The sequence below is a fragment of the Streptomyces sp. NPDC050988 genome, assembly GCF_044456225.1.
Taxonomy (GTDB): domain Bacteria; phylum Actinomycetota; class Actinomycetes; order Streptomycetales; family Streptomycetaceae; genus Streptomyces.
In genome coordinates, this window is the sequence record NZ_JBITFQ010000050.1 from 1 (window position 1) to 50,012 (window position 50,012).

The 50,012-nt window shown below is 69.9% G+C and carries 51 protein-coding genes and 1 tRNA gene; 17 read left to right on the forward strand and 35 right to left on the reverse strand.

Going from position 1 to position 50,012, the window contains the following annotated elements; all coding sequences use genetic code 11:
* Positions 1-45 precede the first annotated feature (45 nt).
* Together ACIBEI_RS47935 and ACIBEI_RS47940 are read left to right on the forward strand one after the other, a co-directional pair.
* Complete coding sequence (locus ACIBEI_RS47935) at positions 46-267, forward strand: hypothetical protein (RefSeq protein WP_398897682.1); 222 nt, start codon at positions 46-48, stop codon at positions 265-267.
* A gap of 114 nt (positions 268-381) precedes the next feature.
* On the forward strand, positions 382-1,599 hold the full coding sequence (locus tag ACIBEI_RS47940; RefSeq protein WP_398897743.1) for a TerD family protein: 1,218 nt from the start codon (positions 382-384) through the stop codon (positions 1,597-1,599).
* 100 nt (positions 1,600-1,699) lie between these two features.
* Here the strand turns inward: ACIBEI_RS47940 and ACIBEI_RS47945 are convergent, their stop codons facing one another.
* The 5 genes from ACIBEI_RS47945 to ACIBEI_RS47965 form a co-directional block, all read right to left on the reverse strand.
* Positions 1,700-2,185: a carbohydrate ABC transporter permease gene (locus ACIBEI_RS47945; protein ID WP_398897683.1), complete on the reverse strand. Its 486-nt coding sequence runs from the start codon at positions 2,183-2,185 to the stop codon at positions 1,700-1,702.
* Between the two features lie 51 nt (positions 2,186-2,236).
* Positions 2,237-3,253, reverse strand: a complete 1,017-nt coding sequence (locus tag ACIBEI_RS47950) for a 1-aminocyclopropane-1-carboxylate deaminase (protein WP_398897685.1) — start codon at positions 3,251-3,253, stop codon at positions 2,237-2,239.
* 18 nt (positions 3,254-3,271) lie between these two features.
* Positions 3,272-3,919: a GntR family transcriptional regulator gene (locus tag ACIBEI_RS47955; RefSeq protein WP_398897687.1), complete on the reverse strand. Its 648-nt coding sequence runs from the start codon at positions 3,917-3,919 to the stop codon at positions 3,272-3,274.
* An 81-nt stretch (positions 3,920-4,000) separates the two neighbouring features.
* Positions 4,001-5,584: a TROVE domain-containing protein gene (locus ACIBEI_RS47960; protein ID WP_398897689.1), complete on the reverse strand. Its 1,584-nt coding sequence runs from the start codon at positions 5,582-5,584 to the stop codon at positions 4,001-4,003.
* A gap of 362 nt (positions 5,585-5,946) precedes the next feature.
* Positions 5,947-6,016: transfer RNA gene (locus ACIBEI_RS47965), tRNA-Ser, on the reverse strand.
* Between the two features lie 217 nt (positions 6,017-6,233).
* Here ACIBEI_RS47965 and ACIBEI_RS47970 point away from each other — a divergent pair.
* On the forward strand, positions 6,234-7,004 hold the full coding sequence (locus tag ACIBEI_RS47970; RefSeq protein ID WP_398897690.1) for an oxidoreductase: 771 nt from the start codon (positions 6,234-6,236) through the stop codon (positions 7,002-7,004).
* Positions 7,005-7,029: 25 nt separating this feature from the next.
* On the opposite strand, the gene ACIBEI_RS47975 is transcribed toward ACIBEI_RS47970, so the two are convergent.
* Together ACIBEI_RS47975 and ACIBEI_RS47980 are read right to left on the reverse strand one after the other, a co-directional pair.
* On the reverse strand, positions 7,030-7,932 hold the full coding sequence (locus ACIBEI_RS47975; protein ID WP_398897692.1) for a LysR family transcriptional regulator: 903 nt from the start codon (positions 7,930-7,932) through the stop codon (positions 7,030-7,032).
* 94 nt (positions 7,933-8,026) lie between these two features.
* Positions 8,027-9,502 (reverse strand): alkaline phosphatase PhoX, encoded by a 1,476-nt coding sequence (locus ACIBEI_RS47980; RefSeq protein ID WP_398897693.1) that lies wholly within the window; start codon positions 9,500-9,502, stop codon positions 8,027-8,029.
* Between the two features lie 298 nt (positions 9,503-9,800).
* On the opposite strand from ACIBEI_RS47980, the gene ACIBEI_RS47985 reads away from it, so the two are divergent.
* Positions 9,801-10,025, forward strand: a complete 225-nt coding sequence (locus ACIBEI_RS47985) for a hypothetical protein (protein WP_246575375.1) — start codon at positions 9,801-9,803, stop codon at positions 10,023-10,025.
* A gap of 220 nt (positions 10,026-10,245) precedes the next feature.
* On the opposite strand, the gene ACIBEI_RS47990 is transcribed toward ACIBEI_RS47985, so the two are convergent.
* The gene (locus tag ACIBEI_RS47990) at positions 10,246-11,673 is read right to left on the reverse strand and encodes a hypothetical protein (RefSeq protein WP_398897694.1); all 1,428 of its coding nucleotides are present in this window, start codon (positions 11,671-11,673) and stop codon (positions 10,246-10,248) included.
* 432 nt (positions 11,674-12,105) lie between these two features.
* On the opposite strand from ACIBEI_RS47990, the gene ACIBEI_RS47995 reads away from it, so the two are divergent.
* Entirely contained in the window at positions 12,106-13,938 is a 1,833-nt protein-coding gene (locus ACIBEI_RS47995) for an endonuclease/exonuclease/phosphatase family protein (RefSeq protein ID WP_398897696.1), read from the forward strand.
* A 98-nt stretch (positions 13,939-14,036) separates the two neighbouring features.
* Here ACIBEI_RS47995 and ACIBEI_RS48000 read toward each other — a convergent pair whose 3' ends face one another.
* From ACIBEI_RS48000 to ACIBEI_RS48030, 7 genes are all read right to left on the reverse strand, one after another.
* The gene (locus ACIBEI_RS48000) at positions 14,037-14,774 is read right to left on the reverse strand and encodes an SRPBCC domain-containing protein (protein ID WP_398897697.1); all 738 of its coding nucleotides are present in this window, start codon (positions 14,772-14,774) and stop codon (positions 14,037-14,039) included.
* Positions 14,775-14,803: 29 nt separating this feature from the next.
* Complete coding sequence (locus tag ACIBEI_RS48005; RefSeq protein ID WP_398897699.1) at positions 14,804-15,511, reverse strand: ArsR/SmtB family transcription factor; 708 nt, start codon at positions 15,509-15,511, stop codon at positions 14,804-14,806.
* Positions 15,512-15,581: 70 nt separating this feature from the next.
* Positions 15,582-16,283, reverse strand: a complete 702-nt coding sequence (locus ACIBEI_RS48010; RefSeq protein WP_398897745.1) for an antibiotic biosynthesis monooxygenase — start codon at positions 16,281-16,283, stop codon at positions 15,582-15,584.
* 235 nt (positions 16,284-16,518) lie between these two features.
* Positions 16,519-17,049 (reverse strand): DUF3618 domain-containing protein, encoded by a 531-nt coding sequence (locus ACIBEI_RS48015; RefSeq protein ID WP_398897700.1) that lies wholly within the window; start codon positions 17,047-17,049, stop codon positions 16,519-16,521.
* The gene (locus ACIBEI_RS48020; protein WP_398897701.1) at positions 17,046-17,459 is read right to left on the reverse strand and encodes a phage holin family protein; all 414 of its coding nucleotides are present in this window, start codon (positions 17,457-17,459) and stop codon (positions 17,046-17,048) included. The genes ACIBEI_RS48015 and ACIBEI_RS48020 overlap by 4 nt, the downstream gene beginning before the upstream one ends.
* A 52-nt stretch (positions 17,460-17,511) precedes the next feature.
* Complete coding sequence (locus ACIBEI_RS48025; RefSeq protein WP_398897702.1) at positions 17,512-18,192, reverse strand: hypothetical protein; 681 nt, start codon at positions 18,190-18,192, stop codon at positions 17,512-17,514.
* The gene (locus tag ACIBEI_RS48030; protein ID WP_398897703.1) at positions 18,189-18,338 is read right to left on the reverse strand and encodes a hypothetical protein; all 150 of its coding nucleotides are present in this window, start codon (positions 18,336-18,338) and stop codon (positions 18,189-18,191) included. The genes ACIBEI_RS48025 and ACIBEI_RS48030 overlap by 4 nt, the downstream gene beginning before the upstream one ends.
* A gap of 173 nt (positions 18,339-18,511) precedes the next feature.
* On the opposite strand from ACIBEI_RS48030, the gene dapA reads away from it, so the two are divergent.
* Positions 18,512-19,429 (forward strand): 4-hydroxy-tetrahydrodipicolinate synthase, encoded by a 918-nt coding sequence (gene dapA, locus ACIBEI_RS48035; protein WP_398897704.1) that lies wholly within the window; start codon positions 18,512-18,514, stop codon positions 19,427-19,429.
* On the opposite strand, the gene ACIBEI_RS48040 is transcribed toward dapA, so the two are convergent.
* From ACIBEI_RS48040 to ACIBEI_RS48075, 8 genes are all read right to left on the reverse strand, one after another.
* Positions 19,426-20,649: a WD40 repeat domain-containing protein gene (locus ACIBEI_RS48040; RefSeq protein ID WP_398897705.1), complete on the reverse strand. Its 1,224-nt coding sequence runs from the start codon at positions 20,647-20,649 to the stop codon at positions 19,426-19,428. The two genes, dapA and ACIBEI_RS48040, sit on opposite strands and share 4 nt — an antisense overlap.
* Positions 20,646-21,221 (reverse strand): SigE family RNA polymerase sigma factor, encoded by a 576-nt coding sequence (locus ACIBEI_RS48045; RefSeq protein ID WP_398897707.1) that lies wholly within the window; start codon positions 21,219-21,221, stop codon positions 20,646-20,648. Before ACIBEI_RS48045 ends, ACIBEI_RS48040 begins: the two co-directional genes overlap by 4 nt.
* A 313-nt stretch (positions 21,222-21,534) precedes the next feature.
* Positions 21,535-22,524, reverse strand: a complete 990-nt coding sequence (gene dapD / locus ACIBEI_RS48050; RefSeq protein ID WP_398897709.1) for a 2,3,4,5-tetrahydropyridine-2,6-dicarboxylate N-succinyltransferase — start codon at positions 22,522-22,524, stop codon at positions 21,535-21,537.
* A 119-nt stretch (positions 22,525-22,643) separates the two neighbouring features.
* Positions 22,644-23,543: a CU044_5270 family protein gene (locus ACIBEI_RS48055; protein ID WP_398897746.1), complete on the reverse strand. Its 900-nt coding sequence runs from the start codon at positions 23,541-23,543 to the stop codon at positions 22,644-22,646.
* Positions 23,544-23,553: 10 nt separating this feature from the next.
* Positions 23,554-24,147 (reverse strand): RNA polymerase sigma factor, encoded by a 594-nt coding sequence (locus ACIBEI_RS48060; RefSeq protein ID WP_398897710.1) that lies wholly within the window; start codon positions 24,145-24,147, stop codon positions 23,554-23,556.
* Positions 24,148-24,235: 88 nt separating this feature from the next.
* A complete protein-coding gene (locus ACIBEI_RS48065) occupies positions 24,236-24,772 on the reverse strand; it encodes a TetR/AcrR family transcriptional regulator (RefSeq protein ID WP_398897712.1) in 537 nt (178 codons plus the stop codon).
* Positions 24,773-24,824: 52 nt separating this feature from the next.
* A complete protein-coding gene (locus tag ACIBEI_RS48070; protein WP_398897713.1) occupies positions 24,825-25,145 on the reverse strand; it encodes a DMT family transporter in 321 nt (106 codons plus the stop codon).
* Between the two features lie 66 nt (positions 25,146-25,211).
* Entirely contained in the window at positions 25,212-25,577 is a 366-nt protein-coding gene (locus ACIBEI_RS48075) for a VOC family protein (protein WP_398897714.1), read from the reverse strand.
* Positions 25,578-25,738: 161 nt separating this feature from the next.
* Between ACIBEI_RS48075 and ACIBEI_RS48080 the strand changes: the two genes are divergently transcribed.
* Together ACIBEI_RS48080 and ACIBEI_RS48085 are read left to right on the forward strand one after the other, a co-directional pair.
* On the forward strand, positions 25,739-27,490 hold the full coding sequence (locus tag ACIBEI_RS48080) for a hypothetical protein (RefSeq protein WP_398897716.1): 1,752 nt from the start codon (positions 25,739-25,741) through the stop codon (positions 27,488-27,490).
* Positions 27,491-27,882: 392 nt separating this feature from the next.
* Positions 27,883-28,761, forward strand: a complete 879-nt coding sequence (locus tag ACIBEI_RS48085) for an AbfB domain-containing protein (protein ID WP_398897717.1) — start codon at positions 27,883-27,885, stop codon at positions 28,759-28,761.
* 106 nt (positions 28,762-28,867) lie between these two features.
* Here the strand turns inward: ACIBEI_RS48085 and ACIBEI_RS48090 are convergent, their stop codons facing one another.
* From ACIBEI_RS48090 to ACIBEI_RS48125, 8 genes are all read right to left on the reverse strand, one after another.
* Positions 28,868-29,200, reverse strand: coding sequence for a metal-sulfur cluster assembly factor (locus ACIBEI_RS48090; protein WP_055610947.1), 333 nt, complete (start codon positions 29,198-29,200; stop codon positions 28,868-28,870).
* The gene (gene sufU, locus ACIBEI_RS48095; protein WP_055610946.1) at positions 29,197-29,664 is read right to left on the reverse strand and encodes a Fe-S cluster assembly sulfur transfer protein SufU; all 468 of its coding nucleotides are present in this window, start codon (positions 29,662-29,664) and stop codon (positions 29,197-29,199) included. Before sufU ends, ACIBEI_RS48090 begins: the two co-directional genes overlap by 4 nt.
* A 15-nt stretch (positions 29,665-29,679) precedes the next feature.
* On the reverse strand, positions 29,680-30,936 hold the full coding sequence (locus ACIBEI_RS48100; RefSeq protein WP_398897718.1) for a cysteine desulfurase: 1,257 nt from the start codon (positions 30,934-30,936) through the stop codon (positions 29,680-29,682).
* Positions 30,933-31,697 (reverse strand): Fe-S cluster assembly ATPase SufC, encoded by a 765-nt coding sequence (sufC, locus tag ACIBEI_RS48105; RefSeq protein WP_189840492.1) that lies wholly within the window; start codon positions 31,695-31,697, stop codon positions 30,933-30,935. The genes ACIBEI_RS48100 and sufC overlap by 4 nt, the downstream gene beginning before the upstream one ends.
* Positions 31,698-31,704: 7 nt before the next feature.
* Complete coding sequence (locus ACIBEI_RS48110; RefSeq protein WP_055610943.1) at positions 31,705-32,034, reverse strand: non-heme iron oxygenase ferredoxin subunit; 330 nt, start codon at positions 32,032-32,034, stop codon at positions 31,705-31,707.
* Entirely contained in the window at positions 32,034-33,218 is a 1,185-nt protein-coding gene (gene sufD, locus ACIBEI_RS48115; protein WP_398897719.1) for a Fe-S cluster assembly protein SufD, read from the reverse strand. Before sufD ends, ACIBEI_RS48110 begins: the two co-directional genes overlap by 1 nt.
* Before the next feature lie 83 nt (positions 33,219-33,301).
* Entirely contained in the window at positions 33,302-34,726 is a 1,425-nt protein-coding gene (gene sufB, locus ACIBEI_RS48120) for a Fe-S cluster assembly protein SufB (RefSeq protein ID WP_398897721.1), read from the reverse strand.
* Positions 34,723-35,454, reverse strand: coding sequence for a helix-turn-helix transcriptional regulator (locus ACIBEI_RS48125; protein ID WP_398897723.1), 732 nt, complete (start codon positions 35,452-35,454; stop codon positions 34,723-34,725). The genes sufB and ACIBEI_RS48125 overlap by 4 nt, the downstream gene beginning before the upstream one ends.
* Before the next feature lie 160 nt (positions 35,455-35,614).
* On the opposite strand from ACIBEI_RS48125, the gene ACIBEI_RS48130 reads away from it, so the two are divergent.
* The 4 genes from ACIBEI_RS48130 to ACIBEI_RS48145 all read left to right on the forward strand — a co-directional run bounded on the left by ACIBEI_RS48130 (position 35,615) and on the right by ACIBEI_RS48145 (position 39,342).
* Positions 35,615-36,454, forward strand: coding sequence for an aminoglycoside N(3)-acetyltransferase (locus ACIBEI_RS48130; RefSeq protein ID WP_398897725.1), 840 nt, complete (start codon positions 35,615-35,617; stop codon positions 36,452-36,454).
* 68 nt (positions 36,455-36,522) lie between these two features.
* Positions 36,523-37,446, forward strand: coding sequence for an ABC transporter ATP-binding protein (locus ACIBEI_RS48135; protein WP_398897727.1), 924 nt, complete (start codon positions 36,523-36,525; stop codon positions 37,444-37,446).
* Positions 37,443-38,255 (forward strand): ABC transporter permease, encoded by an 813-nt coding sequence (locus tag ACIBEI_RS48140; RefSeq protein WP_398897728.1) that lies wholly within the window; start codon positions 37,443-37,445, stop codon positions 38,253-38,255. The genes ACIBEI_RS48135 and ACIBEI_RS48140 overlap by 4 nt, the downstream gene beginning before the upstream one ends.
* 79 nt (positions 38,256-38,334) lie before the next feature.
* Positions 38,335-39,342 (forward strand): heme A synthase, encoded by a 1,008-nt coding sequence (locus ACIBEI_RS48145; RefSeq protein WP_398897729.1) that lies wholly within the window; start codon positions 38,335-38,337, stop codon positions 39,340-39,342.
* 12 nt (positions 39,343-39,354) lie between these two features.
* On the opposite strand, the gene ACIBEI_RS48150 is transcribed toward ACIBEI_RS48145, so the two are convergent.
* The 4 genes from ACIBEI_RS48150 to ACIBEI_RS48165 all read right to left on the reverse strand — a co-directional run bounded on the left by ACIBEI_RS48150 (position 39,355) and on the right by ACIBEI_RS48165 (position 42,940).
* Positions 39,355-40,104, reverse strand: coding sequence for a nucleotidyltransferase domain-containing protein (locus ACIBEI_RS48150; RefSeq protein WP_398897731.1), 750 nt, complete (start codon positions 40,102-40,104; stop codon positions 39,355-39,357).
* 41 nt (positions 40,105-40,145) lie between these two features.
* Complete coding sequence (locus ACIBEI_RS48155; RefSeq protein ID WP_398897733.1) at positions 40,146-41,252, reverse strand: amidohydrolase family protein; 1,107 nt, start codon at positions 41,250-41,252, stop codon at positions 40,146-40,148.
* Between the two features lie 205 nt (positions 41,253-41,457).
* Positions 41,458-41,814, reverse strand: coding sequence for a hypothetical protein (locus ACIBEI_RS48160; protein ID WP_398897734.1), 357 nt, complete (start codon positions 41,812-41,814; stop codon positions 41,458-41,460).
* Positions 41,815-41,974: 160 nt separating this feature from the next.
* Positions 41,975-42,940 (reverse strand): heme o synthase, encoded by a 966-nt coding sequence (locus ACIBEI_RS48165; protein ID WP_398897748.1) that lies wholly within the window; start codon positions 42,938-42,940, stop codon positions 41,975-41,977.
* Between the two features lie 355 nt (positions 42,941-43,295).
* Here ACIBEI_RS48165 and tkt point away from each other — a divergent pair, with 355 nt between their 5' ends.
* The 5 genes from tkt to pgl are packed head-to-tail and all read left to right on the forward strand — an operon-like array spanning position 43,296 to position 49,976.
* Entirely contained in the window at positions 43,296-45,383 is a 2,088-nt protein-coding gene (gene tkt, locus ACIBEI_RS48170) for a transketolase (protein ID WP_398897736.1), read from the forward strand.
* A 34-nt stretch (positions 45,384-45,417) separates the two neighbouring features.
* The gene (gene tal, locus ACIBEI_RS48175; RefSeq protein ID WP_398897737.1) at positions 45,418-46,536 is read left to right on the forward strand and encodes a transaldolase; all 1,119 of its coding nucleotides are present in this window, start codon (positions 45,418-45,420) and stop codon (positions 46,534-46,536) included.
* A 4-nt stretch (positions 46,537-46,540) separates the two neighbouring features.
* On the forward strand, positions 46,541-48,064 hold the full coding sequence (gene zwf / locus ACIBEI_RS48180; RefSeq protein WP_398897738.1) for a glucose-6-phosphate dehydrogenase: 1,524 nt from the start codon (positions 46,541-46,543) through the stop codon (positions 48,062-48,064).
* Positions 48,061-49,197: a glucose-6-phosphate dehydrogenase assembly protein OpcA gene (gene opcA, locus ACIBEI_RS48185; RefSeq protein WP_398897740.1), complete on the forward strand. Its 1,137-nt coding sequence runs from the start codon at positions 48,061-48,063 to the stop codon at positions 49,195-49,197. The genes zwf and opcA overlap by 4 nt, the downstream gene beginning before the upstream one ends.
* Complete coding sequence (gene pgl / locus ACIBEI_RS48190) at positions 49,194-49,976, forward strand: 6-phosphogluconolactonase (RefSeq protein ID WP_398897742.1); 783 nt, start codon at positions 49,194-49,196, stop codon at positions 49,974-49,976. The genes opcA and pgl overlap by 4 nt, the downstream gene beginning before the upstream one ends.
* Positions 49,977-50,012: the final 36 nt, after the last annotated feature.

Genomic DNA, 50,012 nt, shown 5'->3' on the forward strand with positions numbered 1-50,012 from the left:
GAAAACCCTTGGGACGGCGGCACCCCACCCACCTACCATCCCCCCATGCCCCGCCCAAACGGCTTCGCCTACGCCCACCACCCGGACGGCACCGTGACGATCACACACGGAACCCGCCCCGCCACAACCCTCCGCGGCCCCAGAGCCACCCAGTTCCTCACGGAGGTGGAATCCGGCGACCCCCAACTGGTCATGGCCCGCTGGACCGGCAACTACAAGCGCGGCAACGAACGAACGGCCCGCAACCACCCCAGAAACCGCCACTGACCACCGCTGCCCGCCACCGAGCACCCCTGACCAGCACAAACCCGCACTGACCCAATTGGCGGTCAGGTAAGGGAACGGTAAAGCGGGCCCGGTCGTTCACGGGGCATGACAGCTATGACCCCCGGCTCGAACATCCCTCTCCCCGTCACCCGCGTGACGGTGGACGTCGCCGCCCCGGTGCGGCTCGACGTATCGGGCCTGCTGCTCACCGCCGACGGCAAGGTGCGCTCCGACGACGACTTCATCTTCTACAACCAGCCGGCCGGCCAGGGCGTGACGTACCGCTCCGGCGGCGGCACCAGCCCCGACTCGATCACGGTCGACACGACGGCCGTGCCCCCGGGCATCGAGAAGATCGTCGTCACCGCGAGCCCGGACGCCGCGGGCCAGACGTTCCAGGGCATCGAACCGACGGCGACGATCCGCAACGCGGACGACAACTCCGTACTGGCGTCCTTCACCCCGCCCCAGCTCGGCTCGGAGACGGCCCTGGTGATCGTCGAGGTCTACCTGCGCAACGGCGCATGGAAGGCCCGAGCGGTCGGCCAGGGTTACTCGAACGGCCTGGCGGGCATCGCCACGGACTTCGGCGTGACGGTGGAGGAGCCGGCCGCCCCGGCCCAGGCAGCACCCCCGGTCGCCCCGCCGGCCCCCACGCTCCAGACCCCGGTGGCACCCCCGGCCCCGCCGATCAGCACCCCGGCGGCGCCGCCCGCACCCCCGGCAGCGCCCCCGGCACCCGCCCCGGGCGCCGGGAAGATCAACCTCGACAAGGGCCGCGTAAGCCTCCAGAAGAACCAGACCGTGTCCCTGGTCAAGGGCGGCCGCCCGTTCCTCTCCCAGGTGAAGATGGGCCTGGGCTGGGAGCCGGCGTACCGAGGCAAGGACATCGACCTCGACGCCTCCGTGATCGCCTACGGCCCCCAGCGCAACCACATCGACAGCTGCTACTTCGGCAAGCTCTCGATCGTGAACGGCGCGATCAAGCACTCCGGCGACAACCTCACGGGCGAGGGCGGCGGTGACGACGAGGTGATCGTCGTGGACCTGGGCCGACTCCCCCAGGAGGTCACCGGCCTCGTCTTCACGGTGAACTCCTTCTCCGGCCAGAAGTTCACCGAGGTCGCCAAGGCCTACTGCCGCCTCCTCGACGCCTCCACGGGCGAGGAGCTGGTCCGCTTCGACCTCACGACCGCGGAGCCCCAGACCGGCGTGATGATGGCCAAGCTCATCAAGCAGTTCTCCGGCGAGTGGGAGATGACGGCCCTCGGCAACTTCGTCAAGTCCCGCACGGTCCGCGGCATGGTGAAGCCGTCGGCCCAGGCGCTGTAGCCCACCAACACACCTCACCACGAACGTGCGGCGGGGCGCCCCCCATCCCGGGGGCGCCCCGCGCGTTCGTGATGACGTTCGTGAGGACGTGGATCCCACGTCACATCTTCGTGGCCCCCGCCGCAAGATCCCTGAGAAAGTGCCGCGCCCCGATAAGGAACAACGGAACGACACTCATCAACGCACCGGCCATCACCAGGGAGTAGTCGGTGTTGTAGAGAACGTTGAGGTTCGCCAGGGCGACCTGAAGGGTGACCCTGTCGGGGTCGATCATGACGACCAGCGGCCAGATGTAGTCGTTCCAGATGCTGATGAAGGTGAAGATGCCGAGGAACGCCAGCGCGGGCCGGAACAACGGCATCGCAACCTGCCAGTAGAGCCGGAAGAAACCGGCGCCGTCGATCCGTCCGGCGTCGAGCAGATCGTCGGGCAGCGAGTTCTGCGCGTACTCCCCGCAGCCGCCAACGCACGCGGGGCGGGGCCGTGCCGGTATGTCAACGTTCGCGACGTACAGCTCCCGCTGGAAACGCCCACCATGAAACTCAGGGCAGTACGCCCAGCAGTCGCGAACGTGACATACGGGCACGGCCCCGCCCCACCCACAACCCAGGCGCGAACGGACACCCCACCCGCGCCCTCAGAACAAAGCGCTGTAGGCATTCAACGCAGGCTGCCCGCCAAGATGGGCGTACAGCACAGTAGAGCCCCGCCCGATCTCCCCCCGCCCCACCAGATCAACCATCCCGGCCATCGACTTCCCCTCATACACAGGATCCGTCACCATCCCCTCGGTCCGAGCAGCAAGCCGCATCGCGTCCAAAGTGGCCTCATCGGGAATCCCATAGACACCCGCGTGATATCGCCCGTCCAACTCGACATCGTCCTCGGTCAACTCGGCCTCGACACCGATGAGTTGCCCGGTGCGATGAGCGATCCGCGCCACCTGCTCCCGAGTCCGAACAGGATCCGCCGACGCATCCACGCCAAGCACCCGCCGCACGCGCCCACCCGCTTCCTCCAGCGCACGGAACCCGGCAACCATCCCCGCCTGTGTGGACCCGGTCACCGAGCAAACCACCACGGTGTCGAAGAAAACCCCCAACTCCCTTTCCTGCTCAGCGACTTCATAAGCCCACCCGGCAAACCCGAGCCCACCGAGAGGATGATCGGAGGCCCCGGCAGGAATGGCGTAAGGCTTCCCACCCCCCTCCTCAACCTCACGCAGAGCCAGCTCCCAGCTCTCCTTGAACCCGATCCCGAACCCGGCCTTCACGAGCCGCACATCGGCCCCCGCAAGCCGGCTGATCAGAATGTTGCCGACCTTGTCGTACACGGAGTCGGGCCACTCCACCCAACTCTCCTGCACCAGCACACACTTGAGCCCGACCTTCGCGGCGACCGCGGCAACCTGCCGAGTGTGATTGGACTGCACGCCCCCGATCGAAACAAGCGTGTCGCACCCGGTAGCAAGCGCGTCAGCAACGAGATACTCCAGCTTGCGAGTCTTGTTCCCCCCATAAGCAACCCCGGAGTTGCAATCCTCCCGCTTGGCCCACAGCGAGGCCCCGCCAAGATGCTCGGTCAACCGCTCCAGCGGATGAACGGGCGAAGGCCCGAACAACAAGGGGTAACGCTCGTACGAGGAAAGGGACATGGGCCAGGCCTCCTGGATTCATTCACCATCGGCGAGGCCTTCGAGCCCCCGCCAGATCTCCGCGGTGACCCGAACGGCCTCGTCCACGTCACCGTCCGCACACGCCTCGATGAGCTGTTCATGCAGCCCGGCCGAACGGCAGTTGCCGCCCTCACCGAACCGCCGCCGCTCCAGCCGCCGGATCAACGGCGTATAACGCGAAATGGTGGCCGCAGCAGCCCCGTTGCCACTCACCCTCACCAGCACATCGTGCAGCTCGTCATCGGCACGAAGGGCAGCGTCGACATCCCCACCACGCACCGCATGAGCGAACCGCGCATTGGCAGAACGCATCGCGTTGACGTCAGCCCCCCGCAACCGAGGCACGGCAACCCGCACGACCAGCTCATGCATGGCCCCCACCACGGCAGCCGCGTCCCGCACTTCCCCAGCCACCACCGCGGTCACCCGCGTATAACTCTGCGGCTTGCTCTCCAGCAGCCCTTCGTCGACGAGCCGGGAGAATGCCTCCCGCACAGGGGCCCGAGACAACCCAAGCCGTTCAGCCAGCTCACCATCCCGCACCGCCGCTCCGGGTTCGATCTCCCCGGCCACGATGGCGTCCTTGATCGCTTCGTACGCCTGGTCCCTGAGCAGGGTCCGACGCACGGGTCGAATGGCATCCACAACTGAAATGTTAGATATCAAATCGGGACCGCACAAGCATGTGGCCCGCACCAAAGCGCGGACCACACACTCACACTCCCCTCAGACGGCCCAGGGCCAGTCCGCGTCCCGGGCCCCCTCAAGCAGCGGAACCATCCGAAAAGCCGCATCCGACAGACCACCGAAGACATGCCGGTTCCCCGCCCCGGACGGCCCGTGGCCGGCCCGGTACCCCGCGAGGTTCCAGGTGTAGACCGGCACATGCGCCGGAACCTGCTCGGTCGGGTCGCCGTAGTGGCTGTACGTGGCCTGCTCGTCGGTGACGATCAGAACACGATCATGCTTCTTGTAGTGCTTCCGCACGGCCTCGGTCGTATCGGTGCCACCGAGGTCACCGAACCGCCCCAGCACCTTCAGCACCGACTCGCCCCGACGAAACTTCACCCGGTTACTTCCGGTCCCGAACTCGACAAGATCGGCGTCCGCCGCCCGCAGCGCGAGCGCCGTACCGAAGATCGCCGCCGCGTCGGCCCGGTTGAGCTCCGAGCGGTCGGACAGCCGCGAGTAGAACATCGACCCGGACCGGTCGACGAGCACGAGCGTCCTGCCACCCAGCGCCGGCACATTGGCCAGCGAGTGGCCGAGCGCCTGCTCCAGCGGGTAGGACCAGCGCAGCGAAGGCGCGTGCTGGTACGCGGCGAGATACCGGAACGGGAACTGCCGAGAACGCGCGACCTCGGCCGGGTCACTGATCTTCGCGGCAACCTGAGCCGCCACCTCGTCACTGACACCCGCCTCGTCGAAGTTACGCAGGTTCCGAACCAGCGCCATCGCACCCATGGACGGAATCACGGCCTCCCAGGCCGCCTTGTCCATGGGCCCCTGCAGCCACCCGGCCAGCGCCTCCCAGGTGATGCCCGCGTCGGCGAGACGCCGCGCGCCGTGCGCACCGGTCACCACCTTGCGCCGCTTGGCGGGCCGCAGTGCCATCAGGTCACGGTGGGCCGCCAGGACGGGCAGCGACTTGGGCACGACCGCGGTGTCCGGGTTGTGCCGACGGTCAAGCGCGTACTGGAACAGGTCGCCCTGCCACGGCTTGTCCGGGTCCGGTGCCGCGTGCACGAGGTTGAGGATGTCGCCGAAGCGGTAGCCCTTGGACGCCGTGTCGTACTTCAGCAGCGACTTGCCGCTGTAGAGCCGGCGTACGGCGTCGGCGATGCCGCGCTTCACGGGCTTGGGGATGTTGCGGCCGTACAGCGCGGTCCAGTACGCGAGCAGTTCGCCGGGCTCGTCCGGGCGCCGCAGCACGGAGGCGACGACCTGCCGGTTCGCCGGGCCGTCGGTGGCGCCCGCGTCGAGGCGCGCCTTGACGTACTCGGCGGCGCCGACGATGGACGCGGTCCGCATGTTGCCCTCGCCGCGCAGCCAGGCCAGCATGCTCGCCGTCCACGACGGGTCGCTGACGGCCAGCTCACGGACGAGCGCGGCGAACCGGTCGTCCCGGGCGTCGCCGGTCTCGTAGAAGGTGTTCTGCGAGACGAGGTTGGCGATCGCCAGCAGGAACAGCTCGGAACGCGCGTCGCGCTCACGGCCGCGGCCGCCCTCGTAGGTGCGCAGTACGCGCCCGGTCGAGGTGACCCGCGAAGTGCCCTGGGCCTTGGCCGCCCTGGTGTTGAATCGCGCCATGATGAATTCCCCCCGAATTCAGTGGTGTTTCGGAGGGAGGCGCAGCAAATGGAGCGTGCCCGAGAACAGAAGTCGGCGACGGACTTAATCGGATGCTCTACCGGATTGAGCTACATCGGCCCGAAGCCGATGACGGGATTTGAACCCGCAACCCTCTGATCCCTGAAGTAACCGCTGCCTTCGCACCGGGCACACACCATTTGCTGCGCCTCCCGAGATCAAGTCGGCGGCGGCCTGGATTCTTTGGAAGAGAAGTAGCCGCCACCATCGCACCGGGAGGTGCATGAAGTTGTGGTGTCCAGAGTTCAAGGCCGGCGGAACCGACGTAGGTGCTCTAACCCCTGAGCTACACCGGCGCGTTGTACCGGTGACGGGACTCGAACCCGTGGCCGCCCCATTATCAGTGGAAGTAGGTCCTGCCTTCGCACCTGGACGTTCATCACTGTAGGACGCGCACCGAGGGCCGGGCGAACGATTATTTCCGTACGGACGTACCGGAGGAGTCCGGGACGTCCGGGCTGCCATAGGAACTCCCTATACCACCTGCTGACTTTTGGTCTTTGCCCCTCGTTCTTTCGCGAACGTACGGTGAACCGACTCGACGAGGTACGCACCACGACGTACCCGCACAGCTGAAAGAGCAGGCGGCATGACCACAACCGAAACCGAATCAGGAACGCAGGAACTCAAGGGAAAGCGGGCCCTGGTCACAGGTGGCTCTCGCGGAATAGGAGCGGCCATCGTGCGCCAACTCCTGGACGCGGGCGCCGAGGTGCTCACGACCGCCAGGTCGGCGGCGAGCACGGTGCCGGAGGGGGCCGCCTTCGTGGCGGCCGACGTTCGGACACGGGCCGGCGCGGAGGCGCTCGCCGCGGCTGCGCGGGAGGTGCTCGGCGGGGTGGACGTCCTGGTCCACAACGCGGGTGGGGCGCAACCGTACGCGAGCACTTCCGACATCCCCGACGAGGAGTGGCAGGACCAGCTGGACCTGAACTACCTGGCCTCGGTGCGGCTGGACTCGCTGCTGGTACCGGGGATGCGGGAACGGCGTTCGGGCGTGGTCGTGCACGTCTCCTCGGCCGCGGTGCCCGCCACACCACCCCCGTTCCTGCACTACACGGCGGCGAAGGCGGCGCTGGAGAACTACAGCCGGGGCCTGGCCCTGGAGCTGGCCCCGGCCGGGATCCGGGTCAACACCGTGACTCCCGGCAGGACCGCCACCCCCGGCGGCGAACTGACGCGGGAGCAGTGGGCGCGCCTGGACCCGACGCAGGGCCAGAACGACACCACCGTGCCGCTGGGGCGCGACGGCCGGCCCGACGACATCGCCGACGCGGTGCTGTTCCTCGCGTCCGACCGGGCGAGCTGGGTGACCGGGAGCAATCTCGTAGTGGACGGCGGCGAATTCCCCAGGGGCTGACGCCAACGGAACTACTGCTCGCCCGTCAGAACACCGCTGAGAAGGAAGCAGAAGCGGACTCGGACCAGGTCTCGTTGCGCAGGAGTTCGAGCAGGGCCGTCTCAGCCGGGCCCGCGCCGTGCCGGAGCACGGCGATGACGGGCTGGGACACGACCGGGAACACCGGGCGGACGAGGTGCTCGTGACCGTGGGGCACCGCGGAGGCCGGGACGAGCGTCACCCCCAGCCCCTGGGCGGCCCAGCGCACGGCCGTCGCCGTCTGGGAGACACGGGCGACGGTGGCCGGGGCCAGATCGTTGTCCCGCAGTATGTTCAGCAGCACGCCGTCGAGCGCGCTGTCACGGTCGAACCTCACCCACGGCTCCCCCTCCAGCTCGCGCAGCTCGACCCGGTCCCCGGCGAGCAGCCGGTGCCCGGCGCCCAGCACCACGACGAAGTTCTCGTCGCCGAGGTGGTGGGCGTCGGAGGGGCTCCGCTCGCACGCCGCCATCAGGGCGAGGTTCACCGCGCCACGGCGGCACAGCCGCTCCAGCTCGGCGGAGCTGGGCTCTTCGAAGACGGTGACCTCAAGCCTCGGGAAGCGGCGACGCAGCGTGCCCAAGGCGCCCGGCAGCTGCCGCGTGCCGAAGCCCATCTGCGCCGCCACGACCAGCTCGCCCACCAGCTCGTCGGCACCGGCCCGTGCCGTCGCCCTCGCCCGCCGTGACGCGCTGACCGCGACCTCCGCCTCCCGCAGGAACGCGCGGCCGACCACCGTGGGGACCAGTCCGGTCGGCGTGCGGGCGAACAGCTGCACGCCGAGTTCCCGCTCCAGGCCGCGGATCTGCTGGGACACCGACGGCTGAGCGACGTGCAACAGCTCCGCCGCGGCCGTCACCGAGCCCTCCTCGGCAACGGCCAGGGCGTACTCGTACTGGCGAAGGCTCATCGACTCCGGTCTCCTCCCGCGTCGCAACAAGAGCAACAACACGGGAGGCAACAGCTTTACTCCACCTCCGAGGGCGCTGCGTACGAACCGGAACTCAGCCGCGCTTCTGACGCCGCCAGGGACCGGTGATCGCCAGCATGATGCCCGGCTCCTGGATGTTGGCGTACAGCGTCTTTCCGTCGGGCGAGAAGGTGACGCCGGTGAACTCGCTGAACTCCGGCTCCTCCTCGGTGCCGATGTTGAGGTCATTGCGGGCGATGGGGTACGTACGGCCGCTGTCGGTGGCGCCGAAGAGGTGCGAGACGCCCTCGCCGTCCTCGGCGATGACGAGTCCGCCGTACGGGGAGACGGTGATGTTGTCGGGACCGTCGAAGGCGCCATCCGCCGACGAGTCAGTCGGGTCGGGGTTGACGCCGAGGAGGACCTTGAGGGTCAGCGTGCGGCGCTTGGGGTCGTAGAACCAGACCTGGCCGTCGTGCTGGACGGGGCTCTCCTCACGGGCGTACGAGGAGACGATGTACGCGCCGCCGTCGCCCCACCACATGCCTTCGAGCTTACGGGCGCGGGTGACCTCGCCGGGGCCGAACTGCTTGCGCACGTCGACGATCTTCGCGTCGCGGTCGGGGACGTCGACCCAGTCGACGCCGTACACCGTGCCGATCTTCGTGGCGCGGGAGAGGTCGTCGACCGGGCGGCCGCCGGAGTCGTAGCACTTGGGTGCCTGGAGCACGCCCGCGTCGTCGGCGAGGGTACGGAACCTGCCGGGGCCGTAGTGGAAGCCCTTCGGCGGGGTCCAGCGGTAGAAGAGGCCGTTGGGGCCGGACGCGTCCTCGGTGAGGTAGGCGTGGCCGCGCTTGGGGTCGATGACGACGGCCTCGTGGTCGTAGCGGCCGAAGAACTTCAAGGGCCTGGGGTTGCGGTTGGCGCGACGGTCGGAGGGGTCGACCTCGAAGACGTAGCCGTGGTCCCTGGTCATGCCGTTGACGCCGGCCCGGTCGGAGTTCTCCTCGCAGGTGAGCCAGGTGCCCCAGGGGGTGCTGCCGCCCGCGCAGTTGGTGGAGGTGCCCGCGATGCCGACCCACTCGGCGACCGCGCCGCCCGGGCGCACCTCGACGACCGTGCAGCCGCCGGACGCGGCCGGGTCGTAGACGAGTCCCTCGGTCAGCGGAACCGGGTACTTCCAGTTGGCGCGCGGGCCCTTCAGCTCGTGGTTGTTGACGAGGAGGGTCGTGCCGCGCGGGCCGTCGAAGGTGGCCGTGCCGTCGTGGTTGGAGGGGGTGAACTCGCCCGACTCCAGCTTGGTCTTCCCGCTGTACGTGATGGTCCGGTACTTGAACCCGGCGGGCAGCGCGAGGACGCCCTTGGGGTCGGGCAGGAGCGGGCCGTAACCGACGGCTCCGCCGTGCCGGTCGGAGAGGTCGGCATCGTCGTCGGCATCGCCCGTGGTCTCGGTGTCCGTGGACGCGAGGGCGCCGGGCGCGGTGGCGAGTGTGCCGACGCTGCCGATCAGGGCGACACCGGCGCCGGTGATCGCGGATCGTCTGGCGAAGTCCCTGCGGGTGAGCGACATGCTGTCTCCTGTGACGGTGGAGTGTGACCGTGGCGAGGGGGGGTGACGTGTGGAGGGTGACGCGTGGAGGGTGGCGGACCCGACTGTCGGCCACACGGTCCCGCCCGTGACTGAACGCTGGTTGAACGCGGGCCGACTTCCCAGGGCTCGCTTGCGTGAATCCGGGCGGATCCGGCCTCTTCCGCCCGTCCGGAGCAATGCCGCCCCGTACGGCCCATCAGTCCTCGCATGCGAACTGTTGGTCGGAATAATCTCCCTACCAAGGACACCTACGACCACCCATGGGAGGCGAGCCGAAGTGGACGCGCGTCAGGCGAGCCACCGCCATGAGGAACGGCTGATGGCGCTGGCCAATGTGACCGGTGTCGGCAGCGGGCGCGACGAGGAGTCCGGCGAGGACGTCATCGTCGTCTTCGTCACCCGAAAGGTCCCCCGCGACCGGCTCCGCCCCGAGGACGTGGTCCCGGACGAGCTGGACGGCATCCCGGTCCGGGTACTCGCCATGGGCGAGGAAGAGCCCTGACGACGAGGGCTTCTTCTTTCGCCCCCGCCGCCCCTACCCATTCCCGTCACTTACTCAGGGGCTCCGCCCCCGAACCCCCGTATCGCGCTGACGCGCTCGTCCTCAAACGCCGGACGGGCTGAAAATCAGCCCCTCCGGCGTTTGAGGAGCGGGGGTTCAGGGGCTGGCCCCCGAGCAGTGACGGGAATGGGTAGGGGCGGCGGGGGCGAAAGAAACCCCCCTACCCCCCTTGCTGCGACCGAGCCTTGAACGCAGCCTTCCGCGCCTCCTTGGCGACCTTCTTGTCGGGGTGCAGCCGGCCCATCGCCTCCAGGACATCGGGCGTGGCGGGGTGGTCCACCCGCCACGCCGCCGCGAAGAACCCCCCGTGCTGCGCCGCAAGCCCCTCCACAAGCGCCTGCAGCTCCGCGGAGTTCCCCTCCGCGGCCAGCTGCGCGGCAATCGTGTCGACGGTCAGCCAGAACACCATCCCCTCGGACGGCGCGGGCACGTCCGAGGCCCCCCGCTCGGTGAGCCAGACCCGCGCGAGCCCGCCCAGCTCGGCATCGTCGAGCACCTCACGGAGCGCGGGCGAGGCCTCCGTACCGACCAGGGAGAGCGCCTGCTGGCAGCGCAGCCGCCGCAGCGGCGCCCCGACGTCGGAACCCTTCGCCGCCGCGAGCAACTCCCGCGCCGCGGCGAGGGGTTCACGCCGGTCGAGCCACTGCTCGGTCTCGGCCTGCGCGGCCGCCGGCGGAAACCCGGAGGTGCTGTCGAGCAGCACGTCGGCCCCCTTGTCCGCGAGGTCGCCGACCGCGGGCGCCGCGAACCCTGCTTCGAGGAGCCGGGCCCGGACCCCGTACACCCCGAGCGGGGTGAGCCGCACCATCCCGTACCGCGAGACGTCCGTGTCGTCGACCGGCGCCGCGGGCTCCTCGTCGGCGTCGGCCATGAGGGCCTCGTCAACGGGCTGGAAGTCGACGAGCCCGATCGGCTCAAGGAGCCGGAACTGGTCGTCGAGCCGCATCATCGCGTCCGAGACCTGCTCCAGGACATCGTTGGTGGGCTCCCCCATGTCGTCCGGCACGATCATCGACGCGGCGAGCGCGGGCAGCGGCACCGGGCCGTCGCCGGGCCCGTCCTCGCTGGAGGTCAGCAGGTAGAGGTTGCCGAGGACCCCGTCGAGGAACTCCGCCTCGGCCTCCGGATCCCAGTCCAGCTCGGAGAAGTCGATCTCGCCGCCCTCGCCCATGGCCTCCACGAGGTCGTCGAGGTCGGGCACGCCGGCATCGGCGAGCACCGTCTCAAGGGCGGCGAGCCACAGTCCCAGTACGTCCTGCGGCGCCCCGGAGAGGACGAGCCCCAGGTCGGCTCCCGCGGTGACGGTGCCCTCCTCCTCGTCCACGACCTCGACGAGCCCGGTGTCGACGGCGACCCGCCAGGCCTCGCTCGCGTAGGCAGCGGCGTCCCCGCCGTCGAGGCCCAGCTCCGCGGCGGCGGCCGGCAGCTGCTCCTCGACGAGTTCGCCGCCGGCTCCGACCCGGGTGTCCGGACCGGCCCAGCGGGCGAGCCGCACGGCACGCGAGAGAAGCGGAGTGGCGAGGGCGTCCCGCGCAAGCTCCGCTTCGGAGTGCAGACGCACCGGCGGCAGGGGGGAACTGTCTGACATCGGCTGGTTCTCCTAGGACGAACGTTCGGGCGTACATCTCGGACGTACACGAGGCCCGCGGGCCGCCCGGGAAAACGCCTGCCGGCCGCCCCGGACACGCGACCTCAGCCTAGACGGATTTGGACCCATGCCGCCCGGTTCATGAACCTGTCAGAAGTGTTAACTCGGGAAACCTTGACAAGTGCCGTGGCCAGACACGAGATTGACGCGCGTAGAAACTCGCGAGTAGCAGTGCATCGCGCCTTCTACGCGCGTCACGGACCGCCCCACCGGTTACGGCTCCACTCTTGCCTTCGTTCGACTTCGCTCCACCGCTCCACCCACGTACGTGGTCCACAGCCCCACCCACGTACCCGTTCCACCGCTCCACCCACGTCCGTTCACCGCGCCACCCTCGTCCCGGCGCCCACGCACGTCCCCGGAGGGATCCCGTTGCCGAGCAAGTCTTCCGCACGCATAGCCGCGCTCACCGTCGCCGCCGTCTGTTCCACGGTGTCCGCGGTGGTCGTCACCTCGCCCGCCCACGCGGATGCCGTGGCCGTCCATGACATCCAGGGCTCCACCCGTACGTCCCCGCTCGCGGGCCAGCAGGTCACGGACGTGGCCGGCATCGTCACGGGCACGAGAACCTACGGTTCGTCCCGCGGCTTCTGGATCCAGGGTCCGTCCGCGGACGACGACCCGGCCACCAGTGAGGGCATCTTCGTCTTCACCAGCTCCACGCCGAAGGTCGCCGTCGGCGACTCGGTCACCGTCTCGGGCACGGTCACGGAGTTCGTGCCGGGCGGCGCCTCGTCCGGCAACCAGTCGGTCACGGAGATCACCCGGCCGACGGTGACGGTGGTGTCGAGCGGCAACGCGCTGCCCAAGGCCACCGTCATCGACAGCCGTTCCGTCCCGGACACGTACACGCCCGAGGGCGACGCGGCGGCGAGCGGCTCGGTCAACGCCCTGACCCTGCGGCCGAAGAAGTACGCCCTCGACTTCTACGAGTCCCTGGAGGGTATGAACGTCGCGATCGGCTCGTCCCGTGTGGTCACCGCGACCGACCCGTTCTCCGAGCTCTGGGTGACGGTCAAGCCGCACGAGAACCCGAACCGCCGCGGCGGCACCGTCTACGGCGCGTACTCCTCGCAGAACACCGGCCGGCTGCAGATCCAGTCGCTGATCCCGACCGCCACCGAGCCGTTCCCGACGGCGAACGTCGGTGACACGCTCAAGGGCACCACCGAGGGCCCGCTCGACTACACCCAGTTCGGTGGCTACACGCTGACCGCCCGCACCCTGGGCACGGTGGAGGCCGGCGGCCTGGAGCGCGAGACGACGCGCAAGCAGTCGCGTTCCGAGCTGGCGGTGGCGACGTACAACGTCGAGAACCTCGACCCGACGGACGCCACGTTCGCCGCCCACGCGGCCGCGATCGTGGACCACCTCCAGTCGCCCGACATCCTGTCCCTGGAGGAGATCCAGGACAACAACGGCGCGAAGAACGACGGTACGGTCGCCGCCGACCAGACGCTGCAGAAGCTGATCGACGCGATCGTCGCGGCGGGCGGCCCGGCGTACGAGTGGCGCTCCATCGACCCGGTGAACCTCGCGGACGGCGGCGAGCCGGGCGGCAACATCCGTCAGGCGTTCCTCTACAACCCGGAGCGCGTGTCGTTCGTGGACCGTGCGGGCGGCGACGCCACGACGGCCGTCGGCGTCACGAAGGTGCACGGCAAGGCGCAGCTCACGGTCTCGCCGGGCCGTATCGACCCGGCGAACGCCGCCTGGACGAACAGCCGCAAGCCGCTCGCGGGCGAGTTCACCTTCCGCGGCAAGTCGGTCTTCGTGATCGCGAACCACTTCGCGTCGAAGGGCGGCGACCAGTCGCTGCACTCGCAGTTCCAGCCGCCGGCGCGCAGCTCGGAGACGCAGCGCCACCTCCAGGCGACCGTGATGAACTCCTTCGTCAAGGACATCCTCGCGAAGCAGAAGAACGCGGACGTCGTGACGCTCGGCGACATCAACGACTTCGAGTTCTCGACGACGACGAAGCTCCTGGAGGACGACGGCGCCCTGTGGTCGGCCGTCAAGTCCCTTCCGAAGAGCGAGCGTTACAGCTATGACTACCAGGGCAACAGCCAGGTCCTGGACCAGATCCTGATCAGCCCGTCGATCCGCAAGGACTGCGACTTCACGTACGACAGCGTGCACATCAACTCGGAGTTCTCGGACCAGATCAGCGACCACGACCCGCAGGTGCTGCGGTTCCGCCCGTAGTCGCTACGGGAAGCCCGTAGTCGAGTCGCTACGGGAACACGCCGGTGAGCCCGGCCCCACGTCAGGGGGGCCGGGCTCACCGGTGTCTCTGTAGAACGTCAGGCTCCGAAAGCCTGGTTCAGCCAGCCCTGCCAGGCCGCCTCGTTCCCCTTGGCGTCGGCGCCCGGGGCGAAGTCGTGGACGCTCATGCCGACGGGCGCGCCCCAGTGGTTGCGGCCGAAGAAGCGGATGAGGGCGTCGTCGGTGCGCAGTCCGATGAAGTACGGGTTGCGGTAGTCGACGACGGCGTCCAGGACCTGGCCGTCGGGACCCTGGGCCCGTACGCGCGCTCCCTCGGCGGTGTCGTCCGCGAGGCCGAGTGCCCGGCCCACGGCGGCGAAGGCGTCGGGCGCCTTGGACGCGTCGGGCCCGTCGAACGTGGCGAAGGCCGCAGGCCGGGCCGCGAACCTCGTCAGGTACTCGCGCAGGGTGTGGAGGTAGAAGTCGGTGTGCCTGTTCGCCCCGTCGTACTGGTTGTCCCAGTCGTCGACGAAGATCCCGCTGTGCACGTACCGCACCCAGGCGCGCCGGCCGCCGTCGCGCGGCTCGACGGTGTAGTCGAGCTGGTTGAGGGTCTGCGCGGAGTTCTCGTCGACGCCTTCAAGCCGGTTGGTGTACTTGTGCGGCGGGTCCCAGGCGGTGACGGTGGATCCCCAGGGGCCCCGGCCGCCCTCACGCGGCTCGGGGGGTTCCATCGGCCACAGCCAGCCGCCGGTACCGCTGGTCACGGCGTCCCACACCTCGTCGGGTGTGGCGTCGACCTCGAACTCGCGGGCGATCTCGAATTCCTTGGACATGGTGTGCTCCTGCGCGTCAACTAGGCGTGTCAGTCGGTGAGTTCGGGCACCGCTGGGGGCGCCTCGGAAGCCTTGGGACCCTCGGACGTACCGGATGCGCCGGACGCATCGGATGAGCCGGATGCGCCAGATGTGCCGGCCGCACCGGACGTCTCGGGTCTGACCGTGGGGTGGACGGCCACGACTATCCGGTGGTCGCGGCCCCCCTCGGCGTCTGGGGAGTCGTACTTGCGGATCAGGGCGCCGACACCGGCCGTCAGCTCCTGGATGAACGCGGCCCGGTCGGCGGCGGAGGCGAAGCGCACCTCACCGTCCAGCGCGTACGTGGCGAGCCGCTTGCGGGCCTTCGTGGCGCCCGTGATGAGCGTGCCGACGTCCCGCACCAGCCGGGCGCCGAGCGCGAGCAGCCACCGCGCCGAGAGCTGGTCCCTGAAGCGGTCCGGGTCGGGCTGCACGGCGGCGAGGGCGAGCGGCGAGATGACGTACGACGCTGCCGTCGCCCTCATCAGCCGCTCGGTGACGTTCCCCTTGCGGCGCTCGCCCGCGAGCTCGACCAGGCCGTGCCGCTCCAGCGCCTTCAGGTGGTAGTTCACCTTCTGCCTCGGCAGCCCGACCTTGCCGGCCAGCATGGCGGCCGACGCGGGTCCGGCCGCCAGCTCGGCCAGGAGCTGAGCCCTTATGGGGTCCAGCGAGGCGGCGGCTGCCGCCGGGTCCTCGATCACGGTCACGTCCAACATGACTCCACCGTCTCACCGAAAACTTTTTTTGTCCAGACGATTCCTGTTGTCGGTTTCGATGGTCGCCCGATCACTCGGGGACGAGCCCGAGGGCGTGGGTGTAGCGGTGGACCGTGGACCGCTTCAGACCGGGGTACGTCTGTACGCGCTCCCACTCGGGCGTACGGGATCCGACGCCGCCACCCGGTGCGGCCGGCGCGTCGATGTCGGCCTGCGTGGTCTCCCACTCGGCGTAGTTGAGGACCTTCGTGCCGTCGGTGCTCAGGTGGAAGTGGGCGGAGATCCCGCCGGGACTGAGGTTCGGCTCGCTCTCCAGGGCCTCGAACACGGCGTCCACCCAGGCGCGTTGGCGGTCGGGGTCCGGTCCCTCGAACTCGATCTCGACGATCACGACGCACCCCGGAATCCGGGGCTCCGCCTCCTGGGCGCCGCTGCGGTAGCGCCGGTAGCGGCCGAGCCCCACGCGTTCGATCCCGGGCACGGCCACATCGACCTCGTCCACGCGCTCCTGCCGGTGGACCTTCACGAAGGCCTCGTAGTCCTGCTCGCTCCGCCACTGCGAGTGGTGCAGCAGGGTCGTGCCGTCCTCCCCGGTGTAGACGTGGTAGCCGAGCAGCCCCTCGGCCGGCCACGCCCTGCGCTCCCAGGTGGCGGCGATCGCCTCGACCGTCTCCTTCTGCCGCTCGGGCGTCCCCACCCGCCAGGTGCTGAAGAAGGGCGCTCCCACCTCGGGGCGGGTCATCGTGGGGTGCGCATCGGTACGACGGGTCATCACGAACTCCAGTGATCGCTGATCGGTGTCCACGGCCCACCCTCGGACCTCAACCGAACTTCAGGTCAAGCACGGGCGCCACGGACGGGGTCCGCCCCCGCCGGGCTGCCACTGATGCACGACGAGCGGCGGGACCGAATGGATCGGCCCCGCCGCTCGCCGTACGGCACCGGTCAGTGACCGGAGCCGGAGGTGTGTATCGGTGTCTGTACCGGTGTGTGTATCAGTGCGTGTATCAGTGGTGTCCGTTGTGGCGTCGCCTCAGGAGGCCCACCGCGACCACCGCTCCGGCCCCGGCGATCAGTACGGGCCCGGGATGACGCTTTCCGGCCTGGACAGCGTTGGTCACGGCCGTGCGCACCGGCCGGGGCACGTTGTCCTGGACGGCGTGTCCGGCCTGCGTGGCCCTGCTCTGCACCACGTGACCGGCCTGGACGGCCTTGTCCTGCATCACGTGCCCGGCCTCAACAGCCTTGCCCTGTACGACGTGCCCGGCCTCGGTGGCCTTGTCCTGTACGACATGGCCTGCCTGCGCCGCCTTGTCCTGCACGGCGTGACCGGCCTCGGACGCCTTGCCCTTCAGCTCGGCGCCCCGGGCCCGCGCGCGGGCCTTCATATCGGCCTTCGCGGCCAACTCCTCGACGGTGTCGCCGAGTTGTCCCCGGGTCTCCTGGATCTGCCGTCGCAGCTCGTCCGGGCCCTTCGCGCCGCCGGCCGCCTTGCCGGCCGCCTTGCCGGGCTCCGCGGGATCGTTCGTGTCCTTCATCGGTGCGCCCTTTCCTTGATCTCGTCGACGTCGGCCCGGACGCTGTCGAGCGCCTCCTCGGGCATCGGCGGGGCGGCGCGCCCGAGCTGGGCCCGGCCGGTCCTCGCCAGCACGCCCGCGACCAGGAAGAGCACGGCCGTGACGATGAGCGCCGCCGCCCATACGGGCAGCACGAGGGTGAGCGCCGCCGCACCGGTCGCGGCCAGGGCCATCAGCCCCACGTAGGCGACGGCACCGGCCGCGCCCAGCAGCCCGCCACCGCGTCCCACGCGTCGGCCCTTCTGCGCCAACTCCTCCTTTGCGAGCCGCACTTCCTGTCGTACGAGCTCGGAGAGCTGTTCGGTGGCCTGTCCGACGAGTTCACCGACCGAGTGCTGCTCGCCCGGCCGCCTGTCCATGGTTCCGGTCACGGCGTCCCGCCTCCTTTCGTCCGGGACGCCCGGGTACCCTGCTGGGCCGCCGTCACCCCTGTCCGGCGCCGCGCTCTCCGAGCCGCGCCAGCTGGCTCTGGAACCAGTCGAGCCGGGCCTGCAGCAGCGCCGCCTCGGCGACCAGCTCGGAGACCCCGAGGCCCGCGGGCAGGCCGTCGCCGGCGCCCGGTACGGCACCGCCCCCGGCCCGTACCCGCAGCCCTTCCCCGCCCAGCCGGGCGAAGGTCGCGAGCGACACCGCCGTACGGCCGCGCACACATCCGGCGCAGGAGGCGGCGAAGCCCCGCCAGCCGGGCCTGCCCCAGCCCGCGTCGACCAGCGCCACGGCGACGGCGCCGCACGCGCAGGGGCCGACCGTGGCGGTACGCACCCGCTGTCGCGCGTACCGGAAACCCAGCTCGAAGCGGATGTAGGCGCCGAGGACCGTCACTTCGAGGAGTACGGCGCTGCGGTGCTCGGCGGTGCACAGCATGGCCTCGGCCGCCGTGCGCTCGTGCACGCAGTGGAAACCGCAGTCGCAGCGGCGGTGCGGTGCCCGGTGCCGCAGACCGTAGACGCAGTGCGCCTCGTCCAGCACTCCGTACGGCAGCGCGCCGCCCAGCGACACACCGGTGAACCCGGCCCGGGTGCCGTCCTGGGACAGCATCGGGTGGGCGATCTTGAATCCGGTCGGCGGCTCCGCCGGACGTTCCTCGGGGAGCCGCATCCTCATCGCGCGACCGGAACCTCTTCGACCGCGGACTCCGACTCCTCGATCTCCTCGATCTCCTCGATCCCCTCGGGGAGTCGGAGTTCGTTCTCTTCCAGGCGCGGCCGCTCCTCCGCGACTCCGGTGGCCAGTGCTTTGCCCAGCTTCATGACGCCTCCCGTGACAGACGACCTTCTACCGTCCCCGCCATGGTGACCGAAACGGGGGCGAGTTCCTAGAGCGCCCCTGCCACCTCGAATGCCGCAAAAGATAAGGACTACTTACCAATACCTGGTAGAAGAATTAAGTGGAGCTTCAGGATGGGTGTGCCGAGACTACCTCCATGACCTCACGACGCATCCCGCCCTTCGGCCGTGCCCTCTGCGCGATGATCACCCCCTTCACCGACGAGGGGCTGCTGGACCTGGACGGTGCGCAGCGGCTGGCCGACCGGCTGGTCTCCGAGGGCTGCGACGGGCTGGTGCTGTCCGGGACGACCGGGGAGTCGCCGACCACGACGGACGCCGAGAAGTCGGCGCTCGTGCGGGCGGTGGCGGAAGCGGTCGGGGACCGGGCCGCGATCGTCGCGGGCATCGGGACAGCCGACACCCGCCACACCACCGAACTCGCCCTGGAGGCCGAAAAGGCGGGCGCGGACGGCCTGTTGGTGGTCACGCCGTACTACAGCAGGCCCCCGCAGGACGCCGTCGAGGCACACTTCCGCGCGATCGCGGACGCTTCCGGCCTGCCGCTCGTGCTGTACGACATCCCGGGCCGCACGGGGACACGCATCGAGCCGGAGACGATGCTGCGACTGGCCGGGCATCCGCGGATCGTGGCGGTGAAGGACTGCGCGTACGACCTGCTCGGCACCCAGAAGGTGCTGGCCGCCACGGAGTTGGCGTACTACACGGGCTGCGACGAGTACGTGCTCGCGATGTACGCGATCGGCGGTGCCGGATACATCAGCACGGTGGCGAATGTGACTCCGCGTCACTTCCGGTCGATCCTGGACGCGTTCGACGGCGGTGACCCGGACGAGGCGGTCCGGCTGCAGCAACTCACCATCCCGCTCACGGAGTTGATGATGGGCTCGGGCCTGCCCGGCTCGGTGACGGCGAAGGCCCTGCTCGGCGCCCTCGGTCTGCCCTCCGGCCCGGTCCGGGCACCGCTGCGGCCCGCCGACCGGGATGCGGTCGACGGGCTGCGGGCGGCGTACGCGGAGCTGACGGCGCACTCCGGCATGGTGGGCGCGAGCTAGCGCGTGCTGAAGATCGGGCTCCACCGGCCGGGGTAGTCGTCACTCGCCTTACGGAAGTCGCTCAGCGGTACGACCTTGTTGGTGCCGACGGTCACCAGCAGCAACTGGTTGCGGAACTCCCCCTTGCCGCTGCACTTCTTGGGGTCGCAGCCCCAGGCGATGAGCCGCTTGTTGTCGGCCCAGGCGAGGAGCTGCTGGGCCGGCAGCTTGGCGACACGCTTCCCGGTCCTCGCGTCGTTGACCGCGACGGCGATGTCCGTGCCATTGCCGGCGAAGTCCCCGCCGGCCAGCTTCCCGTCGGGCGAAATGCCCGCCTCGACGTGGGTGATGCGCTTCTCGTCCGGCGCGGGGACCTCGCCCCCGTCCAGGTCGTAGTACTGGCCATAGGCGTCCGTCATCGAGGAGGAGTAGACCAGCGACCCGTCGTGGCTCCAGTCGAAGTCCTCGCGCGTGTTCGTGTTCGGGAAGCCGAACTCGTCCTTCGGCAGCGGTACCTCGTGCCAGTCGGACTCGCCGGAGGCCACGTCCACGATGCTGAAGCCGGTCCTGCTGGGCACGGGGCCGGGCTCGTTCTTGCCGTTGACACTGATCGGGCGGTCCGCCAGGTAGCGGTCGGGGTTCTTCGCGTATGTGGTCGCGACGAGCCTCTTGCCGTCGGGCGAGAAGGCGACGCCGCCGACTCCGTGGTCCACCGGGATCCAGCGGTCCACCTTGCCGGTGATCAGGTCGAGCAGCCCGATGCGCTTGGCGGGCAGTTCCTGCTCCAGCACGGCGGCGGTGCGCGAACCGGGCGCGACGTCCAGGAAAGCCCACTTCCTGGTCTTCTCGTACTTGCCGGTCTTCTGGTTCAGCAGTCCGTAGGTGGGGGTGCGGATGATGTCCCCGTTGTCCTGCTTGACGCTCGCGGAGACGGAGAACGCGGCGAGCACGGTGTCCCCGGCCGCGATCAGGTCGCGCGGCGGCGACTGGTCGGGGTGCCCGATGATGTCGCTCTTGTTCATCTCACTCGCGGGCCGGACGTCGTCCCCACCGCCGTCCAGCAGCGGGACGGCCACCGCGGCGGCGAGCACGGCGGCGGTGACGACCGCGGTGCCCGCGATCCTCCGGGACCGGCGCCGTCGCCGGACGGCGAGCACCCGGTCTGCGAAGCCGGCAGGCACGGACACGCTGTCCACGGCCGTCTCACGGAGGGTGTCACGCACCAGTTCGTCGACGTTCACGGACGCACCTCCACGGGCGAGTAGTCACGGGACGGCTGCTGCTCGGCGTCGGCCGGGCCCAACGCGGCGAGTTCCGGCGCGAGGGCCCGCAGCTTGGCGAGCGAGCGGTGGGTGGTGGACCGCACGGTCCCCACCGAGCAGCCGAGGATCCGGGCCACGTCGGCCTCCGGCAGGTCCTCGAAGTAACGCAGTACGAGTACGGTCCGCTGCCGGGCGGTCAGCCGCGCCAGCGCTCCGCGCATCACGATCCGCAGGTCGGCCGCGGAGGCGGCGTCCGCCGCGGCCGCCGCGGCCGTGCCGCCCGTCCCCTCGGGCGGTTCGGCGACCGTCAGTTCCCTTCTGCGCCACTTCAGCCGCCATCGGCTCACCTGCTGGCGGTACAGGATCTGCCGTACGTACGCCTCCGGCTCGTCGATGCGCTGCCATCGTCCGGCCGCCTTGACCAGCGCGTTCTGCAGCAGGTCCTCGGCCGCGTGGCGGTCGCCTCCGCTGAGCAGCACGGCGGTCTTCAGCAGCGCCGATGAGCGGTTCTCCACGAACTCCCGGAACCGTTCGTGCCCTTGGGCATCCATCGTCACCTTCTCTTCCCCAGCGGGCTCTCCCCGCTCCCACCCGTATCGACGATCCGGGCGGGCCCCCGCTATGCCTGACGGCACGAGAAATTCTTACGGCCCGGATATGACGTGCGGGCCCGGTGGGAACTGCGCGCTCAACCCCCACCCACCCGCACGTAACGATCCGCGCCGAACACCCACCCACCCCAGGGGCGCGGGGAACTGCGTGACAAGCCCCCACCGGGCCCGTGCCCGACATCCGACCCCAAAGAACCTGGTGCCCTCCCACAGCAAGTGGGAGGGCACCAGGTTCACAGAACAACCGCGGGACTCAGTTGTGACTGTGGAGGACCTCGTTGAGGCCACCCCACACCGCGTTGTTCGGCCGCGCCTCCACCGTCCCGGTGACCGAGTTCCGCCGGAACAGAATGTTGGACGCACCGGACAGCTCACGGGCCTTCACGATCTGCCCGTCCGGCATCGTGACCCGCGTGCCGGCGGTGACGTACAGCCCGGCCTCGACGACGCACTCGTCACCGAGGGCGATCCCGACACCCGCCTCCGCCCCGATCAGGCACCGCTCGCCGATCGTGATGCGGACGTTGCCGCCGCCGGACAGCGTGCCCATGGTGGACGCGCCGCCGCCGATGTCCGAGCCGTCGCCGACCACGACGCCGGCGGAGATGCGGCCCTCGACCATGGACGTGCCGAGCGTGCCGGCGTTGAAGTTCACGAAGCCCTCGTGCATGACCGTGGTGCCCTCGGCGAGGTGCGCGCCGAGGCGGACCCGGTCGGCGTCGGCGATGCGGACGCCCTTCGGCGCCACGTAGTCCGTCATGCGCGGGAACTTGTCGATGGACGTCACGGCGAGGTGGAGGCCCTCGGCGCGGGCGTTCAGCCGGACCTTCTCCACGTCGTCCACGGCGACCGGGCCGAGCGAGGTCCAGGCGACGTTGGCGAGGTGCGCGAACAGGCCGTCGAGGCTCTGCCCGTGCGGCCGCACGAGGCGGTGCGAGAGGAGATGCAGGCGCAGGTACGCGTCGTGCGCGTCGACCGGCTTCTCGTCGAGCGAGGCGATGACCGTGCGGACCGCGACCACTTCGACGCCACGCCGGGCGTCCGGGCCGATCGCCTTCACGGCGCCCTCGCCGAGCAGTTCCGCCGCGCGCTCGGCGGACAGCCGCTCGGAGCCGGAGGGGCCGGGCTCGGCGGCCAGTTCGGGGGCCGGGAACCAGGTGTCGAGGACAGTTCCGTCGGCGGCGAGCGTGGCAAGCCCGGCGGCGACGGCGCCGGTGGTGCGAGTAGCAGTCGTGTCGGTCATGAGGGAAACCTAACCGGCCGGGGCCCACGGGTGCCAACCAGTGCGCCCGGCGTCTCAGGTGCCGGGCGCACCGAGGCCTGTCCGGCGGGGTCGCGCCGGAGGGATCAGGGAGGTCCGGGTCAGGGCCGCTGGTCCTTCTTGTCGACCACCGCCACGGCCAGTCGCACCCCGCTGATGACGGCGTCCCCCTTCTCCCACTCGCCGCCGGCGCTCCGGGCCACCCACCGGTGACCGCTGTAGAGGTAGGTGCCCGGGTCCAGGAGGAGTTCGTCCCGGTTCGCCGTCGGGTCCTCGTTCCTGAGGTAGACCGCGACGGCGTCGCGTCCCGCCGCGTCCTGGACCTGCGCGGCCCGTACGCCGGGGATCGTGGCCAGGGCCCGGTAGACCTTGGCGAGATCCTTGGCCTCGTACGCGTACGCCCGGCTGAGGACCGCGGTGAGGGCCCGGTACTCGTGTTCGGTACGGGTCTCGGTCTTGTCGGTGGCGTAGAAGAACGCGCGTGCCTTCGCCCGTACCTTCTCCGGATCGTCGGGCAGGGCCCTGAGGAACGCGTACTCCTCCCTCGGCGAGTGGTCGTCGCCCGCCTTCCCGTCCTCCATGGACGGGTCGGCGTACTTCATCCAGGTCTCGCTCGTCCCCGGCCGCGATTCGTCCGTGAGGTTCACCTCGCCGGTCTTGAGGTAGATCCACTGGCCGTCGCGGGCGGTGACCGAGGGACCGGCCGCGACCACGTCGGCGGCGTCGTTCAACAGGTCCTTCGCACTGCCCAGTTCCAGGAAGTACGTCGACCGGGCCCCGGGCAGTGTCTCGCTCCCCTCGCCGCCCAGGACCTGGGTGCCGAGCACCGCCGCCAGTGTGATCGCGGCGGCGGCCCCCACCGCGGCGAGCCGCCAGTCGGCGCGCGGTCCCCGGCTCCGGCGACCTCGCGCCGCCTCCGCCAGCAGCGCCTCACGCCCCGGGACGAGCCGTCCGCGCGGGGGCAGGGGTGTCTCGGCCCGCAGTTCGCGAACCGCCGTCATCTCGTCCACGTCAGACCACCTCCGGGGTGTCGGGCAGGAACGCGGGGTCCGCGCCCAGCGCCGTACGCACCTTGCGCCGGGCCCTGTTGAGCCGTGAGCGGACCGTCCCGACCGGGATGTCCAGTGCCTCCGCGACCTCCTGGTAGGTGAGGTCGGCCCAGGCGATGAGCAGCAGTACGTGCCGGTCCCCCGCGGGCAGTGCGGCGAGGGCTCCGGCGAGCGGTGCCTGTGCGGCGACCCGGCTGTCGGTCTCCTCGACCCAGGAGGCGGCGACGGGGTCGTGCCCGGTGCGGGCCAGCGCCTTGAGCGCCCGCACCTCGGCGCGGCGCTGCCTGCCGATGAGGTTGCCCGCGATGCCGTACAGCCAGGGGCGCGCGTTCGGGCGCGTCAGGTCGTAGCGGCCGCGGATGCGGAACGCCGTGAGGAAGGTGTCCGCCGTGATGTCGTCGGCGGCGCCGTCCCCGAGGCGCCGGGTCACATACCGGTGGATGTCGGGCGCGTGCCGGTCGTAGAGCCGGGCGAACAGCTCCGGTTCCTCCAGCGACTGGGCGACGACCTCCGCGTCGTCGTGCACCCCGGCCTCAGGTGCCGGTGGTCCGGTCACAAGTCCTCCCCCTGGTTCGTCGTGCCGAGCCTTTCACCCCTGTTCCCCGCAGGGCCGCGAAAGGTTCACGCTCGACGGACGGGAGGTTTCAGGGGATCACCCGCGCCAGCACCTCGCGCGTGTACTCCTCGTCGTACTCGGCCCCCGTCACCAGCACCTGCAGACAGATCCCGTCCATCACCGCGACGAGGGCCCGGGCGGTGGCGGAGTCCGTGCGGCAGCCGATCCGCTCGGCGAGGTCCTGGCACCACTCGGCGGCGACGGGCCGCAGCACGGGGCGGCGCAGGGCGGCGAGATAGAGCTCGTACTCCAGCTCCACGCTCGCGCGGTCGCCCCCCAGCCACTCGGCGAGGAGACCGGCGAGTTCACCGGCCAGATCGACCCCGGTGTCCTCCAGCGCGCCCCGCGAGGCGACGACCTTCGCGAAGCCCTCGTTCGTCTGGCGCAGCGCGGCGACCATGAGCTCGTCGAGGGTCTTGAAGTGGTACGTCGTCGAGCCCAGCGGCACATCGGCCTCGGCGGCGACCGAGCGGTGGCTGAGCCCGCCGATGCCCTTGTCGGCGACGACACGGATCGCCGCGTCGATGATCCGCTGCCGTCTCTCGGGGTCGTAGCGCCGGACCATCAGCGGGCTCCCGTCGGACGGCGCGAGCCGGCCCCCGCCGGACAGAGCCGCATCAGTGCGCCCCGCCCAGGTTCAGCACCACGACCCCGCCGATGATCAGCACGATCCCGGCGAACTTGGCGGTGTTCATGCCCTCGCCCAGGAACATCATCCCGATCGCGGCGACGGCCGCCGTGCCGATCCCCGCCCAGATCGCGTAGGCCGTGCCGACCGCGACGGTCTTCAGCGTCTGCGCGAGCAGCACGAACGCGACGAGGTATCCGATCGCGGTCACCAGCGAGGGCCACAGCTTGCTGAAGCCCTCGCTGTACTTCATGGCGGTGGTGGCGGCGACCTCTGCGGCGATGGCCCCGGCTAGCAACGCGTATCCCATGTGTACGAGTGTACACATCGATACGTACATCTGTACACAACTCCGCCGCACCCAGTCGGGCCGACCTCAGTCGAGAAGCGTCTTCTTCGGCCGCAGCACACAGAACTCGTTGCCCTCGGGATCGGCGAGGACGACCCAGGTGACGTCCTCACCCTGACCGACGTCCACGCGCCGGGCCCCGAGCGCGAGGAGCCGGTCGACCTCGGCGTCCCGGTCGTCGGGCGCGAGGTCGATGTGCAGCCGGTTCTTGACCGTCTTGCGCTCGCCGACCGGTACGAAGCAGATGCCGGGCAGGGCGCTCGGGCCGGCCCCGATGACGATCTCGTCCTCGGCCTCGAACAGCACGCGCCAGTCGAGGACCTGACACCAGAAACGCGCCAGTGCCGGCAGATCGCGGGCCTCGACGACGACTTGATACCAGGAGACAGCCATACGCCGCAGTCTCCCTCCGGGCCCCGGGGGTCGCCACCGGACCACTGTGCGAATGTGCGCGGCGGACCGTGCTCGTTCGCTCATTTTCCTTATGGCACACGGGAGTTACCGCTGGTTACTGTTCGGCAGCCCGCACCCGCCGTCGTCCCGATGGAGAGACCATGAGCACAGGAATCCCCCGCCCCCGCGGCCGGTGGCTGCGCGCCCTGACCGCCGGAGCGCTCGGCGCGGCCGCGCTCAGCGTGACGTCCTCGGCGGACGGAGCACCGGCCGGCGCGGAGGCCGCGCGCACCGAGACCCCGGTGGCCTCGGCCTCCCCGGTCCCAGGCATCACCGAGACCGTGGTCTCCGTACGGATCCCGCTGCCCGCCTCGGCCGGCAGCCACCCGGAGCGCTGCGACCGGCTGTCGTATCTGCGCTACCGCTCCTCCCAGGGACCGTCGAAGTCCGCCGACGCGGACCGGATCCTGGTCGCCCAGCCCGGCATCCTGGAGGGCGCGGGCGCCTTCGACAGCGTGGCCCGCAACACGGTGAGGGCGGCGGCCGAGAAGGGCGAGCACATCGAGTTCTGGGCCCTGGACCGGCGCTCCAACTGCCTTGAGGACAACGCCGGGATCTCAACGGGCAGCACCGCAAAGGCCGTTGGCTACTACTACGAGGGCGAGAAGGTCGACGGACGCTCCTTCGACGGGTTCCTGACGAGCGATCAGACGGGCTGGCTCGCCGAGGTCGGCCTGGAGCGCACGGTCCGTGACCAGTACGACCTACTGTCCGCCGAGCTGCCCGACCAGAAGCTGCGCAAGGAGAAGGTGATGTGCGGCGGGCACTCCCTCGGCGGTGTCCTCACCGGTGTCTTCGCCACCTGGGACTTCGACGGCAACCCCGCGACGACGGCGGACGCGGGCTTCAACCAGTGCGCGGGCTACTTCGCCCTGGACACGACCATCGCCACCAACCTCGATGACCTGAACGGCAGTTCGGGCACCCTCAACGGCGGCCTGCTGCCCAAGGGAACGGTCCCGGAGACGGGCCTCGGCTACACCGTCGTACAGGCCGGTCTGCGCAGCGGTGTCCTGCCCCGCTTCCTCGCGCTCCCCGCGGTGATCAACCCCGAGATCATGAACGTCCTCGCGATCAGCGGCCTCGCCGCGCGCACCGCACCCGACGCCCGGTCCACGCTCCAGGACGACCTCCCGTCGAACGCCAACATCGAGACGACGTCCCGCACGATGTTCTCCAAGGACGCGGCCGTCTTCCTGTCGGGCAAACCCACGATCCGCGACTTCCGGCTCACCAACGCGGCGGTCCTGGGCGCCTTCATGGACGACAACTCGGCCCCGCTGTCCTTCATCCAGACCAGCGTGGGCCTCTTCGACGGCGGCCGCCTGGTGGACAAGAACTTCCCGGTCTCGAACGACGTCCAGGGCTCACCGGCCCTGTTCGGTACGGAGCTGAAGGCGATCCCGGACCAGCCGGCCGGCCCGCTCTACACCTGGCGGAACTTCGACCGGATCGGCGCGCCGGACGACCCGGTGCACCGCTCGGCCGACGGCACGCCGTTCACGACGGCCGCCAAGGAGGTCTCGGACATCGGGGAGCTGGCCCGCAGCCTCTCCGAACAGCCGCTGGACTTCACCGAGGACTACTTCCCGACGAAGCTGGTCACCGACCTCTCCCTGGTCGACGACGCGCGGATCGCCCGGAACATGGCGCACCCCGGCGGTCTGACCGCGAACCCCACGATCACCTTCGTCGCGGGCGACGGCATCCTCGCGGACCACATCCCCGCGGACAAGAACCCCGTGGTCCTGCCCGGCTACCAGCACCTGGACGTACTCACGGCGGCCCCGGTCCAGAACGGGGGAACCCGCGAACGGATCGCCACCCTCCTGTCGGCCTTCGCGACGCGATAGGCGATCTCTTTCATAACGGGTTGACCCCTGAAAGGAACCTCCGCCTCCGCCCGGAGAGCCGGCGGCCCGGCGCCCGGACTCCCCGTCCCGGGCGCCGGGATCGTCCCTCTCGGGGCCTCTGATCTCGAATCCTTATGTCTTGAACTGCCTCTTCCCTGCCTCCCGGACCCGACGATCACCGTCAACTGGCCGCCGAACCACCGGCGTTCCCGGCGGAAACCGCTCTCAGAAACGTTACGCGGCGACCACAAGTTCTACTAATGTTCCCCTCGTCGCGCACGCGGATCCCCCGGCCACAGCCGTCACGCGTGTCCGCGGCCCACGCCTCCTCTTGTGCCACGACCCACATGACCGATCCGCGTCCGCCTCGGGCGACGCTGGGGGAACCTCGCATGCCTGAAAGAAATCCCGGGTCCGCTCCCGACCCGTCCGCCCGCCCCTCGAAGGTGTGGGAGACCGGCGAAACCCTGGACGAGTCCCGCGTACCCGGAACCCGCAGGCTCTGGCTTGCGGGAGCACTCCTCGTGGCGGTTCTCGCCTCCACCTTCACAGCCGTCGTCGTGCTCGCCGACGACCCGGACACCTCGGCGAAGGAGAAGACGAAGAACAGCACCTCCTCGGCGAACGAGCCGCTCATACCCAGCCCGCCCCCCGCCACGGCGCCCAGCGGGAAGAGCGGCCTCGCCGCCCCCGATTCCTCCAAGGCCGTCGCGGACGGTTCCGCCTCGCCCGAGACCCAGCAGCAGGGCGGCACGAAGCCGGACTCGAGCCCGCGGCCGTCCAAGTCCGCCTCCGCCAAACCTCCCGCGTCCAAGCCCAAGTCCTCGAAGAAGTCCATCCAGGCGGTCAACTACCCCGACCGCTACTGGCGCGTCGCCCACGACTCGGTGCAACTCGACCGGGTGGGTTCCCGCGACTCGTCCCGGCACGGGAACGACTCGTCCCGGAGCAGGGAAGAGGCCACCTTCAAGCTCGTCCCCGGCATCGCCGACTCCAGCTGCGTCTCCTTCTCGCTGGGCGACAACCGCTATCTGCGCCACTCCCAGTTCCGTCTCCGCGCCGACCGCCACGACGGCTCCGAGTACTTCAAGCAGGACGCCACCTTCTGCCCCCGCCCGTCGTCCTACTCCGGCGCCGTCATGCTGGAGTCGTACAACAACCGCGGCCGCTTCCTGCGCCACCGCAACTTCCAGATCCAACTGGACTGGCGCGAGGACAACGACCTCTACCGGGCGGACTCGGCGTTCAGGCTCGTGAAGGGCCTGGGCTGAGCCACGCCCCGGCAGCCGGGGCCGGCCCGACCCCGGCTCCGCCCCGGACGACAGACGAACGCGGCCCCCGGCATCATGCCGGGGGCCGCACGCGTACGACTCGGAATCAGACGTTGAAGCCCAGCGCCCGCAGCTGGTCACGGCCGTCGTCCGTGATCTTGTCGGGGCCCCACGGCGGCATCCACACCCAGTTGATGCGGAGCTCGTTCACGAGGCCGTCCGTGGCGGACTTGGCCTGGTCCTCGATGACGTCGGTGAGCGGACAGGCCGCCGACGTCAGGGTCATGTCGATCGTCGCGATGTTCGCGTCGTCGATGTGGATGCCGTAGATCAGCCCGAGGTTGACGACGTCGATGCCCAGTTCGGGGTCGACGACGTCGTACAGGGCCTCGCGGACTTCTTCCTCGGAGGCCGGTTTCATCTCGATGGTCTCGCTCATGCGGTCTTCCTTTCGGCGTCGGCCTCGCCCAGGGCCTGGGCCGTCGCGTCCTTCCAGGCCATCCAGCTCAGCAACGCGCACTTCACGCGGGCCGGGTACTTGGAGACCCCGGCGAACGCGACCGCGTCCTCGAGGATCTCCTCCATCGCGTCGTCCGGCTCGATACGGCCCTTGGACTGCATCAGCTCCAGGAAGGTCTCCTGGATCTTCTGCGCCGCGGCCAGGTCCTTGCCGACGAGCAGCTCGTTCAGCACGGAGGCCGAGGCCTGGCTGATGGAGCAGCCCTGGCCCTCGTACGAGACGTCGCTGATCTTCGTGCCGTCGTACTTCACGCGCAGCGTGATCTCGTCGCCGCACGTCGGGTTGACGTGGTGCACCTCGGCGTCGCCATCTCGAAGACCGCGCCCGTGGGGGTGCTTGTAGTGGTCCAGGATGACTTCCTGGTACATCGAATCAAGCCTCACGACTCAGCCAGCTCCTCAGCCGAAGAAGTTCCGTACGTGCTCCAGGCCGTCGACCAGAGCGTCGATCTCGGTCGGCGTGGAGTACAGATAGAACGACGCTCGTGTGGTCGCAGGAATTCCGTACCGCAGGCAGACGGGCCGTGCGCAGTGGTGACCCACGCGCACCGCGATGCCCTGCTCGTCGAGAACCTGGCCCACGTCGTGCGGGTGGATGTCGCCCAGCGTGAACGAGATCGCGGCGCCACGGTCCTCGGCCGTCGTCGGGCCGATGATCCGCAGGTCCGGCACCTCGCCGAGCCTCTTCACCGCGTACTCGGTGAGCGCGTGCTCATGGGCGAGGATCTTGTCCATGCCGATCGCGGAGAGATAGTCGATCGCCGCACCCAGACCGACCGCCTGCGCGATCGGCGGGGTGCCCGCCTCGAACTTGTGCGGGGCGGGAGCGTACGTCGACGAGTGCATCGACACGGTCTCGATCATCTCGCCGCCGCCGAGGAACGGAGGCAGGTCCTCAAGGAGCTCCTGACGGCCCCAGAGGACGCCGATGCCGGTCGGGCCGCACATCTTGTGGCCGGTGAAGGCCACGAAGTCGGCCTGCAGCGCCTGTACGTCCATCGGCATGTGCGGGGCGGCCTGCGAGGCGTCGATGCAGACCAGCGCGCCGACCTCCTGGGCGCGGCGCACTATCGCCTCGACCGGGTTGACCGTGCCCAGGATGTTCGACACCAGCACGAAGGAGACGATCTTCGTCTTCTCGGTGATGATCTCGTCGATGTTGGACAGGTCGAGCCGGCCGTCGTCGGTGAGGCCGAACCACTTCAGCTTCGCGCCCGTGCGCTGCGCCAGCAGCTGCCACGGCACGATGTTGGAGTGGTGCTCCATCTCCGTGATGACGATCTCGGTCTCGTGGTCCACGCGGTAGGGCTCGTCGGCCCAGCCGAGCATGTTGGCCACGAGGTTGAGCGACTCGGAGGCGTTCTTCGTGAAGATCACCTCGTCGCGGCTCGGCGCGTTGATGAACGCGGCGACCTTGTCGCGCGAGCCCTCGTACAGCGCCGTGGCCTCCTCCGCGAGCACATGCACACCGCGGTGGACGTTGGCGTTGTAGCGCTCGTAGTACTCGTTCAGGGCGTCCAGTACCTGGCGCGGCTTCTGCGAGGTCGCCGCGTTGTCCAGGTACACGAGCTTCTGACCGTCGTGGACCGTGCGGTCCAGGATGGGGAAGTCCTTGCGGATCGCCTCTGTGTCGAGGAGGCCCGGCAGCAATGTCACGCGGATGCGCCACCCTTCACGTACTTGTCGTAGCCCTCGGCCTCGAGCTGGTCGGCGAGCTCCGCGCCGCCGGACTCGGCGATGCGGCCGTTCGCGAACACGTGCACGTGGTCGGGCTTGATGTAGCGCAGGATGCGCGTGTAGTGCGTGATCAGCAGGGTGCCGACCTCGCCGGACTCGCGGACCCGGTTGACGCCCTCGGAGACGACGCGCAGGGCGTCGACGTCCAGGCCGGAGTCGGTCTCGTCGAGGATCGCGATCTTCGGCTTGAGGAGCTCCAGCTGAAGGATCTCGTGGCGCTTCTTCTCGCCGCCGGAGAAGCCCTCGTTCACGTTGCGCTCGGCGAAGGCCGGGTCCATGTTGAGGCGCTCCATGGCCTCCTTGACCTCCTTCACCCAGGTGCGCAGCTTGGGGGCCTCGCCGCGGATCGCGGTGGCGGACGTACGGAGGAAGTTGGAGACCGAGACGCCGGGGACCTCGACCGGGTACTGCATCGCGAGGAACAGGCCGGCGCGGGCGCGCTCGTCGACGGACATCTCCAGGACGTCCTCGCCGTCGAGGGTGACGGTGCCGCCGGTGATCGTGTACTTGGGGTGGCCCGCGAGCGAGTAGGCGAGCGTCGACTTGCCGGAGCCGTTCGGGCCCATGATGGCGTGCGTCTCGCCCTGCTTCACGGTGAGGTCGACGCCCTTGAGGATCTCCTTCGTGGCGTTGTCGGCCTCGACGGTGACGTGCAGGTCGTGGATTTCAAGCGTTGCCATGGGTTCCTCAGGACTCCTGGGTGAGGGAGACGAGCACGTCGTCCCCTTCGATCTTTACGGGGTATACGGGGACGGGGCGCGTCGCGGGCAGGCCGGACGGTTTGCCGGTGCGGAGGTCGAACGCGGAGCCGTGCAGCCAGCACTCGATCTGACAGTCCTCCACCTCGCCCTCGGAGAGCGAGACGTTCGCGTGCGAGCAGATGTCGTTGATCGCGAACACCTCCCCCTCGGTCTTCACGACCGAGACCGGCGTGCCGTCGAGCTCCACCCTCTTGGGGGTGTCGTCCTCCAGCTCGCCCAGCCCACAGGCGCGTACGAACGTCGACGAGGCAGTCATCAGACGGACGCCTCCAGCTCCTCGTCGATCCTGGCGAGAAGGCGCTCCTGGATGTCGGCGACCCGGATCTGCTGGACCAGTTCGGCGAAGAAGCCGCGGACCACCAGACGGCGGGCCTCGTCGGCCGGGATGCCGCGGGCCATCAGGTAGAAGAGCTGCTCGTCGTCGAAGCGGCCGGTCGCCGAGGCGTGTCCGGCGCCGACGATCTCGCCGGTCTCGATCTCCAGGTTCGGCACGGAGTCGACACGGGCGCCGTCGGTCAGAACCAGGTTCCGGTTCATCTCGTACGTGTCCGTGCCCTCGGCCGTGGCCTCGATGAGGACGTCGCCGATCCACACCGCGTGGGCGCCGTCGCCCTGGAGCGCGCCCTTGTAGGCCACGTTCGACTTGCAGTGCGGGGCGTTGTGGTCGACCAGGAGGCGGTGCTCCTGGTGCTGGCCGGCGTCCGTGAAGTACAGGCCGAACAGCTCGGCCTCGCCGCCGGTGCCCGCGTAGGCGACCCGCGGGTGGAGGCGTACGAGGTCGCCGCCGAAGGTGACCACGAAGGACTTGAAGGTGGCGTCCCGGCCGATCAGCGCGTTGTGCTGGCCGACGTGGACCGCCTTGTCGTCCCAGTCCTGGACGGAGACGACGGTCAGCCTGGCGCCGTCACCGAGGACGTAGTCGACGTTGGCGGCGAGCACGGCGTCACCGGTGTGGTCGATGACGACGACGGCCTCGGCGAAGGCTTCGAGCTCCACGACCTGGTGGCCGTAGGCGACGCCGCCCTCGCCGTGCACGGCGATGCGGATCGGCTCGGTGAGGACCGTCTCCTTGGGGACGGTGATCACACCGGCCTGCTCGAAGGCCGAGTACGCCTGGGCGGCGACGCGGTCCACCGGGGTGCCCGCCCTGCCGAGCCGGGCGTCGTCACGGCCGACGGTCTCTACCCTGACGCCCTCGGGCGCGTCGATGGCGACCTTCACGCCGACGCCGGTCGCGACCGCGGTGCCGTCGTGCAGCCCGCGCAGGCGCTCCAGCGGGGTGAACCGCCACTCCTCCTCGCGGCCGTGGGGGACCGGGAAGTCCGCCACGTCGAAGGACGGGGGCGCGCTCATGCGCGTGGCGACGGTCGACTCGGCGGCCACCGCGATCGATCCGGCGGTGGTGGAGGACCCCACCGTGGAGTTCTGAGCCTCAGCCATGGCTGTCGTAGTGCTCGCTTTCTATTACGATCCTCGGCTCGTCCCTCAAGACGCGCCGCCTGCTGCCTGGACGCAAGGGTGCGTCAGCCGACCGCGCCCTCCATCTGCAGCTCGATCAGCCGGTTGAGCTCAAGGGCGTACTCCATGGGCAGCTCCTTCGCGATGGGCTCGACGAAGCCGCGCACGATCATCGCCATCGCCTCGAACTCGGTCATGCCGCGGCTCATCAGGTAGAAGAGCTGGTCGTCACTGACCTTGGAGACGGTGGCCTCGTGGCCCATGGACACGTCGTCCTCGCGGACGTCCACGTACGGGTACGTGTCGGAGCGGGAGATGGTGTCGACCAGCAGCGCGTCGCAGAGCACGTTCGACTTGGAGCCGTGTGCGCCCTCGCCGATCTCGACGAGACCGCGGTAGGACGTACGGCCGCCACCGCGTGCCACGGACTTCGACACGATGTTGGAGGAGGTGTTCGGCGCCATGTGGACCATCTTGGAGCCGGCGTCCTGGTGCTGGCCCTCGCCCGCGAAGGCGATGGACAGGGTCTCGCCCTTGGCGTGCTCGCCCATCAGGTAGACGGCCGGGTACTTCATGGTGACCTTGGAGCCGATGTTGCCGTCGACCCACTCCATGGTCGCGCCCTCGTAGGCCACGGCGCGCTTGGTGACCAGGTTGTAGACGTTGTTCGACCAGTTCTGGATGGTCGTGTAGCGGCAGCGGGCGCCCTTCTTCACGATGATCTCGACGACCGCGCTGTGCAGAGAGTCGCTCTTGTAGATCGGCGCCGTGCAGCCCTCGACGTAGTGGACGTAGGCGTCCTCGTCGACGATGATCAGCGTCCGCTCGAACTGGCCCATGTTCTCCGTGTTGATACGGAAGTAGGCCTGGAGCGGGATCTCGACGTGCACGCCCTTCGGCACGTAGATGAAGGAGCCGCCGGACCACACCGCGGTGTTCAGCGACGCGAACTTGTTGTCGCCGACCGGGATGACCGTGCCGAAGTACTCCTTGAAGAGCTCCGGGTGCTCCTTCAGCGCGGTGTCGGTGTCCAGGAAGATGACGCCCTGCTCTTCCAGGTCCTCACGGATCTGGTGGTAGACGACCTCGGACTCGTACTGTGCCGCGACACCGGCGACGAGGCGCTGCTTCTCCGCCTCGGGGATGCCGAGCTTGTCGTACGTGTTCTTGATGTCCTCGGGCAGGTCCTCCCAGGACTCCGCCTGCTTCTCCGTGGAGCGCACGAAGTACTTGATGTTGTCGAAGTCGATGCCCGACAGGTCCGAGCCCCAGTTCGGCATGGGCTTCTTCTCGAAGAGGCGCAGGCCCTTGAGGCGGAGCTTGGTCATCCACTCCGGCTCGTTCTTCTTCGCGGAGATGTCCCGGACGACGTCCTCGTTGATGCCGCGCTTGGCAGAGGCACCGGCCACGTCGGAGTCGGCCCAGCCGTATTCGTACGTACCCAGACCCTCGAGCTCGGGGTGGGCAGTCTCCTCAATGGGGAGTGTCATGCGGGGTTCCTCCCGGCGGTACTTGCAGATGCGTCATGGCCGTGAAAATCGTGCTTGGAAATCTTTGGGATGAATGTGGTGCAGACACCGTCGCCGTGGGCGATGGTGGCCAGCCGCTGGACATGCGTGCCGAGCAGCTGGGAGAAGATCTCTGTCTCCGCCTCGCAGAGTTGCGGGAACTGTTCGGCGACATGGGCGACCGGGCAGTGGTGCTGGCAGAGCTGCTCGCCGACCGGTGCGCTGCGCGCCGTAGCAGCGTACCCGTCCGCGCTCAGGGCCTTGGCCAGGGCTTCGGCGCGCTTTTCGGGCGCGGCGGCCTCGACGGCCTTGCGGTACGTCTCGGCCTGGGCCGCCATCCGGGCGCGGGCGAAGGCCACGACGGCCTCGTCCCCGCCCTCGCGCTCGGCGATCCAGCGCAGGGCGTCGGCGGCGAGCTTGTCGTAGGACTGGTCGAAGGCGTCCCGGCCGCAGTCGGTCAGGGCGAACACCTTGGCGGGCCGCCCGCGCGTACGAGCGCCGTAGACCCGCTGCTCGCGGGCCTCCACCACGTCGTCCGAGACGAGCGCGTCCAGGTGCCGTCGCACGGCGGCCGGGGTGAGACCCAGCCGTCCCGCGAGGTCGGTCACGGTCGACGGGCCGTGGTCCAGGATGGACCGCGCGACGCGGTTGCGCGTGGAGCGCTCACCGGTCGCGAGTTCCTCCTGCGGAGCCTCGCCAACGTTTTTCACAACGCCATTGTTGCGTAATTCCTCAGAGACTGACAAGCCGCGTCCACGCCACGAGGGGTGCGGTGCATCACTTAGGTAAACCTAATCTGACCTGCGGGAATGATCTTTGATCGATCAATTCGGTGGCAGGGCTCGGGCTTGTCGGGGAGACTCCCCAACCATGCCGACACCCCCTCCGACCGGCCCTCTCGTCACCCGCGCCACCCTCGCGGCGGACCTGCGCGCGCTCGGCGTACGCCCCGGCGAGATCGTGCTCGCGCACTCGTCGCTCCGCTCCCTCGGATGGGTCAACGGTGGCCCGGTCGCCGTCGTCGAGGGACTGCTCGACGCGCTCGGTCCGGACGGCACACTCGTGGTCCCCACCCAGTCCGGCGGCCTCTCCGACCCGGCCCTGTGGACCAGCCCGCCCGTCCCCGAGACGTGGTGGGAGACCATCCGCGCCACGATGCCGGGATACGACCCGCTCGTTACGCCCACACGAGGGGTGGGCGTGGTCCCGGAGACCGTACGCACCTGGCCGGGCGCCCTGCGCAGCGCGCACCCGCAGACCTCGTTCGCGGCGATCGGGCCGCGCGCGGCGAAGATCGTCGAGGACCACGCCCCGGACTGCCGCCTCGGCGAGCTCAGCCCGCTGGCCCGCCTGGAGGCCATGGACGCCCGCGTCCTGCTGCTCGGCGCGGGCTACGACTCCTGCACCGGCTTCCACCTCGCCGAATACCGGATCCCCTCCCCGCGTGTCGAGGTGGGACGGCCGGTCCGTACGCCCGAAGGATCCCGCTGGGAGGTCGTGACGGAGGTCTCGATCAGCTCGGAGCGGTTCGACGAACTGGGCGCCGACTTCGAACGGGACCGTCCCGTCGTACGGGGTCCGGTGGGCGCGGCGGACACCCGGCTGTTCCCCTTGGCCGACGCGGTGGCGTACGCGGAGCGGTGGCTGGAGACACACCGTTCGCGCGAGGAGTGGGTCACCGATGACGCGCCCGCCTCACGCCGCTCGTGACTCGACCCGCCCTCCGTGCCCCGCTCGGCCGTCCCTAGACTTGGCACTCATGCGAAGTGAGGCCGCCCATGCGTAGTGAGACCGTCGTCCAGGTCGATGGCCTGGTGAAGCGGTACGGCAGGAAAACCGCGGTGGACGGCCTGGATCTGGTGGCCCGGGCGGGCATCACCGCCGTCCTCGGGCCGAACGGCGCCGGCAAGACGACCACCGTCGAGACCTGCGAGGGGTACCGCAGGCCGGACTCGGGGACCGTCCGGGTGCTGGGCCTCGACCCGGTGCGCGAGGCCTCCGCGCTGCGCCCCCGCATCGGCGTGATGCTCCAGTCCGGCGGTGTCTACTCCGGTGCCCGCGCCGACGAGATGCTCCGCCACGTGGCCAGGCTGCACGCACACCCGCTGGACGTGGACACGCTCATGGAGCGCCTGGGCCTCGGCAGCTGCGGCCGCACGACGTACCGGCGGCTCTCCGGCGGCCAGCAGCAGCGCCTCGCGCTCGCCATGGCCGTGGTCGGCCGCCCCGAACTGGTCTTCCTGGACGAGCCGACCGCGGGTCTCGACCCGCAGGCCCGCCGGGCCACCTGGGACCTCGTACGCGATCTGCGCGCCGACGGCGCCTCGGTCGTTCTCACCACGCACTACATGGACGAGGCCGAGCAACTGGCCGACGACGTGGCGATCATCGACGCGGGCCGGGTCATGGCGAAGGGCACCCCCGAGGAGCTGTGCCGCGGCGGCGCCGAGAACACCCTGCGCTTCTCCGGCCGCCCCGGCCTCGACGTGGCCTCCCTCCTCAAGGCCCTCCCGGCGGACTGCACGGCGGCCGAGCTGACGCCGGGCTCGTACCGCGTGGGCGGCAAGGTCGACCCACAGCTGCTCGCGACCGTCACCACCTGGTGCGCCCAGCACGGGGTGATGCCGGAGAAGATCTCGGTCGAGCGGCACACCCTGGAGGACGTCTTCTTGGAGCTCACCGGTAAGGAGCTGCGCGGATGACCGCGGGAACGGACGCCCGGACCACCGGCGAGGGCCCAGGTGAAGGCACGGGCATGTACGCGCCGCGGCCGGGAGCCGCCCCGCTCCCCCGCATGATCGCGGCGCAGGCGGCGCTGGAGACGAGGATGCTGCTGCGCAACGGCGAGCAGCTGCTCCTGACGGTGATCATCCCGACGCTGCTGCTGGTGCTGTTCAGCGCGGTGGACATCGTCGACACGGGCGAGGGAAAGGCGGTCGACTTCCTCGCGCCCGGCATTCTCGCGCTCGCCGTGATGTCGACGGCGTTCACGGGCCAGGCGATCGCCACGGGCTTCGAGCGGCGGTACGGCGTGCTGAAGCGGCTCGCCGCCTCGCCGCTGCCCCGCTGGGGGCTGATGACGGCCAAGACCCTCTCCGTCCTGGTCACCGAGGTCCTCCAGGTGCTCCTCGTGACGGTGATCGCCCTGGCGCTCGGCTGGTCACCGGAGGGCAACCCGCTCCCCGTGCTGCTGCTCCTGCTCCTGGGTACGGCGGCCTTCTCGGGCCTCGGTCTGCTGATGGCGGGCACGCTGAAGGCGGAGGCCACGCTGGCCGCCGCGAACCTGGTCTTCCTGCTGCTGCTCGTGGGCGGCGGGGTCATCGTCCCGCTGGACAAGTTCCCGGACGCGGCCCAGGACCTGCTGGGCCTGCTGCCGATCTCGGCGCTGTCGGAGGGCCTGCGGGACGTGCTCCAGCACGGGGCCGGGATGCCCTGGGGGAACCTCGGGATCCTCGCCGTTTGGGCGGTCGTGGGCCTCGCCGCCGCCGGGAAGTTCTTCCGCTGGGAGTGAGCGGGCGATGGCTCGGGCGATGGGTGGCGGCCGACGAGGGGAGGGGGCTCGTGAAAGCGTGCACAAGCGGACCCCTACGATGGAGCCCGTGCCGAACGTGACCCGAGCCGATGCCGCCCAAGCCGTGCGCAACCCGCTCGCCTTCATCGCCGAACGCTGGACCCCGTCGCCCAGGACGGTCCAGCGCGCCGCCCTCGCCGCGCTCGTCATGGCGGTACTGATCGTGGTGACCGGAGGCGCGGTCCGGCTGACCGGCTCGGGCCTCGGCTGCCCGACCTGGCCCAAGTGCACCGACGACTCGCTCACCACCACGAGCGCGATGGGCGTGCACGGCGTCATCGAGTTCGGCAATCGCATGCTGACGTACGTCCTGTGTGCCGCGGTCGGCTGGGCGATCATCGCCGCGCGCTCGCAGAAGCCCCACCGGCGCAGCCTCACCCGGCTCGGCTGGGCGCAGTTCTGGGTCGTCATGGGCAACGCGGTCCTCGGCGGCGTGGTCGTCCTGGTGGGCCTCAACCCGTACACGGTCGCCGCCCACTTCCTGCTCTCCACCGCCCTGATCGCCGTCGCCACGGTGATGTGGCAGCGCACCCGCGAGGGCGACGACGCCCCGCGCCCGCTGGTCGGCAGGCCGGTGCAGCAGATGGCGTGGATCCTCGTCGCCGCCACCGTCCTGCTGATCGCGGTGGGTACGGTCGTCACCGGCGCGGGCCCACACGCGGGCGACTCCAGCGAGGTCGAGCGCATCCCGCTGAACTGGGAGAACGTCACCAAGCTGCATGCCGTACTGGCCTGGATCGTGGTGACGCTGACCTTCGCCCTGTGGTTCGTCCTGAGGGCCGTCGACGCGCCCAAGGGGCCCCTGCACCGCACCCGCGACCTCTTCCTGGTGCTCCTCGCCCAGGGCGGCATCGGGTACGTCCAGTACTTCACCGACCTTCCGGAGGTCCTGGTCGGCCTCCACATGTTCGGCTCCTGCCTGGTGTGGATCGCCACGCTCCGCGTCCTGCTGGCACTGCGGGAACGGCCGGAGGTCGTGGCGGACCTGCCCGCCCAGTCGACGCAGTCGTCGCTCACGCGCGCGTGAGGGACGCGCAAGTCATTCGTACGTGGCCACCAGGCGGTCGATCGCCGGGCCGAGGTAGCCGCGGGTCAGCTCCGCTCTGCGGTCCGTCCACTCCTGTACCGGTGCCCCGGGTTCCTCGTACCGCCGACGCCTGACGTCCGCGACCAGCTCGGCGGGCGCGCCGAGACCGGGCAGCAGGTCGAGGGCTTCCCGCTTGGTGATCAGCCGCCCGTCCTTCAGCGTGACCGTGGCACGGGCGTAGGTGACGAGCCCCAGATCCACCCAGACGTCCTGCGTCCAGTTGTCGGTCCGGTCCACCTGCCGGCGCCAGAAGTCCCGCTGGTCCCGTACGACGAACTCGGCCAGCTCGTCGTCCGTCACCGGCGGCAGCAGAGTCCCGGGCGGCTCCCCCTCCAGGACCAGGCCGAAGGTGTGCAGCTCGCGCCGGGTCACCGGTGTGACCGTCCGTTTGAAGAGTTGCTGATGCGCCCACGTGAGGTGCCGCCGCTCCGCGCCGTCGACCGTGTCGCGCGTCAGATAGCTGCAGTGCAGCTTGGCTACGAGCGGTTCGGCACGGAGGCGGGCGTGCAGCCGGGCCACCTTCCAGAGCGTCCGCGCCTTGATCGGGCCGTCCAGGACCACGATCAGATCCAGGTCGCTGATGCCCTCCCGGTAGTCGCCCCCGCCGAGCGAGCCATGGGCCCACACGGCGACGGGGGCCAGATCGCGCAGTTCGGTGCGGAAGCGGTCCAGGAGCCGGTCGGTCGCGTCGCTGCGTGTCATACGCACAGTCTGTACAGCTCGCTCCACCCCGTACACCCGTCTCACTCCACCCCGTACACCCGTCGCGCGTTGCCCGCCGCGATCAGCCCCGCCACCCGCTGCGCGTCGGCCAGCGACCAGGCGCCCTCGGCCACCCAGGTACCGAGCACCTTGGCGAGCGCCTCGCGGAAGAGACGTGCTCCGACCACATGAAGTTCGGGCAGACCATGTGCGCCGCTGGAGAAGAGGAGCTTGCCGAAGGGGGCCAGCTCCAGGATCTCGGAGAGGACGGCGGACGCGCGGGCCCCGGTACGGACGAGGGCGGCGCCCAGATCGGCGTACACATGCGGGAAGACCCCGGCGAGATGCGCCGCGTGGCGGTGGTAGGGGTAGCCGTGCAGCAGGACCAGGTCCGTGCCGAGGCCGGCCGTCGCGCGGGCGAAGTCGGTGAGCAGGACCGGGTCGTTGCGGTCGATGCGCAGGCCTGGCTCGCCGAGCCCCGCGTGCAGTTGGAGCGGCAGACCGGAGGCGACCGCGATCCACAGGAGATGCCTGAGCAGCACCGGATCGCTCAGTTCGCCGCCCACCCGGCGCCCGGCCAGCCACCGCCCCGCCGCGCCGCGCACCTCGCCCGGCCCGGGCGGTTCGGGCACGAGCGCCAGCCCGTGCCGTAAGCCCGCCACCGAGGTGAAGGCCACGGCGTTCGCGGCCGCCCCGTGCACCGACTCGGCGAGGTTGGCGAGGAACGACTCGACGGTTCCCGAGGTGTCGGCGACCTGCTCGGCGAGCGGCTCCAGACGGACGATCTCGTGGGCGCGCGCGGCCCCCGTGGAGGCCATCTCGCCGGGCCCCGTCAGATCGCCCGGCAGACCGGTGTCGACCAGATAGGTCGTGATCCCGCTCCCCCGCAGCAGCCTGCGCCCCGCCTCCAGGACGCCGAGTTCCCGGCGTCGGGCGAGGTAGCGGGCGGGCGGACAGTGGGGTTCGAGCCCGAGCAGGGGCGGACACCAGCGCCGTACGGCGAAACCGGTCTGTGTGTCGAAGAACGTGGTCCCTGCCGCGGGCGGGCCCTCGCCCCGGGCCAGGTGGGCCTCGAAGGTGCCGAGACCCAGCTCCGTCCGCAGCACGCCGTGGCAGTACTGATCCACCAGCGACGGCGTTTCGATCATCCGGACTCCCCGCGAATGGGCCCTGCCTTTATTAAAGGGCCTAACGGGTGAACCGGGTGTCAGGTGTTGGGCGGCCACACTCCGTGCGAAGCGCTCCGCGGGTTTGGCGGGTGGGTTCGGGTGGGTGCCGGTTGTTCTTACGCTGCCGGTGCGTCGTGGCTGAGCGCGCAGTTCCCCGCGCCCCTTTGGGGCGCAGGGGCCGGGGTCAGGTGTTGCTTGGGCCGCCGAGTTGGATTCCTGCCATTCGGGTCCACTCGTACGGGCCTGTCTTGACCTTGTTGGCGAACTCGCCGTCGAAGTCCTCGTGGGTGGTGATGCCGGACTTCTTCACGGCCTGTTCCGCGATGGCGAAGGTGGGGGCCACGAGGTCGCCCCAGCCGCCGTCCTCGCCGACCAGGACGATCCGGGCGCCCTTCTGGCCGAGGTACGCGATCTGTCCCTCGGCGCCGCCATGGGCCTGCGCGAAGGAGGAGATCTGCTTGGCGAGCTTCGCCGCCCGGCGCTCGGCCTTGGCGTCCTGCTTCGCGCCGGCGCCCTCGTCAACCTGCTGGGTGTCTGCCATACCTGGATGCTACCGACGGGTAGATCCATCGGCGACGGGGGTGGTGCGTGGGGTTGGCCACTCGCCGTTCATTCTCGGGCGCGTGGCCGCGTGCGGGTGCGTTGGTGGTTGCTCGCGCAGTTCCCCGCGCCCCCTTCGGGGCGCCCCCCTCAGCCTGGCGTCAGCGAAGGAACGGGTCCACGGCCACAGCCACGAACAGCAGCGACACGTAAGTGATGGACCAGTGGAAGAGCCGCATCTCCTTCAGCTTGGCGCCCACGGCGCCGTCCTTGGCCCGGGTCTGCAGCCCGTGGGCCTCCCAGAGCCAGAAGCCGCCGGTCACGAGGGCGACGACCGTGTAGAACCAGCCCGTGTAACCGAGCGGCGTCAGGAGCAGGGAGACGGCGACCATGGCCCAGCTGTAGAGGACGATCTGCCGGGCGACGACCTTGTTGGAGGCGATGACGGGCAGCATCGGCACGCCCACGCGCGCGTAGTCCGCCTTGACCTTCATGGAGAGCGGCCAGTAGTGCGGCGGCGTCCAGAAGAACATGACGAGGAAGAGGATGATCGGCGCCCACGACATGGAGTTCGTGACGGACGACCAGCCGATGAGCACCGGAAGGCAGCCGGCGATACCGCCCCACACGATGTTCTGCGAGGTACGGCGTTTGAGGATCATCGTGTAGACGACGACGTAGAAGAGGAGCGCTCCGAGCGACAGCCAGGCGGACAGCCAGTTGACGGCGAATCCGAACAGCAGCGTGGAGACGATCGCGAGCGTGATGCCGAAGGCGAGGCACTCGCGTGGGCTGACCATGCCGGTGACCAGTGGACGCTGTGCGGTGCGCTCCATGAGCGCGTCGATGTCACGGTCGATGTACATGTTCAGGGCGTTGGCGCCGCCCGCCGAGAGGTAGCCGCCGACACAGGTGAGGAGCACGAGCTTCAGATCGGGCACACCCTGCTGCGCGAGGAACATCACCGGAACGGTGGTGATCAGCAGCAGCTCGATGATCCGCGGCTTGGTGAGAGCGACGAACGCCTTGACCCGGGCCCCGAACGGCCGGTGGTTCGTGCCCCGCTTCGTGCCCTGGCTCCCACCGAACACTCCCGCAGGACGGGATTCAACGGCCGTCACGCACACCCCTGACAGAGACATTTCAGCGAGCTCCAGGTGTGAACTCCCGGTAAAGGCTCGCGCGTACCACGCCACTGTAGACGTTGCCCAGACCCCGGCCTTCGCGGGGGTCGGGTCGTGTTGAAAGGCCTCCGCGCAGGACTGATCGGCATTGCGTTGAGCAGTCGGATGAGCGGCTCCGTATTCACTTGCCGAACACGGAACGCGCCGGTCGGGAGGCGGAAGAGGGAGAGTCCCGGCAGTCTGGAATGACTCGAAAAAATGCGCGTTCCTACGAGGGTAGGCTCGACAGCGAGCCGGTGGGCGCGACGTGCACCGGCATTCGACATGTGGAACATGTGGAGAGGAGCCCTGACCCAGGGTGAGCACCAAGCCGACCACAACAGACCTCGAGTGGACCGAATTGGACCAGCGGGCCGTCGACACCGCCCGCATCCTGGCCGCCGACGCCGTACAGAAGGTCGGCAACGGCCATCCGGGTACGGCGATGAGCCTGGCGCCCGCCGCCTACACCCTCTTTCAGAAGGTGATGCGGCACGACCCGGCGGACCCCGACTGGACCGGCCGCGACCGCTTCGTGCTGTCAGCCGGTCATTCGTCCCTGACCCTCTACACCCAGCTCTACCTGGCCGGCTTCGGTCTGGAGCTGGACGACCTGAAGTCTTTCAGGACGTGGGGCTCCCGCACGCCGGGCCACCCGGAGTACGGGCACACCCCCGGCGTCGAGACCACCACCGGGCCGCTCGGCCAGGGTGTCGCCAACGCGGTGGGCATGGCCATGGCCGCCCGCTACGAGCGTGGTCTGTTCGACCCGGAGGCGGCCCCCGGTGCCTCCCCGTTCGACCACTTCATCTACGCGATCGCCGGTGACGGCTGCCTCCAGGAGGGCATCTCCGCGGAGGCGTCCTCCATGGCCGGCCACCAGCAGCTCGGCAACCTGATCCTGCTGTGGGACGACAACCACATCTCGATCGAGGGCGACACCGAGACGGCGGTCTCCGAGGACACGGTCAAGCGGTACGAGGCGTACGGCTGGCACGTGCAGCGCGTGGCGCCGAAGCCGGACGGCGACCTCGACCCGCACGCCCTCTACGACGCGATCGAGGCCGCGAAGCTGGTGACCGACAGGCCGTCGTTCATCGCGATGCGCTCGATCATCGCCTGGCCCGCTCCGAACGCGCAGAACACCGAGGCCGCGCACGGCTCGGCGCTCGGCGACGACGAGGTCGCGGCCACCAAGCGTGTGCTGGGCTTCGACCCGGAGAAGGCCTTCGAGGTCTCGGACGAGGTCATCACCCACACGCGCGCGCTGGGCGAGCGCGGCCGCCAGGCCAAGGCGGAGTGGGAGAAGTCGTTCCAGGAGTGGCGCAACAGCAACGCCGAGCGTGCCGCGGAGTTCGACCGCATCGCCGCGACCGAGCTGCCCACCGGCTGGGAGGAGAAGCTCCCGGTCTTCGAGGCGGGCAAGGGCGTCGCCACGCGTGCGGCCTCCGGCAAGGTTCTGCAGGCCCTCGGCGCGGTCATCCCCGAGCTGTGGGGCGGCTCGGCCGACCTGGCGGGCTCGAACAACACGACGATCGACAAGACGTCGTCGTTCCTCCCGGCGGACAACCCGCTGCCGGAGGCGAACCCGTACGGGCGCACAATCCACTTCGGTATCCGCGAGCACTCGATGGCCGCGGAGATGAACGGCATCGCGCTGCACGGCAACACCCGTATCTACGGCGGCACCTTCCTGGTGTTCTCCGACTACATGCGCAACGCGGTCCGTCTGTCCGCGCTGATGCACCTGCCGGTGACGTACGTGTGGACCCACGACTCCATCGGCCTCGGCGAGGACGGTCCGACGCACCAGCCGGTCGAGCACCTCGCCTCCCTGCGCGCCATTCCGGGCCTCAACGTCGTCCGTCCCGCGGACGCCAACGAGACCACGATCGCCTGGCGCGAGATCCTCCGGCGCTACACCAAGGTCTTCGGCAAGGGTGCCCCGCACGGCCTCGCGCTGACCCGTCAGGGCGTACCGACGTACGAGGCCAACGAGGATGCGGCGAAGGGTGGTTACGTGCTCTTCGAGGCGTCCACCGGGACCCCGGAGGTCGTTCTCATCGCGACCGGTTCCGAAGTGCACGTGGCCGTCGACGCACGTGAGCAGCTGGAGGCCGCGGGCACCCCGACCAGGGTCGTGTCCATGCCCTCCGTGGAGTGGTTCGAGGAGCAGGACCAGGGGTACCGGGACAGCGTCCTGCCGCCGAGCGTGAAGGCACGGGTCGCGGTCGAGGCCGGTATCGGTCTCACCTGGCACAAGTACGTGGGGGACGCCGGCCGCATCGTTTCCCTGGAGCACTTCGGTGCTTCGGCCGACGGCAAGGTGCTCTTCCAGGAGTTCGGGTTCACTGCCGAGAACGTGGCCGCCGTAGCGCGGGAATCGATCGCCGCAGCCCAGCGCTGACGCTGACATACGACACGTAGGAGATGCATTTTCCATGACAGACGCACTGAAGCGCCTCTCCGAGGAAGGCGTCGCGATCTGGCTGGACGACCTGTCGCGCAAGCGGATCACGTCCGGCAACCTCGCCGAACTGATCGACCAGCAGCACGTCGTGGGCGTCACCACCAACCCGTCGATCTTCCAGAAGGCGATCAGCGGCGGCGACGGCTACGACCAGCAGCTCGCCGACCTCGCCGCCCGCAAGGTCACCGTCGAGGAGGCCATCCGCATGATCACGACGGCGGACGTCCGTGACGCCGCCGACATCCTGCGCCCGGTGTACGACGCCACGCAGGGCCAGGACGGCCGGGTCTCCATCGAGGTCGACCCGCGCTTGGCGCACAACACCCGGGCCACCGTCGCCGAGGCCAAGCAGCTGGCCTGGCTCGTCGACCGCCCCAACACGCTCATCAAGATCCCGGCGACCAAGGCGGGCCTGCCCGCGATCACCGAGACGATCGCCCGGGGCATCAGCGTCAACGTCACGCTGATCTTCTCGCTGGAGCGCTACCGCGAGGTCATGGACGCCTACCTCGCGGGCCTGGAGAAGGCCAAGGCCGCGGGCATCGACCTGGCCGGCATCCACTCGGTGGCGTCGTTCTTCGTATCCCGCGTGGACACCGAGATCGACAAGCGGCTGGATGCCCTCGGCACCCCCGAGGCCAAGGCCGCCCGCGGCAAGGCGGGTCTCGCCAACGCGCGACTGGCCTACGAGGCGTACGAGGAGGTCTTCTCCTCGGACCGCTGGGCCGCCCTCGACAAGGCGCAGGCCAACAAGCAGCGTCCGCTGTGGGCCTCGACCGGCGTCAAGGACAAGGCATACAAGGACACCCTGTACGTCGACGACCTGGTCGCGCCGAACACGGTGAACACCATGCCGGAGGCGACCCTGGTCGCCGCCGAGGACCACGGAAAGATCACCGGCAACACCATCGCCGGCACGTACGAGCAGGCCCGCGCCGAGCTCGACGCCGTCGAGAAGCTCGGGATCTCGTACGACGACGTGGTCCAGCTCCTGGAGGACGAGGGCGTCGAGAAGTTCGAGGCGTCCTGGAACGACCTGCTCAAGTCGACCGAGGCAGAGCTCGCGCGCCTCGCCCCCTCGGAGGGCTGAAATCTTGTCAAGCAGCAATCCGCTGCGTGACCCGGCGGACCGACGGCTCCCGCGTATCGCGGGGCCGTCGGGCCTCGTCATCTTCGGGGTCACGGGCGATTTGTCCCGTAAAAAGCTCATGCCTGCCGTTTATGACCTTGCCAACCGTGGTCTGCTGCCCCCGGGCTTCTCGCTCGTCGGCTTCGCCCGCCGTGAATGGCAGAACGAGGACTTCGCCCAGGAGGTCCACGACGCCGTCAAGGAACACGCCCGTACGCCGTTCCGTGAGGAGGTCTGGCAGCAGCTCATCCAGGGGATGCGCTTCGTCCAGGGCACCTTCGACGACGACGACGCGTTCGAGCGGCTGCGCGAGACGATCGGCGAGCTGGACAAGGCACAGGGGACGGGCGGCAACTTCGCCTTCTACCTCTCCGTGCCGCCGGGTGCCTTCCCGGTGGTCATCCGGCAGCTGAAGAAGCACGGCCTCGCCGACCAGTCGAGCGGTTCCTGGCGGCGCGCGGTCATCGAGAAGCCCTTCGGCCACGACCTCAAGTCGGCCGAGGAGCTCAACACGACCGTCGAGGAGGTCTTCGCCCCCGATCAGGTCTTCCGTATCGACCACTACCTGGGCAAGGAGACCGTCCAGAACATCCTGGCGCTGCGCTTCGCCAACCAGATGTTCGAGCCGATCTGGAACCGGTCCTTCGTGGACCACGTGCAGATCACGATGGCCGAGGACATCGGCATCGGCGGGCGCGCCGGCTACTACGACGGCATCGGCGCCGCCCGTGACGTCATCCAGAACCACCTCCTCCAGCTGATGGCCCTCACCGCCATGGAGGAGCCCGCCTCCTTCGACGCGGACGCGCTCGCCGCCGAGAAGACCAAGGTCCTCGGCGCGGTGAAGCTGCCCCGGGACCTGGGCGAGAACACGGTCCGCGGGCAGTACGCCGAGGGCTGGCAGGGCGGCGAGAAGGCCGTCGGCTACCTCCAGGAAGACGGCATCGACCCCCAGTCGAAGACCGACACCTACGCGGCGATCAAGGTGGAGGTGGACAACCGCCGCTGGGCGGGCGTCCCGTTCTACCTCCGTACGGGCAAGCGCCTGGGCCGCCGCGTCACCGAGATCGCGGTCGTGTTCCAGCGCGCCCCGCACTCCCCCTTCGACCACACGGCGACGGAGGAGCTGGGCCAGAACGCGATCGTCATCCGCGTCCAGCCCGACGAGGGCATCACGGTCCGCTTCGGCTCCAAGGTGCCGGGCACCTCCATGGAGATCCGGGACGTCTCGATGGACTTCGCGTACGGCGAGTCGTTCACCGAGTCCAGCCCGGAGGCGTACGAGCGTCTGATCCTGGACGTCCTGCTCGGCGACTCGAACCTCTTCCCGCGCACCGAGGAGGTCGAGCTGTCCTGGAAGATCCTCGACCCGATCGAGGAGTACTGGGACAAGCACGGCAAGCCCGCGCAGTACCCGTCCGGTACGTGGGGGCCCGTCGAGGCGGACGAAATGCTCAAGCGAGACGGACGGAGCTGGCGTCGCCCATGAAGATAGATCTCACGGACACCACGGCCAGCAAGATCAACAAGGCGATGGTCCGGGGCCGCCGGGCCATCGGCACCCCCGCCGTCGGCATGGTCCTCACCCTCGTCATCGTCACCGACGAGGAGAACGCGTACGACGCCCTGCGCGCCGCCAACGACGCCTCGCGCGAGCACCCCTCGCGCACGCTCGTGGTGATCAAGCGCGTCTCGCGTTCGCCCCGCGACCGCACGAAGTCGCGTCTGGACGCCGAGGTGCGGGTGGGCGCGGACGCGGGCACCGGCGAGACGGTCGTCCTGCGGCTGTACGGCGAGGTCTCCGACCACGCTCAGTCCGTCGTGCTGCCGCTGCTGCTGCCGGACGCGCCGGTGGTGGTCTGGTGGTCGGTGGACGCCCCGCGCGATCCGGCGGGCGACCCGCTGGGCGCCCTGGGCCAGCGCCGGGTCACCGACAGCTACGCGGCCGAGAAGCCCGTCCACGAGCTGCGGTCCCGGGCCGAGAGCTACGAGCCGGGCGACACCGATCTGGCGTGGGCCCGGGTCACCCCGTGGCGTTCGATGCTGGCCGCCGCCCTCGACCAGGTCGACTGCGAGGTCGTCTCCGTCGAGGTGGCGGGCGAGGAGTCCAACCCGAGCGTCGAGCTGCTCGCCATGTGGCTCGCCGACCGCCTCCACGTGCACGTCCGGCGGGCCGTCTCCGCGGGTCCCGGCCTGACCCAGGTGCGGCTGGAGACGACCGTCGGCCCCATCACGCTGCACCGGTCGGACGGGGCGATGGCCACGCTGGCGCTGCCCGGCCAGCCGGACCGCGCGGTGGCTCTCAAGCGGCGTGAGACGTCCGAGCTGCTCGCGGAGGAACTGCGCAGGCTCGACCCCGACGACACGTACGCGTCCGCGCTGCGGTTCGGGGTGGACCGGCTGGGCGGGATCCCGTCGGCCACGCAGCGGGCCGAGGCGTCCGCTCGCGGCCCGGAGTCCCTCCCGGTCCGGCAGAAGGCGCCGGACCCGGCGGCGTCGGCTTCGGCGGCCCCGGCCAAGGCGTCCGAGCCGGCTCTGCCCGCCTCCCCGGCGGGTGACGGCGACACCGGCCGTCCGACTCCGGCCCAGATGCCCCCGGTCAAGAAGGCGGACTCGCCATGACTACTCCCCAGCTGGTGGTTCACCGGGACAAGGAACTGATGGCCCAGGCCGCCGCGGCCCGGCTCATCACGAAGGTCGTGGACGCCCAGGCCTCGCGCGGTTACGCCTCGGTCGTGCTGACCGGTGGCCGCAACGGCAACGGGCTCCTCGCGGCGCTCGCGGCCGCGCCCGCCCGGGACGCCATCGACTGGGGCCGGCTCGAACTGTGGTGGGGCGACGAGCGGTTCCTCCCCGAGGGTGACCCCGAGCGCAATGTCACCCAGGCCCGGGAGGCGCTGCTCGACTCGGTGCCGCTCGATCCGAAGCGGGTGCACGCCATGCCCGCGTCGGACGGGCCCTACGGCAAGGACGCGGACGCTGCGGCGGAGGCCTACGCGGCCGAACTCGCCGAGGCCGCCGGGCCGGAGAACCACGGTCCGGTTCCGTCCTTCGACGTGCTGATGCTCGGCGTCGGTCCGGACACGCATGTGGCGTCGCTCTTCCCCGAGTTGCCTGCCGTGCGTGAGACGGAGCGGTCGGTGGTGGGGGTGCACGGTGCTCCCAAGCCGCCGCCGACCCGGGTCACGCTCACGTTGCCCGCGATCCGGGCCGCGCGGGAGGTGTGGTTGCTGGCGGCGGGTTCGGACAAGGCGCAGGCGGCTGCGATCGCGTTGTCCGGCGCGGGGGAGATCCAGGCCCCGGCGGCCGGGGCCCGTGGCCGGTCGCGCACCCTGTGGCTGCTGGACTCGGCCGCGGCGTCCCAGCTACCGCGCTCGCTGTATCCGCCGGCTTCACCCTGACGGGTGGGTGGTGGTAGGGGCGGCGGGGGCCTTTTT

Bases quoted from the DNA above. Each gene is read 5' to 3' on its own strand.
- sufD (WP_398897719.1), bottom strand. From the start codon at position 33,218: ATGGCTGAGGCTCAGAACTCCACGGTGGGGTCCTCCACCACCGCCGGA.
- ACIBEI_RS48055 (WP_398897746.1), bottom strand. From the start codon at position 23,543: ATGACGGCGGTTCGCGAACTGCGGGCCGAGACACCCCTGCCCCCGCGC.
- ACIBEI_RS48135 (WP_398897727.1), top strand. From the start codon at position 36,523: ATGCGTAGTGAGACCGTCGTCCAGGTCGATGGCCTGGTGAAGCGGTAC.
- ACIBEI_RS48070 (WP_398897713.1), bottom strand. From the start codon at position 25,145: ATGGGATACGCGTTGCTAGCCGGGGCCATCGCCGCAGAGGTCGCCGCC.
- ACIBEI_RS48130 (WP_398897725.1), top strand. From the start codon at position 35,615: ATGCCGACACCCCCTCCGACCGGCCCTCTCGTCACCCGCGCCACCCTC.
- ACIBEI_RS47990 (WP_398897694.1), bottom strand. From the start codon at position 11,673: ATGTCAGACAGTTCCCCCCTGCCGCCGGTGCGTCTGCACTCCGAAGCG.
- ACIBEI_RS48155 (WP_398897733.1), bottom strand. From the start codon at position 41,252: ATGATCGAAACGCCGTCGCTGGTGGATCAGTACTGCCACGGCGTGCTG.
- ACIBEI_RS48045 (WP_398897707.1), bottom strand. From the start codon at position 21,221: ATGGATGCCCAAGGGCACGAACGGTTCCGGGAGTTCGTGGAGAACCGC.
- ACIBEI_RS48000 (WP_398897697.1), bottom strand. From the start codon at position 14,774: ATGTCCAAGGAATTCGAGATCGCCCGCGAGTTCGAGGTCGACGCCACA.
- ACIBEI_RS47950 (WP_398897685.1), bottom strand. From the start codon at position 3,253: ATGTCCCTTTCCTCGTACGAGCGTTACCCCTTGTTGTTCGGGCCTTCG.
- dapD (WP_398897709.1), bottom strand. From the start codon at position 22,524: ATGACCGACACGACTGCTACTCGCACCACCGGCGCCGTCGCCGCCGGG.
- ACIBEI_RS48150 (WP_398897731.1), bottom strand. From the start codon at position 40,104: ATGACACGCAGCGACGCGACCGACCGGCTCCTGGACCGCTTCCGCACC.
- ACIBEI_RS48075 (WP_398897714.1), bottom strand. From the start codon at position 25,577: ATGGCTGTCTCCTGGTATCAAGTCGTCGTCGAGGCCCGCGATCTGCCG.
- ACIBEI_RS48085 (WP_398897717.1), top strand. From the start codon at position 27,883: ATGCCTGAAAGAAATCCCGGGTCCGCTCCCGACCCGTCCGCCCGCCCC.
- opcA (WP_398897740.1), top strand. From the start codon at position 48,061: ATGAAGATAGATCTCACGGACACCACGGCCAGCAAGATCAACAAGGCG.
- ACIBEI_RS48145 (WP_398897729.1), top strand. From the start codon at position 38,335: ATGGAGCCCGTGCCGAACGTGACCCGAGCCGATGCCGCCCAAGCCGTG.
- sufC (WP_189840492.1), bottom strand. From the start codon at position 31,697: ATGGCAACGCTTGAAATCCACGACCTGCACGTCACCGTCGAGGCCGAC.
- ACIBEI_RS48160 (WP_398897734.1), bottom strand. From the start codon at position 41,814: ATGGCAGACACCCAGCAGGTTGACGAGGGCGCCGGCGCGAAGCAGGAC.
- ACIBEI_RS47960 (WP_398897689.1), bottom strand. From the start codon at position 5,584: ATGGCGCGATTCAACACCAGGGCGGCCAAGGCCCAGGGCACTTCGCGG.
- ACIBEI_RS48090 (WP_055610947.1), bottom strand. From the start codon at position 29,200: ATGAGCGAGACCATCGAGATGAAACCGGCCTCCGAGGAAGAAGTCCGC.
- ACIBEI_RS48065 (WP_398897712.1), bottom strand. From the start codon at position 24,772: ATGGTCCGGCGCTACGACCCCGAGAGACGGCAGCGGATCATCGACGCG.
- ACIBEI_RS48030 (WP_398897703.1), bottom strand. From the start codon at position 18,338: ATGAAGCTGGGCAAAGCACTGGCCACCGGAGTCGCGGAGGAGCGGCCG.
- ACIBEI_RS47935 (WP_398897682.1), top strand. From the start codon at position 46: ATGCCCCGCCCAAACGGCTTCGCCTACGCCCACCACCCGGACGGCACC.
- tal (WP_398897737.1), top strand. From the start codon at position 45,418: ATGACAGACGCACTGAAGCGCCTCTCCGAGGAAGGCGTCGCGATCTGG.
- ACIBEI_RS48140 (WP_398897728.1), top strand. From the start codon at position 37,443: ATGACCGCGGGAACGGACGCCCGGACCACCGGCGAGGGCCCAGGTGAA.
- ACIBEI_RS48010 (WP_398897745.1), bottom strand. From the start codon at position 16,283: ATGACCCGTCGTACCGATGCGCACCCCACGATGACCCGCCCCGAGGTG.
- ACIBEI_RS48080 (WP_398897716.1), top strand. From the start codon at position 25,739: ATGAGCACAGGAATCCCCCGCCCCCGCGGCCGGTGGCTGCGCGCCCTG.
- ACIBEI_RS48110 (WP_055610943.1), bottom strand. From the start codon at position 32,034: ATGACTGCCTCGTCGACGTTCGTACGCGCCTGTGGGCTGGGCGAGCTG.
- ACIBEI_RS47980 (WP_398897693.1), bottom strand. From the start codon at position 9,502: ATGTCGCTCACCCGCAGGGACTTCGCCAGACGATCCGCGATCACCGGC.
- sufB (WP_398897721.1), bottom strand. From the start codon at position 34,726: ATGACACTCCCCATTGAGGAGACTGCCCACCCCGAGCTCGAGGGTCTG.
- dapA (WP_398897704.1), top strand. From the start codon at position 18,512: ATGACCTCACGACGCATCCCGCCCTTCGGCCGTGCCCTCTGCGCGATG.
- ACIBEI_RS48015 (WP_398897700.1), bottom strand. From the start codon at position 17,049: ATGAAGGACACGAACGATCCCGCGGAGCCCGGCAAGGCGGCCGGCAAG.
- pgl (WP_398897742.1), top strand. From the start codon at position 49,194: ATGACTACTCCCCAGCTGGTGGTTCACCGGGACAAGGAACTGATGGCC.
- ACIBEI_RS47940 (WP_398897743.1), top strand. From the start codon at position 382: ATGACCCCCGGCTCGAACATCCCTCTCCCCGTCACCCGCGTGACGGTG.
- ACIBEI_RS48005 (WP_398897699.1), bottom strand. From the start codon at position 15,511: ATGTTGGACGTGACCGTGATCGAGGACCCGGCGGCAGCCGCCGCCTCG.
- ACIBEI_RS48025 (WP_398897702.1), bottom strand. From the start codon at position 18,192: ATGAGGATGCGGCTCCCCGAGGAACGTCCGGCGGAGCCGCCGACCGGA.
- ACIBEI_RS47970 (WP_398897690.1), top strand. From the start codon at position 6,234: ATGACCACAACCGAAACCGAATCAGGAACGCAGGAACTCAAGGGAAAG.
- ACIBEI_RS47975 (WP_398897692.1), bottom strand. From the start codon at position 7,932: ATGAGCCTTCGCCAGTACGAGTACGCCCTGGCCGTTGCCGAGGAGGGC.